We start from the raw sequence: 45,832 nt of genomic DNA on the forward strand, positions 1-45,832 counted from the left end.
TTATTCAGAAAGAAATAGAACCTTGGATACATCACAGAATCAGACAGCTTATTCTCAAAAGATGGAAACTACCAAAAACAAAAATAACGAAGTTATTAAAATATGGATTAAATTTAGATAGTGCCAAAAGAATCGGTTATTCCAGAAAGAAATACTGGAGATTATCTAAATCACCAGAGGTTCACTGGGCCCTTACAAACGAAAGACTCCACCACTGGGGCTTAGTATCCCTAAGCGAAATGGTAGAGTCTGCTTACGCAAGATATTGAACCGCCGTATACGGATCCGTACGTACGGTGGTGTGAGAGGTCGGAGCCGTGAGGCTCCTCCTACTCGATTAGTTAGGTAATCTAACCAAGGTGTTATCTTATCTAGGCACTTAGTGTTGCTTTATTATAATTCTTCTATTATGATCGCCATTGCATCTGCACCAGTATGTGTCGTAATAACTGGGCTAGTGAATGTAACAGTAATAGGGATATTTGGGAAAGACTTTTTATAGCTATCGATAATAGCTTGGTTGAATTGTGAGAGTCCTGCATGGGCAAAATCGATGGCCTTGATCGCTTTTCCAGATGATAGGTAATCCTTACGTAAAAGGTCAAAGTGTTTTTGAACCACTTTCATTCCTCGTCCTTTACCTATAGTGACTAGAGTTGTATCAGTTAGTTGCATAAACACCTTGATGTTCAATAAATTACTGATCAATCCTGCAGCTTTAGATATTCGACCACCTTTTACTAAATTATCCAAATGGATGACATCCAAATATAGAAATGTTTTATCATGTACTTTCTGGATCTCTGTTAAAATCTCAGATACGCTAGCGTCAGTCTGCGACAATTCACACGCTCTTAACACCTGGCGCGCTAACCCTCTTGATGTCATTTTTGAATTGATGACTCGTACATCGCCATCAGCTAACTGAGCAGCTTGTTGCGCCGCATTGATTGTCCCACTGATGACATCCGTCAAATGAATAGAGATGACCGTACTACCATCTGAAGTTAAATCATTGTACACTTCGACAAACTCACCGATAGAGGGTTGAGACGTTTTTGGTAACGTCTGAGACTCTGACATCTTTTTAATAAATTCTTCTTTGGTAATGGTCACACCATCAATAAAATTTTCGTGTTCGAAATTGATATTTAAAGGTACAATCGTCAAATCAAGTTTCTTCAATTCAGCATCAGTTAAATCGACGGTTGAATCCGTTACTATTTTTATGGCAGTCATTTGAAAACTCCTTTACCTTATTACTGACATTTTACCACATTAATCAATCTTACTGTACAGCCATTGAACATTATTTTATGGTATACTCAACTAGTATGAGCAAGGAGAGGATATTATGGATGGATTGGTTGTCCTATATAAAGGAAAGGGAATGACAAGTCATGACTGTGTTAATCGTGTCCGTCGCATTCTGAAAACGAAAAAGGTTGGACATTCTGGAACTCTTGACCCAATGGTAGAGGGAGTATTGCCATTAGGTATAGGAAAGGGAACCAAAACACTAGAATATCTCTTAGATTATCCAAAGACTTATAGGGGAACAGTATTGATCGGTATAGCTACCGAAACTGAAGATATAGAAGGTAAAATTATTGATCGTAGAGCAGTAGAACATCCGTTTTCCGAATCTATTGTTGATCATGCCATCAAAAGCATGGTTGGTGATATTATTCAAATACCACCGTATTATTCTGCGGTGAAAGTGAAGGGTAAAAAACTTTATGAATATGCCAGAAATAACCAAGTCGTGGAAAGGCCTCGCCGAAAAGCACATATCTATCAATTTAATCGTACTTCAACGATACATTATGATGATAAAGATAAAACGGCATCTTTCGATATCATTGTAACTTGTTCAAAAGGGACATATATTAGAACCTTGTTAGTCGATTTAGGTCAGAAACTCGGATTCCCTGCAACGATGTCTTATTTAATGAGGACAGAAAGTGGCGGCTTTGATTTAGATCAATCTGTCAGACTAGAGGAGTTTGAAAAGGAGCCGCCTAGGTACCTCCTACCAATAGACGAGGCGCTCAAAAAATTTCACAGAAAAGAAATTCCAAGTAACTTAGAGACAATTGTTATAAACGGTGGCACCATTGAGATTGCTGATATTTCCATACAAGATTTCCCATTTGTGTTTACTAAGAGTGGAAAACCCGTTGCCGTCTATGATCATCACCCTACTAAAGACCATTTAATCAAGCCTTTAAAAATGTTTATATAAGTGAGAGGAATAATCGCATGAAAGTTATAAAACTAAAGCATCCATATGACCCATCCATCATTCCAAATGAACCTGTTGTACTCGCCCTTGGTTTCTTTGATGGTCTACATAGAGGACATCAAAGAGTCATTAAAACTGGGTTAACCATTGCCAAACGTAAAGGCATCAAACTAGCGTTGATGAGTTTTGACCGCCATCCAGCTATCGTATTTCAAAATGTGGATGAACATAAAATTCGGTATATTTCTCCTGAGCAACGTAAGTTAGAATTATTAGCAGATAATCACGTCGATATTTACTACGAAGTAGCCTTCACGAAAAAATTTGCCCATTTGAAACCTGTCGAGTTTGTCAGCCAATATATTGTCGCACTACATGCCGATACAGTTGTTGCTGGATTTGATTATACTTATGGTCCAAAAGAAATCGCAAATATGCCTTTATTACCAAAATATGCCGATAATCGGTTTGATATTGTCACTATTCCCGAAGAACGACTTCTAAATGGTAAAATTAGTTCCACACGCATTAGAGAATTTTTAAATGATGGGGATATGGCGAATGCAAATCGAATGCTAGGCTATCCTTATGAACTTGTCGGAAAAGTCATTCATGGCGATCATCGTGGACACCTATTAGGATTTCCAACGGCTAATATGGAGTTGGATCCAAAGGCTATTATACCAAGAGAAGGTGTATACGCTGTGACCGTTTTAGTAGAGGGACACTGGTATGGTGGTGTCGCATCGATTGGACGAAATACAACATTTGAACGAGGGAGAGAACAAACTGTTGAAATCTACATTATTGATTTTTCCAAAATGATTTATGGAAAAGTAATTAGAGTGCAGTTTTTGAACTATTTACGCTCACAAGTCGCGTTCGAAACGGCTGATGACTTGATTGCACAAATGCATCAGGACGAGCGAGATGCCACTGCGTTTTTAAAGGAACAAGCGAACTATTAAAATGCCAAACGTTGCTGAAGGAGACCATTATGACCAGTGCCTATATCCATATTCCTTTTTGCGAACAAATTTGCTATTATTGTGACTTCAATAAAGTGTTTATCGAGGGACAACCAGTCGACGATTACGTTAACTTACTAATCGAAGAATTCAGACTTTGGAACGAAAGAGAAACGATTTTACCTCTCAAATCGATCTATATTGGAGGAGGAACCCCAACTGCTTTATCTGTGAAGCAGTTTGAGGTTCTTTTTGATGGCATTAGAAACTATCTTCCACTCCGCAGAGGTGGAGAGTTTACCATTGAATGCAACCCTAATAATGCAACTAACGACTTATTGACTTGTTTTAAAAGAAATAACGTCAATCGCTTAAGTTTTGGTGTTCAATCGTTCAATGATGACTTACTCAAAAAAATAGGCCGAATTCATCGGTGCGATACGGTGTACAAGGCAATCAATCTCGCTGAACAGATAGGTTTTCATAATATTTCAATAGATTTGATTTACCGATTACCGAACCAAACGCTAGAAGATTTTCAGGATTCGTTGACAAAAGCGTTAGAGCTAGACTTGCCACACTATGCCATTTATTCATTGATTTTAGAGCAAAAAACGGTCTTCTATAATTTGATGAGACAAGGTAAACTACCTCTTCCTAGCGAGGATATCGAAGCAGATATGTTCGAAATGGCCATTGAATCTATGGAAAATGCAGGTAAACAGCATTACGAGATTAGCAATTTTGCTCAAGCTGGCTTTCAAAGTACTCACAATAAAGCCTATTGGAATGGCGAAGATTATTACGGCTTTGGAGCTGGTGCACATGGTCTTCTAGATGGCACCAGGTACCAAAACTTAGGTCCAATCAACCATTATATGGAGCCGTTACAAAAGCATGAGTTACCAATATTCAATACACTCCCTCTTAGTCAAAAAATGAAGATTGAAGAGTTCTTTTTCTTAGGTTTAAGACAAATGGAAGGTGTTTCTATTTCTTTGTTTGAAAAGAAATTCGGTCAGTCGATAGGAGAGTTGTATGGGGATGAAATCAGTCAGTTATTGGAAAAAGATCTCATTACTTTAGATGGTGATCATCTCGCATTGACTCGACGAGGTATCTTTCTTGGCAATGATGTTTTTTCTGAGTTTATGCTACTTGATCGATAATGAGATATAGCTAGAAGTATTCTTGTGATTTCTCTCAATTACGAACTAGATTTAAATTCAAATTTTCCTATTATGATGTCATTTAAAAGCTTTATACAGTAACGTTAGCACACAGTAAAATTATTCTATAAAAAATAGCCTTTTGGTTTGACATTATGCAAAGACGGTGTTATCTTATTATCAGGGTTAGCACTCAGCCTGTTCAAGTGCTAAAAAGAGGTGAGTGTAGTGTTAACCAAAAGACAAATCCATGTATTACAATTGGTTATTCAATTGTATTATGAGATTGGAGAACCCATCGGATCTAAAACATTGATGGAAAAAGGAGATTTGAATGTTAGTTCTGCCACTCTTCGTAATGAGATGATGCAATTGGAGTCTCTAGGTTTTCTCGAGAAGTTCCATACGTCATCTGGTAGGCTACCTTCAACAAGTGGCTATCGTTACTATATCGATCACATATTACCAACCGAAGATTCTGAGAAGCCATTTGACAGAATGGTGTTCCTAGCAGATTGGTTTGACCAACAATCGAGTGATCATGCTGAATTTGCTTTGAGAACGGCTGATTTGTTAGCACAGTTGTCCCATTTTACAACAGTATTAGTTGGGACAAAATTAGACGAACCGTCGATTTATAACGTTAAACTGATCGCAGTAGATTCTGATAAACTCTTGTTGATAGTGTTACTAGACAATGGAACCATCAAGCAAAGGCTTGCAGTCTTCAAGGAATCATTTGACAATAAAACGATTCAATTAGCTGAAAAGCAATTACAAGCGCTTTTGATTAATTATTCTACAAGAGTAGGGCAACAAAATATCAAAGTCTGGCTTTCATCGATGAACATGGCTGATGAGCAGTCATTAACCAGATTGATTAAACAATTGTATCATTATTTTAGTATCGCATCTGATGATTATATCCATATCTCAGGTCGACAACATATTCTCGATTCTAGTGACGATATTTCCCGAATCAAACGAGTCTATCGGCTGTTAGAGGACGAAGAAGAGTTGACACAACTTGTAGCTATCAATCAACCACTACAAGTAAAAATCGGTAAAGAGATTGGATTAGCAGATTTGACTGATTTCTCTGTCATATCTGCCAGATATCACCTAAATGAAACTGAAGATGCGCTCATGGCAGTTATCGGACCGGTAAATATGCCATATTCGCAATTGATTACAATGATGCGTTTTATAGAAAATCATTTTAATGACAAACAATAGCTATAAAGGAGATGATGAAGTGACCAATCACACTTCTGAAAAATCAGAAAAAAATAATAAAGAAACAAATGAATCAACGCCTAAGGTGGATACAACAAAAACAGACCAAACTTTTACATCTGAGACTAACCCTTCAAAGTCTAATGAGGCTCTTACAGAAGATGCCAAATTCTCACCTAAGTCAGTTGATTCAGATGAGTTAAACAAGCTTAAAGAAGAAAACGAAAGGTTGGAAGATCAAATTTTACGTGTTTCAGCTGAATTAGCAAATATTCAAAAAAGAAACGCTAAAGAGCGGTCAGACAACGCAAAATATAGATCACAGACCTTAGCAACCGAGTTGTTGCCAGCCATTGACAATCTTGAACGCGCGTTAGAGATAAAACCTGCTGTCGATCACCTCGATAATTTGGTGAAGGGACTTGAAATGGTACAAAACTCTATCGTCAAAGCTTTTAAAGATGAGGGAATTGAAGTGATTGACCCATTGGGTGAACCATTTGACCCTAAGTATCATCAAGCAGTACAAACCATGCCAGCCAGTGAAGGTCAAAAGAGCGATGTGGTTTGCCAAGTCCTACAAAAGGGCTACATATTGAAGGACAGAGTGATTCGTCCTGCAATGGTTATCGTAACGCAATAAAACATAAAGGAGATCATAGAACATGAGTAAAATAATAGGTATAGACTTAGGAACGACAAATTCAGCAGTAGCAGTACTAGAGGGTAATGAAGCAAAAATTATCCCTAACCCAGAAGGTAACCGTACAACACCATCTGTTGTCGCTTTTAAAAATGGCGAGATTCAAGTTGGTGAAGTTGCAAAACGTCAAGCTGTTACTAACCCTGATACTGTTAGTTCTATCAAACGTCATATGGGAGAAAGTGGCTACAAAGTAACAGTTGGTGACAAATCGTATACACCACAAGAAATTTCAGCAATGATTCTACAATATATTAAGGGATATGCTGAAGATTATTTAGGTGATAAAGTTGAAAAAGCTGTTATTACTGTGCCAGCTTACTTTAATGATGCGCAACGTCAAGCAACTAAGGATGCCGGAAAGATTGCTGGATTAGAAGTTGAACGTATCGTCAATGAACCAACAGCAGCTGCTCTAGCATATGGCTTAGATAAAAAGAATACGGAAGAAAAAGTCTTGGTATTTGACCTTGGTGGTGGAACATTTGATGTTTCTATCCTTGAATTAGGTGATGGCGTATTTGACGTATTGTCTACAGCAGGGGATAACCACTTAGGTGGAGATGACTTTGACAACAAGATTATCGATTATCTCGTAGCTGAATTTAAAAAAGAAAATGGTATCGACTTATCTAAAGATAAGATGGCAATGCAAAGACTTAAAGACGCTGCCGAAAAAGCTAAAAAAGATTTGTCCGGTGTTACTCAAACTCAAATCAGCTTACCATTCATTTCAGCTGGAGAGACCGGTCCTTTGCATCTCGAAAAAACATTGACACGTTCTAAATTTGACCAATTAACTGAGGATTTAGTCGATCGTACAAAAAATCCTGTTCGCCAAGCTTTAAAAGATGCTAATTTAAAACCTAGCGATATTGATGAAGTCATTTTGGTTGGTGGGTCAACACGTATTCCAGCAGTAGTCGACGCTGTAAAACGTGAAACGAGCAAAGAACCAAATAAATCAGTAAATCCTGATGAAGTAGTCGCAATGGGTGCCGCTATTCAAGGTGGTGTCATCTCTGGTGATGTTAAAGATATAGTATTGCTAGATGTAACTCCATTGTCACTAGGTATTGAAACCATGGGTGGTGTGTTTACGAAACTAATTGATCGCAACACGACAATCCCAACAAGTAAATCACAAGTCTTCTCTACAGCAGCTGATAATCAACCAGCAGTTGATGTCCATGTCTTACAAGGTGAACGTCCAATGGCAGCCGATAATAAGACATTGGGTAGATTCCAATTAACAGATATTCCTGCTGCTCCTCGTGGTGTTCCACAAATCGAAGTTACTTTCGATATCGACAAGAATGGTATCGTAAATGTTCGTGCCAAAGATTTAGGAACCCAAAAAGAACAAGCCATCACGATTAAATCTACTTCTGGATTATCTGATGAAGAAATCGATCGTATGGTGAAAGATGCTGAAGCTAATGAAGAAGCAGATAAGAAACGTAAAGAAGAAGTCGATTTGAAGAATGAAGCTGACCAACTAGTCTTTACAGTCGATAAAACATTGAAAGAACTTCAAGGTAAAGTCGATGATGCTGAAGTAAAGAAGGCTGAAACAGCTAGAGATGACTTAAAGGCTGCATTGGAAGCAAATAATGTAGACGACATTAAAGCTAAAAAAGATGCCTTGAACGAAATTGTTCAAAATCTGTCAGTCAAGCTTTATGAACAAGCTCAAAAAGATGCTGCAGCAGGACAATCTCCTGAAGCAGAAAAAGCTGCAGAAGAAGCCGCTTCAAAGGGTGACGATGATGTAGTGGATGCTGACTTTGAAGAAGTCGACGACAAATAATATACTTGAGGAGGCAATTTAATGGCAAAGAGAGATTACTATGAAGTCTTAGGTGTTGCCAAAGATGCTTCTGACCAAGATATCAAACGAGCGTATCGCAAGTTATCAAAAAAATACCATCCTGACATCAATAAAGAGCCCGGTGCTGAGGAAAAGTTCAAAGAAGTTTCCGAAGCCTATGAATGTCTTAGTGACGCTCAAAAAAGAGCAGCCTATGATCAATATGGTCACGCTGCTACTGATCCTAATTTTAGGAGCGGTGGCGCTAATGGTGGATTTGATGGGTTTGGTGGATTCAACGGTGGTGGTTTTACTGGTGGGTTTGATGATATCTTTAACACGTTCTTTGGTGGAGGAGGCGGAAGGACTCGTAATCCAAATGCGCCTCAACGAGGACAAGATTTACAATATGTCATTGATCTATCCTTTGAAGAAGCCATTTCTGGTAAGAAAGAAACGCTACATTATCACCGCCATGGCGTCTGTAAAACGTGTAATGGTACAGGTGCAAAACCTGGTACTTCTCCAAAAACGTGTCATAAATGCCACGGGAGTGGTGTGATAAATGTTGAGCAAAATACGCCATTTGGCCGAGTAATGACACAAACTACTTGTGATGTCTGTCATGGCACGGGGCAAGAAATAACAGAAAAATGTCCTACCTGCCATGGTACAGGTCATGTAGAAGAACAACATAAAGTGGTTGTTACGATACCAGCTGGTGTCGAAGATGGTCACCAAATGCGGTTAAGCGGTCAAGGTGAAGCTGGTAAAAATGGTGGTCCTTATGGTGACTTATATGTCATATTTAGAGTAGCCAAAAGTGACATTTTTGAACGTAATGGTTCGGAAATATACTTTACTTTACCAATTAATTTTGTTCAAGCTGCCTTGGGTGACGAAGTAGAAGTTCCTACTGTTCATGGTCCGATAAAGATGAAAATACCCGCTGGCATCCAAAGTGGCGCTCGCCTTAGACTGAATGGCAAAGGTGCTCCTAAATTGAGAGGAAACCAAAATGGTGATCAACATGTCACTATCAAGGTCATGACACCTAAGAAGTTGAATGATGAGCAAAAAGAAGCTCTAAGAGCATATGGTAAAACAATGGGCAATCAAGTTAGTGAAGAAGAATCCAACTTTTTTGATAAAATGAAGAGGTATTGGAATAAAAAATAAGGCTTGATGCACACTTATAGTTAAATTAAAAAAAGTAATGTGAACTCATATTGGTTTGCATTACTTTTTTTGAGTTGTATCCTTTCTATATCAAGCTTTCATCTGATAAACTAAGAGTAATAAATTTTAGTTGTTAAAAATGAGGAGTAATGACTGTGGACATTTTACATTTAATCAAACGTGATCCTATCGCAAAATCTCGGTGGTTTAAAGGGACATTCGGGATTGAACGAGAAGGACTAAGAATAACAGAAGACGGGAATATAGCTCAAACTTCACATCCGACAAGTTTAGGAAATAGAAGCCAGCATCCCTTTATACAAACGGATTTTGCTGAATCACAATTAGAATTTATTACGCCAACTTGTCATTCTGTAAAGGCTACACTAGAGTGGTTGTCTGCAATTACGGCTGTTGGTTATCGAAATCTGGACGATGATGAATCGATTTGGCCTCTCAGTATGCCTTATTCTTATAAGGGCCTAAGTGACTTACGAGTGTCTCAATTAGAAGATGAACGAGAAGTTGATTATAGAAAGTATCTGATCAAACGCTATGGAAAGACAAGACAATTGATCAGTGGTATTCATTTTAATGTTGGACTAGATAACGAATTACTAAAGAGACTCTACTCCTTAACTCAAATGACTGACTCGAAGTACTCTTCTTTTAAGTCATTTCAAAACGATTGTTATTTTAAGATTGCACAACACTACCAGATGTATCAATGGTTTTACGTTTATTTATTTGCTGCAACACCTATAACTCATAAAGACTTTTTTGAATTAGCTCATGCACAACTACCAAAATTACCAGTACGTTCCCTACGTTCGAGCAAATACGGCTATGTGAACGATTCTTCTATTCATTTTGATTACCAATCACTGGCAGAGTTTGCCAAACAATTAACATCATATGTTAAAGAAGGGCATTTGGTAGCAGAAAAGGAGCTTTATGAACCTATTCGGTTTAGAGGGGCCGACTCTATCACTGATGTTGTTACTGATGGCATCAAGTATATTGAATTTAGACAAATAGATGTAGATCCTTATGATCCCTTAGGAATCAGCTCGTCTCAACTATATTTTACGCATTTGTTCTTATTGTTTTTATTAACTGACACGTTAAGCTATGATGTTACTAAAATTTCTACATATAAGAAAAAACTAGAAAAAGTAGCTCTAAGCACTCCTTCTACTCCACTTGATCCAAATTTAATGGGGGAGGCACGGACGATTCTATCTCAAATGCGAGAAATGTTAGAAATCGTAGCGGATGGCATAGCAACGACAACGTTACACATCATGAAAGAAGTACTAGAAGTTTGCGAGGAACGTATAGAAGATGTTAGTCTGACCCCTGCTTATGCAGTTATGGATGATTTTTCTGATCTAGAAAAAATAGCAAAAGATAGTTTTATACAAAAGAATAAAATCAAGGAAACCTACTATGAACTTCCTGGTTTTCAAGATTTAGAGCTATCAACCCAAGCGATAATGATGGATGCTATTAGACTTGGATTGACGATTGAAGTCATCGATAGATCTGATCAAATATTGCGTCTTGGCTATAAGAATCACATTGAATACGTTAAAGATGGTAATATGACTAGCTTGGATAATTACATTACGCCACTGTTAATGGCTAACAAAGTTGTCACTAAGAAGCTACTAGCCGAAAATGCCATCCATGTCCCAATTGGTCAACTATATGACAATGAAGATATAGCCCGACAGTCCTTTCCATCTTGGTGCCATAACTCAATTGTTATAAAACCTAAATCTACCAATTTTGGACTAGGAATCAGCATACTAGAGGGATTAGAAGAGGACAGTAAACAGTCATTTGAGATAGCTTTGACACATGCCTTTAACTATGATGATCAGGTTATTATTGAACTATTCCAACCCGGGACGGAATTTCGCTTTTTTGTCTTGAATAATCACGTACTGGCAGTGCTAAAAAGGGTGCCAGCTCATATTATTGGAGATGGGAAAAACGCAATCAACTCTCTAATCTCTACAAAAAATAGTAGCTTACTCAGAGGGAACGAACATGAAAAGCCATTGGTCAAAATCACTATTGATGACTCGGTATTAGCAGAAATTAAAAAGCAAGGGTATTCTTCTCTCAATGCTGTTCCTCCTAAAGATAAAGTCGTCTATTTGAGACGTAATTCTAACATATCCACAGGAGGAGACTCTGTTGACATGACCGATTTTATTCCTGACTTTTATAAAGAAATTGCTGTAAAAGCTGCTCAAACCTTAAACGCCAAAATTTGTGGTGTGGATATGATTATCGATATACCAAAAAAAACGGAACAACTTAATCAGGTGAGGGTGCCTGGCAATCTGCCATACGCCATAATAGAGGCTAACTTTAATCCCATGATGTCGATGCACATCTTTCCAGCAATTGGTAAATCTCGTGATGTCGCACATGCCATACTCAACGCCTTATTCCCAGAGTATCAATGACAAAGGGTACTATAATTGTTATAATTGATTGATGAAGAGGAAAGTGAGCGATCATCATAATGACTGAAGATTTAAGAGAAAGACAAAAACGAATCAGAAATTTTTCGATCATTGCCCATATTGATCATGGAAAATCAACTTTAGCTGATCGAATTTTACAACAAACTGATACGGTATCGGACAGAGAGATGCAAGACCAATTACTTGACTCGATGGACCTAGAAAGAGAACGTGGCATCACGATAAAATTAAATGCAGTAGAATTGGCTTATAAAGCAAGTGATGGTGAAACTTACATTTTCCATCTGATTGATACCCCTGGACATGTCGATTTTTCTTATGAAGTGTCTCGTAGCCTTGCGGCTTGTGAAGGAGCCATTCTAGTCGTTGATGCCGCACAAGGAATAGAAGCCCAAACCTTAGCGAATGTGTACTTAGCCATTGATAATGATTTGGAGATAATTCCTGTTATCAATAAAATTGACTTACCTGCTGCTGAACCCGAGAAGGTTCGGCAAGAAATTGAGGATGTCATTGGGATTGATGCATCAGAAGCCGTATTGGCTAGTGCCAAAACCGGCGTTGGCATTCCAGAAATTCTTGAGCAGATTGTTCATAAAATACCAGCTCCTGAAGGAGATATCAATCAACCGTTACAAGCACTGATTTTTGATTCTACTTATGATGCTTATAGAGGTGTGGTTCTTAGTATTCGTGTTAAGAATGGTATCGTTAAACCAGGTGATACGATCAAACTAATGAGTAATAATAAAGAATTTGAAGTTGTAGAAGTCGGAGTTATGACACCGAAAGCATTAAAGAGAGATTATCTTATGGTTGGTGATGTGGGATATATAACCGCTAGCATCAAGACAATTCAGGATACAAGAGTTGGCGATACTGTCACGCTAGCAAATTATCCGGCAAAAGAAGCTTTAGCTGGGTATCGTAAAATGAATCCAATGGTTTATTGTGGATTGTATCCCATCGAGTCTTCAAAATATAATGACCTCAGAGAAGCTCTTGAAAAGTTACAATTAAATGATTCATCTTTACAATTTGAACCTGAAACCTCCCAAGCTTTAGGATTTGGTTTTCGTTGTGGTTTTCTAGGATTACTCCATATGGATGTCGTTCAGGAAAGGCTTGAAAGAGAATTTGATCTTGATATTATTACCACAGCGCCAAGTGTTATCTATCACGTTTTAGCAACTGATCATCAGGAAGTCGAAGTATCTAACCCTGCTGATATGCCAGATAAAACCAAAATAGATAGCATAGAAGAGCCTTTCGTAAAAGCGAGTATAATGGTTCCAAATGACTACGTCGGTGCAGTAATGGAGATCTGTCAACGTAAGAGGGGCCAATTCCAAACGATGGACTACTTAGATGAATACCGTGTTACTATTATTTACCAAATGCCATTAGCAGAAATCATCTTTGATTTCTTCGATACATTGAAGTCTAACACGAAGGGTTATGCCTCACTCGATTATGAGATGTCTGGTTATAAACCAAGCAAACTAACAAAAATGGATATTTTAATCAATGGCGAAGTGGTTGATGCTTTCTCTACGATTGTTCACCAAGATTTTGCCTTTGATAGAGGAAAGGCAATTGTCGAAAAACTCAAAACATTGATCCCTAGGCAACAATTCGAAGTCCCAATTCAAGCTGCAATTGGAAACAAAATTTTAGCCAGAACTACTATCAAAGCCTTAAGAAAAAATGTACTAGCAAAGTGCTATGGTGGAGATGTGTCACGGAAACGTAAACTATTGGAAAAGCAAAAAGAAGGAAAGAAACGGTTGAAACAAGTTGGGTCAGTTGAAATTCCTCAAGCAGCATTTATGGCTGTCTTAAATCTTGATGATAATTCAGATGCTTAACATATTAACCTGATTTAGACATTTAGTTAAAAAATTGCCAAAAGGGGGAAGCAGACGCTTTCCCCTTTTAATTATTACTGCTTAATGGCTTAATGATTACTATGAGGATTTCCAGGGTTTAAGAATTTCTTTTTTAATGGCCCATCAGTACGAGTGATATGTCTTACAGGAAGTTTATTTTTGTCAGTAAAGACTACTAATAAGTTTTCTATTTGGCGTTCATTTGCAGCAGGATGATTTGGATACCTTGAGACTGCTTCTTGATATAGCGGGGTATAGTACAGATTAAATAACTCCGCCAGCAAATTGAGTCTAGCAGCTTTTTCATTGCTATTTGCGTCTATCATTTGCATCAGTTTAGCCATTTGATTAAGATGAGCTAAATAGTTAGTCATAGTGCTATCTCCAATCATAAAAGAGTTACATCATTATAGCATCATGGTACAATAATCGTATTAGAATTAGAATAGGTGATCACTTGAAAACAATAGAATTACAATACATTTCCAAACAATATTCAGAAAAAAAACTACTAGATGAGGTCGATTTGGTCATTTCAACCGGACAAAAAGTTGCTTTAGTCGGCCATAATGGGACCGGTAAAAGTACTCTTTTAAAGATCATCAGTGGGGAAGAACCGATGGATAGTGGAGATATTATCAAGCCAAATGATTATACGATCAGCTATTTATCTCAAAATGTCGCCTTCTCATCAGATGAAACTGTGAGAGAGTTCGTGTTAAATGGTAGTAAAAAAGGGCGCATTTTACAATCATATGAGGCTATCACAAAATCATTAGAAACCGATCCAAACAACAGTGATCTTGTTACAAAGTTTCAAAACGCGGAATCCTTGATTATCAAATACGATGTCTGGTCTTATGAAGCTGAAATGAAACGTTTATTGAGCAATCTTGGTGTTTTGGCTGAAGACAAAAAGTTAAAGGACTTATCTGGTGGTCAGCAAAAAAGGGTGGCATTAGTAAGAGCATTACTCAATAAATCAGATCTTCTTTTATTAGATGAACCATCCAATCATTTAGATATTAGAGCTATCACTTGGCTAGAAGAATACCTAAAGGCTTATCAAGGGGCGTTGATCATGATTACTCACGATCGCTATTTTCTTGATCAAGTCGTCCAACATATCTTACTATTAGAAAACGGAAAGCTAACGCTTTTTAACGGGAATTACCAATCATATCTCAATCAAAAAAACGATTTGGAAGAAAAAAATGCACTTTTAGAACACAAGCAGAAACAGCTCTTCAAAAAAGAACAGGACTGGATGAGACAAGGTGCTAAAGCTCGGTCTACTAAACAACAAGCACGTATAGAGCGATTTAACACATTAAAAGACACTATAGATAATCAGCCGTCTGCAAAAAAAAAATTATCTCTTGATTTCTCAAGTGATCGACTAGGAAAAAAAGGAATCGTATTCGAAAATTTCTCCTATAATGCCTATGGTAAACCCATTATGGCAGATTTGACGAGAAGTGTTAAAAAAGGGGAACGGATTGGAATCATTGGTACAAACGGTGTTGGTAAAACCTCTTTGTTGACAGCTATTTTTAAAGAAAAACCTGGAATTACTAGCGGTGAAACAGTCAAGATGGGGTATTATCGCCAACATCACCAGGATTTACCTGAAGATCTTTCTTTACTTGATTACCTTAAAAAAGTCGGTTATGACAAAAAAGCTACAACTGAGGAAATCAATTCAATCCCAGAATTATTAGAACGTTTTTTGTTTAAGAGAGAAATGCAGCATACCTTAATTAATCGTTTATCTGGTGGGGAGCAAAAAAGGCTATACTTGATTAGCATTCTCATGCTAAAGCCGAATGTATTGCTTTTGGACGAACCTACCAATGACCTTGATATAGAGACCTTAACAATACTTGAAACTTACCTTAGAGAGTTTCCGGGAATTGTATTCGTCGTATCTCATGATCGTTACTTTCTTGAGCAAGTGGTCACTGATAATCTAGTAATGACTAGTGATGGAGCCCATTTGTTTGTGAGTAACACTAAGGATGCGACAGCTATGATCATCGCCGATACACCTGAACCAGTTGATAAAACTACCAAAGACAATGCGGTAGAGGTGTTGGACGGCTCATCTTCTAAAAGCTCTGATTCCAAAATTCAGAATGGAAGCAAAAGTGTCGACCAAAACGCGACCGGAACTTCAAAGAGAAAAATAAGTTATAATGAGAAGCGTGAATGGGAAACGTTGGAGGCCCGTATAGAAGCGATTGAAGCAAAAATCAGCACCTTAGACGAACAAATGATTGACTTCCAAACTGATTTTGAAAAACAAATGAGTTTAGGAGAAACGAGAAAAGAGCTATCGACTCAATTAGATCAGCTGATGGCTCGTTGGGAAGAGTTAGCACCTTATTTTGAATAATGGAGGAATGCACATGATAAATTTTATTTGGGCAGAGGATCAAAATGGTGGTATTGGTTATCACAACCATCTTCCTTTCCATCAACCCAAAGATTTGAACTATTTTAAGACTGCTACCATGGGGCATGCTGTGGTTATGGGCAGAAAAACCTTTGAAAGTATCGGGAAAAGGTCATTGCCTAACAGAGCTAATTATGTCTTTACGAGACAATCTGACTATGATTTTAAAGAAGCTAAGCCCATTACTAAAGAGGAATTAGTCGCTTTAGCCAAAACAACATCAGTTTTTATAATCGGAGGTAATAGTGTTTTTCGGTTATTTTTGGAGGAGGTAGATTACCTTTATAGAACGGTTGTAGATGGTGTTTATCCAGCCGATACTTACATTCTCCCTATTGATTACGATAAGTTTGATTTGGTCAAACAAACGGAAGAAATTGGAGAGAATGATACTCGCTTAACTTTTCAAGTTTGGAAACGAAAGACGTTACACTAAGGGAAAATGAAGAATAGGAAGAAGAATGATGACAAAAAAATGGTTATCTTACAAAAATGGATTTTGGATTTTGCTGGCTCTTAATGTCGTTGTTGTGTCGATGATTGCCTTTTTTATCATTAAGGTCACTTCTGAACCAGCGGAAACTAGCAATAAAAATGAGCCTGCACCTTCCTCCGATGCGCGATTAACGTCTTTCACCATTGATCTAACGCAGGAGCAGTTAGTTGAATTTTTAAACCATTTGATTGATCCCTCACAGAACCTATCATTTAGTACAATTGATACGAACGTGGTGCTTGAAACTGAAGTTCAGTATCTAGGACTCAGTTCTGTTATTCAAATAGAAGCATATCCATCAAGTGTTGACGATGGTAATATGAGTTTTTTAATCGAATACGTCCGTATAGGATCAATTGAAGTTCCAAAGGATCTTTTCTTTCAAATGATTGGCAATCAGCTACCTGAATGGCTGTCTTATAATAGAGGAGAACAACGGTTAGTGACAGATTTTTCTTTACTAGAAATTCCTGTTTTAGCAGGCATCTCTGCAACTAACATAGATCCAAAAGATAATAGATACGAGTTTGAGATGAACATCAGTTGGGAGCAACTTCTGGAGTATTTAGAAAGTGGGAATGAAATTGAATAAGCCATTTTATGATTATGTCATGTCATACCGCAATAAACATCACTTCTTAGATGAGTCTGCTGAATTTGCAAACCTCGTCCATGAAGATTTACAGTTTCCAAAGCAAACAAGTGATTTTCATACAATCACCGATTATCTTGAAATGAACCCTGAGTACTCTATCTTTATCGATGTATTTGATAAGATCTGGGCTAAGTATACGGAAGAATGTGGTCATAACTGACCTCTCATGGTCAACCACATTTAAGCTGTATCTCAATTGCATTAATCAGATTTTAAGCACTATATGGTAAGCTTTAATACTTACAAAAGAATCATATTTATAGTATTATTTTTATAGAGATAAAATCGTTTGCCATATAAATAATTAAATATATATCGTTCATGGTAATGGTGACATTTAGTTTTTATTTTTGTCTCTACCAAGAAGAATATTTATTCCTGAAGGGGTATCAGTTAATCTCCAACTTTAAATTTAAATTAAATCTATTTTAATTTCTAGAATAATTGACATATTTTAGCTATGATTATGAAAAGAAGAGCACTCATAAAGTTAACTGTATCGGGTGTTTTCTTTTGACACCTAGGCATTACTGAGAAGCACTTTTTTATGATGAATTGAGTTCAACTTGGCTTATCACATTTAAGTTTTTATGATAAAAGTCACTATGACTTAATTCTATACTATCCAACAATTAAAGGAGTTTTTTTATGAGCATCCATATAGGAGCTGAAAAGCACGAAATTGCACCAAAAGTATTATTCCCTGGTGACCCGTTAAGAGCCAAATATATTGCTGAGAACTATCTGAGTGATGTCAGTCAATATACTCGGGTAAGAAACATGTTTGGGTATACAGGACTGTATAAGGGAGAAAAAATCTCCGTTCAAGGTTCAGGTATGGGGATTCCTTCATCAATGATCTATGCCAATGAGCTTTACCAATCATACGATGTCGAACAGATCATTAGAGTCGGAACGGCTGGCGCTTTAAAAAAAGATATTCATGTTAGAGATATTGTTTTGGCCCAGGGAGCAACAACCGATTCAAGTATCATCAATAATATATTCTTAAACCAGGTCAATTACAGTCCAATCGCGAGTTTTGGTTTGCTAGATAAAGCCTATCATTTAGCCAAAGAAAAGAAATTGGCTGTACATGTTGGAAATGTTCTATCTTCTGATCGTTTCTATAATCAGGAGCTAGATAAAAACAAACTAGCAGAATATGGCATCTTAGCAGTGGAAATGGAAGCAGCTGGTCTTTATACACTTTCGGCTCAATATAACAGAGAAGCATTAGCAATTTTAACAATCAGTGACCACATTTTGACAGGGGAAGAGACTAGCTCTGAAGAACGAGAGAAAACTTTCAATGCTATGATGAAACTTGCTTTATCTGTTTTGCATTAGTCTCGAGAATGTTTCATCTAACGCATTTCTAAACACATTCCTTACATTTAGTTGTAGCTTTTCGTTGAAACCACTCTTAAGTTGACAGCATTTTTAATAAGATGACTCTTCAAACAGCTACTTCTTTTATTTCTTCTAATAGTGTTCAATCACCGATGATCACTTTTGGTTACTCGTCTCAAAAAGGGGCTTCAATTATGGAAAATAATACAAATAACAATTTAGACAATAACAAAGATATCAACAGTCAAAAGGATCCTGATAAAAAAGTAAATAAAGAAACACCTAAAAAGTGGCAATGGAGAGAATTTTTTATTGGTGTTGTTCTAACCTCTCTAGTGGCCTTCGGGACATTTTTGGGATTTTATTATCTCCCTTCCTTGTCAAACGGTTCTACTTCTCAGGGTGAGGATAGTGGCACTTTAGTAGCACCTAATGAAAACGATAATGCTGAAACGAAACATCTTTCTGAAGAAGCCATCAACCAATTAAATACTATATATAATACGCTATACAATAATTATGTTGAAAAAATCGACGAAGATGCCCTTGTCAAAGGGGCTCTGTCAGGAATGACTTCTGCTACAAATGATCCCTATACTGAATACCTTGACGAAACACAAACGCAATCACTCACTGAAACAACCGATAGTGAATTTGAAGGTATTGGAGCAACATTATCTCAGGATGGTGGCAAAATCATCATAATTGCACCTATTAAAGAAACTCCTGCAGACAAAGCCGGATTGCAAGCAAATGATCAGATCACAGCAGTCGATGGCAATCCAGTAGATGGTAAGGCATTGACCGAAGTTGTCCAAGAAATTAGGGGCAAAAAAGGCACAGATGTCGTGATAACTATAAAAAGGGGAAGTCAAACCCAAGATTATACCATAACCAGGGATAGCATTCCCGTGACAACAGTCACAGCAAATATAGATGAGCAAGACAAGTCGATTGGTTATATCCAAATTACCAATTTTGCACGGCCAACAGCGGAAGAACTTGAAACTACTATTAAAGATCTTAGAGAACAAGGAGCTAAGCGCTTTGTTATCGACTTAAGACAAAATCCGGGTGGTCTATTAGATCAAGCTATTGCGATTTCAAATATGTTTGTCCCTGACGACAAAACGATTGTTGAAATAGAATCTAGATCACACGATAAGCAATCTTATAAAGCAAGCGAGGCTTTAGGTGAGTTTAAAGTGACTGAACCAACTGTAGCACTTATCGATGGTGGTTCTGCCAGTGCATCAGAAATCGTAGCTGGTGCCATCAATCAATCAGGAGAAGTCCCGTTAGTTGGATCCAATAGTTTCGGAAAGGGCACAGTTCAAAATGTTCTTGATCTTACCGATAAAACTGAACTAAAATTTACCATCGCAAAATGGTTGACACCCGATGGTAGTTGGATTCATAAGAAGGGAATCAAACCTGAATATGTTGTAGAGAGACCTAGTTATGCCTCACTATTAGTCGTTTCACCTGATGAAGATATAGCCTATAAGAAAGAGAACGAAAAAGTCCTTAATTTGAACCAAGTTTTAGCTGCTCTCAATTATGATGTGGAACCTAGTATTCGATTTGATGATGCTACAAAAGCTGCTATAGAGGCCTTCCAACGTGATAGCAACCTAAATGTAACTGGAACTTTGGATGATGATACTGCGGCTCAGATGACGATTAAATTACGCGATAAAATCAAAGAGAACGATACCCAATTAGATAAAGCTCGATCTGTACTAGAAGAACTAGGGAGTAAGTAGAGATGAAACGGTGGCTAATATCTAAGTGGTGGCATAGATCTATTATCGCGGTCGTTCTATCATTTTTGATAGTTATTATTATGCGATTATGGCTCTTTATTCCTTCTCAAATCATTGGACAGTCAATGGAGCCTACACTTCATCCCAATGATACCGTTGTTTTTGCTACTATTGGAGAGTTAGACCGATTCGACATAGTATTGTTCAAAGATGCCGGTCAACAAACCTATATCAAGAGAATCATTGGGCTGCCTGGAGAAAAAATTGATTATAAAGATGGTATTCTTTATATTGATGATCAAGCTGTTGATGAAGATAGTGCAACTGGTATCCCTGATATTTCCGAGGATACTGCTAACTTTGTTATGTCATCACTAGGAGATGACTCTGTCATTCCAGAAAACCATTATTTTGTATTAGGAGATAATCGGTCAGCAAGCAATGATAGTCGTATGTTTGGTTTTGTTCCTAAAGAGACTATTATTGGAAAAGCCTTTTTTAGAGTCATGCCATTTAAATTTCTATAGAAAGAGTGTTGTCGATGAAATATCCAAAATCAGATGTACCAGAAAAAAAAGATGATAGTGGCATTGTCAAAAATTTACCATCTCGGAATATGAGTCATAAAGTGAAAGTTTCTAAAAAAGGAAAGAAGACTAAAGAAAAGGACAAAGTTCCGCAAAAGCATGGTTTTATCCGAGAAGTATTGAGTTGGATTGGAACAATAGTCGTTGCATTTGTAATCTTCTTCTTTTTACAAACTTACGTCTTTGCTCAATACCGGGTCAGTGGAGACTCCATGTACCCAACTCTTAAAAACGGCGAGCGTGTTTTTGCAAATAAATTAGAGTCAATCAATAGATTTGATGTAGTCGTCTTTGATGCCCCAGATGCTAATGAAGAGTATGTTAAACGCGTTATAGGCATTCCAGGAGATGAAATTACTCATCTTGATGGCAAGCTATTCGTCAACGACCAATTAGTTCCTGAAGAATTTATAAACAGTGAACCAACAGATGAATCACAGAATTTTGATGGCAATGGTGATTTCTCGATGATAGCTGTAACGGGAGAATTAACAGTACCTGAAGGCAAGTTATTTGTTTTGGGGGATAACCGTAGTAACTCGAATGATTCCAGAAACTTTGGTTTTATTGACGAGAAAAATGCTCATGGAGTTGTTAGATTAGTAGTTTGGCCACTCAATGAATTTGGGCTCTTAACAGATTATCATAAAGAGCTCGACCTAGAGGAGAATGAGAAATGACTATCCAATGGTATCCTGGTCACATGGCAAAAGCGATTCGTGAAGCCAAAGAAAAACTGAATTTAGTGGACCTTGTGATTGAGTGTTTGGATGCTAGGGTCCCAATAAGTAGTCGTAACCCAAAAATTGATGAATTATTAGGGGATAAAAAGAGACTCATTGTTTTCACCAAAGTTGATTTAGCAGACTCTCAGAAAACAATGGTCTTCAAACAGTACTATGAAGATAAGGGTATACCGGTCATTCTGGTTAATGCTAAAAATGGGAAGGGTATCGATAATCTATTGGTAGCCATCAAAGAACAAATGGCAGAAAAACACGACAAGGCAAAAGAAAAGGGCGTCCATTTTAAAACAACTCGCTTGATGATTTTAGGTATTCCAAATGCTGGAAAATCAACTCTGATTAATCGTTTGATCGGAAAAAATCAAGCGATAACAGCTAATAAACCTGGAGTCACACAAGCCCAACGTTGGTTAAAGCTCAATCAAGATCTTGAACTTCTAGATACTCCTGGAATATTATGGCCTAAATTCGAGGTTGAATATGTGGGAGAAAAGTTAGCTCTAACAGGTGCCATAAAAGATTCACTGTTTTATAAAGATGATGTTGCCTTATTTGCACTTTCTCAATTTTCCCCTGCTCAGAAAGAAGCATTTACTAATATCTATTCTTTAAGCTTTCCTGAGAGTTCTGACGAGTTCCCTCAACTATTAATGGACCTTGCCAAAACCAGGGGTTACCGTGATGACTATGAAAAGGCAAGTCACCAACTCATTTATGATATAAGAAGTGGAAAATTAGGTCGAATGACATTTGATGCTCTTCCGCCTGAAAAAGAAACTATAGTTGTAGAGGAAAATGAATCAGATGCCGAATAAACTAACATTGAAACAACTGAAACAACAACTCGCTGCCATCGAAGACCCTACAGACTCATTATTGAGTGCACTAAAATCTGATGACCGAGTGGGTGTTCAAAAATTATTGCAACAATGGCATACAACTTATGATCAAAAATGTGCTAGGGAAGAACGTTTTAGACATATGCGTCATTATGAAGGGCACTACCTGAACAAAGGTGCTACAAAAATTGTAGGAGTTGATGAAGTTGGTAGGGGGCCACTAGCTGGTCCTGTAGTTGTAGCTGCAGTTGCCCTACCCGGTGATATCGTTGATGTTGGATTGGACGATAGCAAACGATTGTCTCATTCTAAACGGGCAGAGTTGGTCAACTGGATTAAGAAAGAAGCCATTGCTTATAAAATTGTGGCTAAGGATTCTAAGGTTATAGATCACTATAACATCCTGGAAGCAACTCGGATGGCAATGACTGAGGCGGTCATGGCGATTGCTGATGATCAAACTGTGGTGTTGACTGATGCTATGAAGCTACCAATCTCATTAAAACAAATTGATCTTATCAAGGGCGACCAACGAAGTGTTTCCATTGCCGCAGCCAGTATACTGGCAAAGGAGTATCGTGATGGGTTAATGAAAGAGTATGCTGAACTTTATCCACATTACGATTTCCAACATAATATGGGATACGGTACAAAGAAGCATCTACAGGGTTTAAGCCTATATGGAGCAACGCCTATACATCGTCTGTCCTTTAGTCCAGTCATGACATCTGTTCAATCTCTTCGCTCAAACAAGGGTATAAAATGAGATAGAAAAGACCTCTAATTACAACTGTTTCAGTATAACAAGCTTTCTTGTTCGTCGTTTATGATCACTCTTTCATCTTTTAGATGGAAGGAGTGATTTTTTGATTCAATTAAACTTTTTAATTTTGGCCATACATGTAACAAAATTACCGATTCAGCAAAAATTCAAACTAGTATTGTCACTGATTAAACAAGAACGTTCAGTTATCAGTTGGCGTGAATGGCGTGAGTTATGCTATGTTCATCACTTAAAAACCCATCTAAATTGGGGATTGGCAGAGGAGATTGACCAAAGCTCAACGTATATCAGCATTGCAGATGAGCGTTATCCAGACTTTTTGGCGGATATCTATCGACCACCACTCATTTTATTTTACGAAGGAGACCCTTCATTATTGAATCAACAGGGGATTTCTTTGGTCGGCAGTCGTAAAATGTCGTCTTATGGTCAAAGAGCTATCTCTCATATTTTGACACAAATTGCCAAGAGCGAAGACTTAAACCAGCTTCCTATTATTAGCGGTTTAGCATTAGGGGTAGATGGCTGGTCCCATAGAATGGCTTTGAAAAACAAGTTGAGACCCATCGGAATAATAGGAACTGGATTAGATGTTTTCTATCCATCTGCCCACAAAAATCTGCAATTAGATGTAGCTACTAAAGGTCTATTATTAAGCGAATATTTTCCAGGTACGAGTCCAAGAAAGCATCACTTTCCTAGTCGAAACCGAATTATTGCTGGATTATCCTCCAAAGTAATTATAGTAGAAGCGGAAGAAAAAAGTGGTAGCTTAATCACTGCAAATCTAGCCTTGCAAGAAAACCGTGATATATTCGCTGTACCGGGAAATATGGACTCGGGATTATCAGTGGGAACAAATCAATTAATTCAAGCTGGAGCAACTCCTTTATTAGACGTCTCTGACTTAACTATTTGACAAATGTGTTGAGGTAGCATAATATGATTACGATTTTAGCGGCTCTCGAATAGAGAGGACGGTTACAACGTCGCTCGTCGCAAAAGTATATAAAGTAATTAATATAAAGGAGCGTTACCTTGGCATATAAATATCTTGTAATTGTCGAATCTCCTACAAAATCTAAAACTATCGAACGCTATCTCGGTAAGAATTATAAGGTTGTGGCTAGTAAAGGCCATTTAAGGGATTTACCAAAAAGCAAAATGGCAGTTGATGTCGCAAATAACTACGAACCATCTTATATTCCCATTCGTGGGAAGGGCCCAATTATTAAGGAATTAAGACGTTATGCAAAGAAAGCCGAAAAAGTATATCTCGCAAGTGACCCGGATCGTGAGGGAGAAGCTATCGCTTGGCATTTAGCTCATCTACTTGATCTTGACCCATCAGCTCCAATTAGAGTTGAGTTTAACGAGATCACAAAAGATGCTGTCAAAAATGCATTCAAACATCCACGTGCTATTAAGATGGATTTGGTTGATGCACAACAAGCTCGAAGAGTATTAGATCGACTGGTAGGATACACACTATCACCTATACTATGGAAGAAAGTTAAAAAAGGCCTGAGCGCAGGTCGTGTGCAATCTACAGCCTTAAAGTTGATCATCGATCGTGAAAAGGAAATTAATGCCTTTGAACCAGTAGAATACTGGAGTGTTGATGCCTTATTCAGCAAAGGAAGATTTCAATTTGAAGCAGCTCTATCCCAGTATAAACAAAAGAAGGTTAAACTTGGTGACGAAACATCAGTAAAGGAAATTACTTCCGAAATAGATCAATCTGGAAAATGGACAGTTTCTTCCGTTACCAAAAAGGAGCGTAAACGGAATTCTAATGCTCCTTTCACGACAAGTTCATTACAACAGGACGCTAGTAATAGACTGAATTTTAGAACACGAAAAACAATGATGGTAGCCCAACAATTATATGAAGGATTATCATTAGGTCGTGGGGGACAAGTCGGATTGATTACCTACATGAGAACAGATTCAACAAGAATTTCTCATACGGCTCAAGTCGAAGCACATGATTTTATTACAACAGAATTTGGAAGCGACTATGCGCTAAAGAAACCAAAGCAAACTAAAAATAATCAGAGCTCTCAGGATGCTCATGAGGCCATTAGACCCTCATCTGTCCTTAGAACACCAGATAGTATTAAATCTTATTTAAACAAAGATCAGTTTAAGTTATATAGTCTAATCTGGAATCGTTTTGTAGCAAGCCAAATGACACCTGCTCAATTGCAAACTATTGGGGTTGATATTGAACAAGGAAATATTATTTTTAGAGCAACCGGAACCCGTGTTTTATTTCCTGGCTATCAAAAGGTTTATTCCGACGGATCGAAAAATAATAAAGAGAATAAACTTCCTGAACTATTGGAAGGCGACGAACTGACTCTTGATTCATTTACGCCTAATCAACATTTCACACAACCACCAGCTCGCTATTCTGAAGCTACCTTAATCAAAACGTTAGAGGAAATCGGTGTTGGAAGACCTTCAACATATTCTCCGACTATAGATACACTCCAAAGAAGGTACTACGTCAAGTTAGCAGCTAGAAGATTTGAGCCGACTGAGTTGGGCGAAATCGTCAATAATTTGATGGAGAGCTATTTTGCTAATATTGTGGATACCAATTTCACAGCTGAGATGGAAAAAGAGCTTGATATGGTTGAGGCAGGAAAAGCAGAATGGGTCAAAGTAGTCGATCAATTCTACAAACCTTTCCATAACGAAGTCGAAAAGGCAGAGGAACAAATCCAAAAAATAACGATTAAAGATGAACCAGCAAACTTTAAATGTCCTGAATGTGGACACGAAATGGTGATAAAACTAGGCAGATATGGCAAGTTCTACGCCTGTAGCAATTTCCCAGAATGTCGGCATACAGAGCCAATCGTGAAAGAAATCGGTGTCACTTGTCCGAAGTGTCACCAAGGCCAAGTCGTTGAGCGTAAATCCAAAAAGAATCGCTTGTTTTACGGCTGTAGCCGTTATCCAGATTGCGACTTTACGTCATGGGATAAACCCATCAACCGTAATTGTCCAAAATGTGACCATTTCTTAGTTGAGAAAAAAACGCGAGGTGGAAAGCAAGTCATTTGTCCTAATGGTGATTATGAGGAAGAGAAACAACAATAAGAATTCTTCAGTACACTTGCGACAATTATTAATCCTAATATCACTGTTGCTTATCTTTATCTGAATCGTTTTGAACGAGATTACGACTGGAGGAATGGGTTAGTTCCCATTCCTTTTTTATCACTATTCTTATAGCTATAGAAACGCCAGACTAAACCTTAAGTCGGAATAAACTTCAGACAAATTTATGATTTATTTTGTCACTATCCGTTATAATATAGAAGATGGAGGGATTGAGATGACTCGTTTATTAAACGATTTTTTAGAATATATTACTGTTTTGAAAAATTATAGTCCTGAAACTGTCTCCACCTATAAAAGTGATTTAATACAGTTCGAAGGGTTTTTAAAGAATAGCGGCAATGATTCCCTAACTGCTGTGACACAAGAAGATGTGCAGCTGTATTTAGCGGATTGTTTTGACCGGAAGCTTTCACGAGTCTCAATGGCAAGGAAACTCTCCACTATAAGAAGCTTCTACCATTATTTATTGCTGAGTGGCAAAATAACCCAAAACCCGGCCGAATTAGTCCAATTTGGTATCAGACAAAAGCGACTACCAGATTTTTTCTATGAAGAGGAAATGACAGCTTTGTTTAAGAGTACCGATGGAGATGATAATCTTAGTATTCGTAATAAAGCAATACTAGAAATACTTTATGCGACTGGAATGCGGGTTTCTGAGTGTACATCGCTGATACTAGATCATGTAGATCTAGAGATGGATATGCTACTAGTTCGAGGGAAAGGCAATAAAGAACGCTATATCCCCTTTGGTATGCCTGCCCATGTTGCTATGACTCATTACTTAGAGACTAGCCGTAAACAGCTGTATCAACACCGTAGTAAGGATCACCAATTTGTGTTTTTGAATAGATTTGGTAATCCATTGACAACTAATGGTGTTCGTTACATTTTAAATGAAATTATTAAAAAAAGTGCTTTAAGTGGCAAGATTCATCCCCACAAGTTACGGCATACCTTTGCAACTCATATGCTAAGTCATGGAGCAGATCTGAGGTCTGTTCAAGAATTACTAGGGCATGATAGCCTCTCATCAACTCAAGTATATACCCATGTGACACCAACTGTTTTACGCAAAACAATCGATGATTTCTTACCAAGAGAATCTAAAAAAGTAAAGGACTGATACTATGACAACAATTTGTGCTGTCAAAAAAAATAATCAATGTGCAATGGCAGGTGATGGTCAAGTCACACTTGGCGAAAAAGTCATTATGAAGAGTACTGCGAAAAAAATCAGGAAAATATATGACGATAAAGTAGTTGTCGGATTTGCCGGAGGAGTCGCTGATGCCATTACATTAGAAGAAATGTTTACGGAAAAGCTGACTGAATTCAAAGGCAATTTAAGACGATCAGCAATTGAGGTCGCACGATCTTGGAGAAGAGATAAAACACTTCAGAAACTTGAGGCAATGCTGATAGTGATGGACAGTGAAAATATTCTTTTGGTCAGTGGTACAGGTGAGGTGATTGAACCTGACGATGGCGTATTGACTGTTGGATCAGGAGGTAACTATGCCTTAGCAGCAGCTAGAGGCATGTTATTATCTGAAGACGATAGCCTTGATGCTACTGCAATCGCAACCAATAGTTTAAAGATAGCTGCTGGAATCGACATTTTTACCAACTCAACTATTATTACTGAGACGTTAGGAGCGAAATAAATGAGTCAATTAGGATTAACTCCTAAAGAAGTCGTCACTTCTTTAGACAAGTACATTATAGGTCAAACTGAAGCTAAAAAAGCGATTGCTGTCGCATTACGGAACAGATATCGTAGAATGCAACTCTCTGAAGAAATGAAGGAAGAAATAACCCCTAAGAATTTATTGATGATTGGACCCACTGGTGTCGGTAAAACTGAAATTGCGAGGAGACTAGCAACTTTGGTAGAAGCGCCATTTGTAAAAGTAGAAGCAACTAAGTTTACAGAGGTAGGTTATGTGGGAAGAGATGTTGAATCCATGATTCGTGACTTAGTTGAAAACAGCATCACTCTTGTCAAAAAAGATAAAAAAAATGAGTTAAGGGGCCAAGCGTTCAATAAAGCAGTTGATGCTGTCGTTAAAGCTTTAAAACCCGGAATCTTAAAAAAGAAACAAGCAAACAATAATGATTATATGAAGAATTTAAGTTCTTTGTTAAACCCTACAAATGGCCAAGCACTGGGGAATATTTTTAATCAAGAATCAGAAGTTGAGGAAGTGACTCCTGAGATTGAAAAGAGTCGAACTGCTATCAGAGAACAAGTCTTGAGTGGTCAACTTGATCAACAAATGGTGACCATCGAAGTTGCAGAAAAAAGTCCAAGCTCTGTTGGAGGCAATCCAGCAATGGAACAAATGGAAAATTTACAAGACATGCTTGGCCAATTGACACCAAAGAAAAAGCATAAGCGTACAGTAAAAGTAAGTGATGCTTTAGAATTATTGACAGATGATTTTGCCGAAGAGCTGATCAACAAAGATGATGTTCATGCGGAAGCCTTGCATAAAGCTAGCCAAGAAGGGATTATCTTTATTGATGAGATCGATAAGATCACCTCAATGAGTCAACAAAGTGGTCAGGTGTCAAGAGAAGGTGTCCAACGGGATATTCTGCCGATTGTAGAGGGAAGTCAGGTTAAAACAAAATACGGCATGATTGATACTGATCATATCTTATTTATTGGGTCCGGAGCATTTCACGTGTCAAAACCAAGTGACCTTATTCCTGAACTCCAAGGACGATTCCCAATACGGGTGGAATTGCATGATCTTTCTATCGAAGACTTTGAAAGAATCCTGAAGGAACCAAAAAATGCACTAATTAAACAATACATTGCCTTACTAGAGACTGAGAATGTCACAATTACCTTTACAGCTGAAGGCGTTCACCGGATTGCTGAAATGGCTTACCAGTTGAATAGTGAAACTGAAAATATTGGGGCTCGTCGGCTTCATACACTGCTTGAGAAATTATTGGAGGACCTGCTATTTGAAGCTCCAGATATGCAAATGGGAGAGATTACGATTTCACAACAGTTTGTCGATTCTGTTTTAGGCAAATTAGTAAATGATGATGACCTCAGCCACTATATCCTTTAAGAGAAGTTTATAGAAAAGGTTAGCCAACATCCCTAATATGCACAATAAAAGAGCTATTCTTATAGCTCTTTTTTGTATCCAAACCCAAATGGCACTTTGCTTTCTGTACCATTGAAGATCCGTTTAATATTTGTACGGTGTCGGTAGATAATGAAAACATCCGCTAAAGAAACAATCATCGTTAAGAACCAATCGTCTTTAAAAACGATCGTTAGGACGATACCAATACTAATGGTCACGATACTACTCACTGAAACCATTCGTGTGAACCACAGTAGTACCAGAAAAATTACTACTGCAGAAAGTGTTAACGTAGGAATGTAAGTCAGCATAACACCCGCCAAGGTGGCAACAGCTTTTCCTCCCTTGAAATGAGCAAAAACCGGATAGGTGTGACCAATCATAGCAGCGAAACCGAAAATCAAAGGATGCCAGGTCGTTGGAGTATTCATAGCTAATAGCATGGCCAAACTTCCTTTTAGAAGATCCATTGCTAACACGATGATTCCTGCTTTTCTACCTAACACACGAAAAGTATTGGTCGTTCCCATGTTGCCACTGCCGAACTCTCTGATATCTAAATGGTAGAACCATTTTCCAATCCAATAGCCAGATGGTATCGATCCTAATAAATAATCAATTATAAAAACAATAATGTTGCTCATACTTACTCCTTCACTGTTAAGGTCATTGCTATAATTATAGCACGCATTGATGTATTGAAAAACCCTAAGTAACTATGCTAGACTTTAACAGTATGAGAATTATGAGAACATAGGTTTGTACATCTGTAAAAACCGCGTCATCATTTATTCTTTAGAAAAAAGAACTAGTATATTCTATAAAAAATAGATCAATATGTAAGGTAGGAGATGTGTTATGGCTGGTAAAAAAAATTCATATAATGATGATGCCATTCAAATATTGGAGGGCTTAGAGGCTGTTCGTAAGAGGCCTGGTATGTATATAGGCTCTACAGACTCCCGTGGCTTACATCATCTTGTTTATGAAATAGTGGACAATGCGGTTGATGAAGCATTGTCGGGGTACGCTGATCATATCAAGGTGACTATCAACAAAGATAATAGTATCTCAGTGAAAGACAATGGGCGTGGAATGCCAACAGGGATGCATAGATCAGGTATTCCCACAATACAGGTTATTTTCACCATCCTTCATGCTGGCGGAAAATTTGGACAAGGTGGCTATAAAACATCTGGTGGGTTGCACGGAGTTGGCGCTAGTGTCGTCAATGCTTTATCTGACTTTTTGATTGTTAAGGTTCACAGAGATGGCTACGAGTACACTCAAAAATTTAAAGATGGTGGAAAAATAGATGGGAAACTACAAAAGAAAGCCATTAAATCAAAAGATAGCGGGACTGAAGTTACTTTTCTACCCTCTAAATCGATTTTTAAAACCTTTAAATGGTCATATGAAACGTTAGCAGAACGTTTAAGAGAATCTTCTTTACTACTTAAAAATTTAACTATTCAAATCGATGACCAAATAGATGGGAAAGAGGAGACTTTTTTTTATAAGGATGGCATTAAAGAATTTGTGAGCTATCTGAATGAAGAAAAAGATGCCCTTAGTGATATAGTGTATTTTGATAGTAAACAAGACAATATCGAAGTAGAAGTAGCACTACAATATAACGATGGCTACTCTGATAACATTCTAAGTTTTGTCAATAATGTCCGAACAAAAGATGGCGGTAGCCATGAAGTTGGTTTTAAAAGTGCCTTGACAAAATCTTTTAATGAGTATGCTAGACGAGTAGGAATCTTAAAGGATAAAGACAAAAATTTAGAGGGTAGTGATGTCCGAGAAGGATTAACTGCCATTATTTCGTTACGTATCCCAGAAAATCTCCTACAATTTGAGGGTCAAACAAAAGAAAAGTTAGGAACACCTGAAGCCCGTGCTGTCGTCGATCGCGTCGTTAGTGAACACTTGACCTATTTCTTCAATGAAACCGGAGAAGTCGCTCAGGAGCTAATTAGGAAGGCTCTGAGGGCAAAAGAAGCTCGCCTAGCCTCTCGAAAAGCAAGAGAAGAGTCTAGGCATGGGAAAAACTCAAAGAAAAGAGAGACCTTGCTTTCTGGCAAACTAACGCCGGCTCAAAGTAAAAATGCCAAGAGAAATGAATTATTCTTAGTTGAGGGTGATTCTGCTGGTGGGTCTGCCAAACAAGGAAGAGACCGTAAATTTCAAGCAATCCTTCCGCTTAGAGGGAAGGTTATCAATACCGAAAAGGCTTCAATCACAGATATTTTAAAAAACGAAGAGATCAATACGATTATTTATACGATTGGTGCTGGTGTCGGGTCTGAGTTCAACCTATTAGACTGTGCCTATGACAAAATTATTATCATGACTGATGCTGATACAGATGGCGCCCATATCCAAGTACTGTTGCTAACGTTCTTTTATCGTTACATGAAACCTTTGATAGAAGCTGGAAAAGTGTATTTAGCCTTACCGCCTTTATATAAAGTCAGTAAAGGGACCGGGCGATCTCAAAAAATGATGTACGCTTGGACTGAAGATGAATTAAGAGAGGCCACTAAAAAAATTGGAAATGGCTATTTAATTCAACGGTATAAAGGACTGGGTGAAATGAATGCTGATCAACTTTGGGAAACAACAATGGCACCTGAAACAAGAACCCTAGTCCGAATCACTCTAGATGACCAAGTCCAAGCTGAACGACGTGTTAGCACATTGATGGGGAATAAAGTTGCTCCTAGAAGAAAATGGATTGAATCAAACGTTAAATTCCAACTTGGCGAAGATGTTAGCTTATTAGACCAAGTCAAAGATGACCAAGTGACGACTAAAAGTAGCCATGATGTCGTCGTTTCTAAGCATTCGACATCAAACAATCGTGTTGAAAGTGAATATCGTGATATCACTAAAATCAAAGATGACGGTCAAATGAGTTTTGACTTTTCTGATAAGGAGGGATAAAGATGAGCCATGATACCCAAATAACAGAACTTCACCTTGCCGAAGTTATGGGTGAACGCTTTGGACGTTATTCAAAATACATTATTCAAGAACGGGCATTGCCAGATATAAGAGACGGTCTAAAACCGGTACAGAGAAGAATACTATTTGCCATGTATAGAGATCACAATACTTCAGATAAAGCATTTAGAAAATCTGCGAAAACTGTTGGGAATGTGATTGGTAACTACCATCCTCATGGCGATTCAAGCGTCTATGAAGCTATGGTACGAATGAGTCAGTACTGGAAATTGAACCATGAATTGATTGAGATGCATGGAAATAACGGTTCCATGGATGGAGATCCACCAGCAGCTATGCGTTATACCGAAGCCAGACTCTCAAAGATATCCGGAGAACTGCTGAAGGATATCGATAAAAAAACAGTTCCGCATGTTCTAAATTTTGATGATACTTTGGAAGAGCCAACCGTTTTACCTGCTGGATTTCCACAGTTATTGGTGAATGGCGCTACGGGCATCTCGGCCGGTTATGCTACCGATATTCCACCGCACAATTTAGCTGAGGTTATCGATGCAACCATCCAACTGATAGACCACCCTAAGACAACACTTAAAGACCTGCTAAAGATTATAAAGGGACCAGATTTTCCAACTGGAGGTATCATCCAAGGCAAAAAAGACCTATTACATGCCTACCAAACTGGTAAGGGAAAAGTCGTTCTGAGATCAAAGACACAGATTGAAGATTTAAAAGGGAAGAAACAGCAGATCGTAATTGATGAAATTCCCTATGAAATCAATAAGTCAAATCTAGTTAAACGCATCGACTATATCCGGATTAACAAGCAAATAGAAGGTATTGCTGATGTTCGAGATGAATCGGACCGAAATGGCCTTAGAATTGTTATTGAGCTAAAGAAAGATGTCAATGCTGAAGGTGTCCTTCAATATTTGTTAAAGAAAACCGATCTGCAAGTGAACTATAATTTTAATATGGTAGCTATCAATGATCAAAAACCTGATCAAGTGGGTCTAATAGATATTTTATCAGCTTATATCACGTTTAAAGCTGATGTTATCCGTAAAAGAACACAATTCGAGTTACAAAAGGCTCAAACTAGGTTGCATATTGTTGATGGATTAATCAAAGCTCTTTCTATCCTCGATGAGGTCATTCAAACTATTCGCGATAGCGAAAATAAAAGTGATGCCAAAGTACAACTCGTCAAACAATATGATTTCACGAATGAACAAGCTGAGGCAATCGTAACACTACAACTTTATCGTTTGACCAACACTGATATTACGGCATTACAAAGTGAAAGACTTGATCTCAATGAGAGTGTTGCTTATTTTGAAAGTATTTTAACGAATAGTAAGACCCTCCATAATATCATGAAGAAAGAATTACGTGATGTTAAAAAAACGTATCAACGGAATAGGTTGACTAGCATAGAAGATGAAGTGGAAGAACTAATCATTGATAAAGAAATTTTAGTCCCTGAAGAAGATGTCAAAGTCGTAATCACCGAGACCGGCTACTATAAGAGAACAACGCTAAGAAGTGCAATGGCATCAGCTGTGACGGATTTAGGACTAAAAGACGGCGACTATCCGATTTTTGTCAAAACTCTCTCAACGCTAGATAATCTCGTGTTATTTACGGATAAGGGGAATTATCTTTATATTCCGGTTCACGATCTTCCAGATTTAAAATGGAAGGAATTAGGATTACATCTGTCACAAAAATATTCATTGGAGCCAAATGAACGCGTCTTACTTGTAAGCACTGAAAAAGATCTTTCCGACGACACTGTATTATTTTTAACACGTGAAGGGCAAGTTAAATTGACAGAAGGCAGCCAATTCTCTAGCTTTAGAGGTGATAAAGTTAAAAGCAGCAAAGCAATGAAATTAAAAACTGCTTCAGATGTAATCACCACTGTCAGTCAGATTTCAAAAAAAGCAGAAAATTCAGACTTAGCTGTTATAACACATCGTGGACTCTGCCTACGATTCAACATTAGTGAGATTCCAATTGTTGGGACTAATGCAAGCGGCGTCAAAGCTGCCAATCTAAAAAAAGACGATTTCATTGTTTCTGGCGTTGTTATTCCAAGTGATTCTAATCATGTGCCAGTAGTGATGCTTACTCAAAGAGGCTCTCTGAAAAAAATTGATATCACAACGATATCTAGGCTTTCAAGAGCCAAAAGGGGACTAATGGTGCTGAAGGAATTAAAATCAGATCCACATCGTTTAATTGCAGCATTCCCGATTAATCAATCAACTGGAGGAGTAAGTCTGATTGTCAAACAGCAAGATGGTACCATTGAAATTGATACCAATGATCTGAATTATAGTACTCGGACATCAAATGGATCCTTTGTTGATGACTTAAAGGATAAACCAATTCTTTCAGTATCCGTTCGAGACACTTCCTTATTGGAATAAGAGAAAACGACATCTTCATTAATACGAGCTTCCCAGCGATAGAGAAACTGTTATATAAACAGTTTCTCTATCTGTTTTATTATTACAATATTACTAGTACAGCGGTCATGTTGAGCGATTCACTTCACCACTAGTTTTTCGTCCATCAAATCGGAATATACTAATATAAATACCCTATTTAACAGTATTGTAAGCGTAAGTCAATATTTACGTTAATTTAATCACATAAAGTGCTTTCATATAACTTAGTGATGTGTTACACTATGTTTGTAGAACTGTTACATTGTTAACAATCTTAATTTTAAGGAGGAATAAAATGGAAGCATGGAATGGGTTCAAAGGAGACGTTTGGCAAAAAGAAATCAACGTCCGCGATTTTATTCAAAGAAACTATACAGAATATACAGGTGACGAAAGCTTTTTAGAAGGTCCTACAGAAGCAACTAAGGCTCTTTGGGATCAAGTCCTAGATCTTAATAAACAAGAACGTGACAACGGTGGCGTGTTGGATATGGATACTAAGATCGTATCAACCATCACTTCACACGGTCCAGGCTACTTGAATAAAGACAGCGAAAAAATCGTAGGCTTTCAAACTGATAAACCTTTTAAACGAAGCTTACAACCATTTGGTGGTATCAGAATGGCCGAGGATGCTCTCAAATCATACGGCTATGAATTAGATCCTGAACTTTCTCATATCTTCAGAGATTGGCGCAAAACTCACAATCAAGGTGTTTTCGATGCCTATACTCCTGAAATGAGAAAAGCCCGTCATAACAAAGTTATTACAGGTTTACCTGACGCTTATGGTCGTGGTAGAATCATCGGTGATTATCGTCGTGTTGCTCTTTATGGCGTTGATCGCTTGATGGCTGAAAAGTTCAAAGACTGGAATAATATTGGCGATGGTACGATGACTGACGATGTTATTCGGTTGAGAGAAGAAGTATCTGAGCAATATAGAGCATTGGGCGAACTAAAAGAATTAGGCCAAATTTATGGTTACGATATTTCTAAACCAGCAACTAATGCTAGCGAAGCTTTCCAATGGACTTACTTTGCATATCTAGCAGCCGTTAAAGAACAAAATGGTGCAGCAATGTCCTTAGGTCGTGTTTCAACATTTTTAGATATCTTTATTGAAAGAGATCTAAAAGCTGGCGTACTAACAGAAACAGATGTCCAAGAATTAGTCGATCATTTTGTCATGAAACTACGGTTAGTGAAATTTGCTCGTACACCAGATTACAATGAATTATTTTCTGGAGACCCAACTTGGGTAACTGAATCAATTGGTGGTATCGGCTTAGATGGTCGCTCTCTTGTAAGTAAGAATAGCTTCCGTTTCCTTCATACCTTAAACAACTTAGGACCAGCTCCAGAACCAAACTTGACAGTATTATGGTCTCCACGCTTGCCTGAAGGATTCAAAAAATTCGCTGCACGAGTTTCAATTGAAACGTCTGCAATTCAATACGAAAATGATGAAGTTATGAGACCTGAATGGGGTGATGACTACGGTATTGCTTGTTGTGTATCTGCAATGAGAATTGGTAAACAAATGCAATTCTTTGGTGCTCGTGTAAACCTTGCTAAATGTTTAGTTTACGCAATCAACGGTGGGGTAGACGAAATGTCTGGTCAACAAGTTGGTCCAGCATACTCACCAATCACATCTGAATACCTTGATTACGACGAAGTAGTTGCCAAATTCACCCAAATGGAAGAATGGCTAGCTGGACTTTATGTCAATACTTTGAACGTTATCCATTACATGCACGATAAATATTCTTATGAAAGAATCCAAATGGCCTTGTATGATACAGATGTGTTCCGCACATTAGCAACTGGTATTGCTGGATTCTCAGTAGCTGTTGACTCATTGTCAGCAATCAAACATGCTAAAGTTAAAGTAATTCGCGATCCTGAAACTGGCTTGGCTACAGATTACGAAATCGAAGGCGATTACCCTAAATATGGTAATAATGATGATCGCGTAGATCAAATTGCTGTTGATCTTCTTAAAGGGTTCATCACTAAGGTCAGAAAACATCATGCTTACCGTGGATCTACTCCAACTACATCTATCCTTACAATCACTTCAAACGTCGTGTATGGTAAGAATACTGGTAACACACCAGACGGACGTAGAGCTGGCGAACCTTTTGCTCCAGGTGCTAATCCTCTACATGGTAGAGACACTCATGGCGCATTAGCAAGCTTGTCATCAGTAGCTAAATTGCCATATACTTATTCTCTAGACGGTATCTCTAATACATTCTCTATCATTCCTAAAGCACTTGGTAAAGAATTAGATACTCAAGAAGAAAACTTAACAATGATGCTTGATGGTTATAGCAAAAAAGGTGGTCACCACTTAAATATCAACGTATTCAATAGAGATACTTTGCTAGATGCAATGGATCATCCAGAAAACTACCCTCAATTGACGATTCGTGTTTCTGGATACGCAGTTAACTTCATCAAGCTAAGTCGTGAACAACAAATGGATGTTATTAAACGGACGATGCATTCGTCAATGTAATCGGATTTAATAATACTCGAATTTGGTTTTGGACGGCTACACTGATACAGGCTTAAAAATTTTAGAAGATTTATGGGATAGGAGCGATGAAGATGTCAAAACCTACAATTGGTTATGTTCATTCCACTGAAAGTTTTGGTTCAGTGGATGGACCAGGCATCCGGTTTGTCTCATTCATGCAGGGATGTCGCATGAGGTGTGAATTTTGTCATAATCCAGATACGTGGAATATTGGCACTGGAACACCAATGAGCGCACGAGAACTGTTAGATGAGGCTTTAAAATACCGTGAGTTTTGGGGAAATAAAGGCGGTGTTACTGTTAGTGGTGGCGAACCGTTACTCCAAATAGATTTCTTGATAGAGTATTTTAAATTAGCAAAGGAAGAGGGTGTCAATACAACACTTGATACCTGTGGTATGCCATTTACCTATGACGAACCATTCTTTAGTCGTTTTGAGGAGTTATTGACTTATACCGACCTGATTTTGCTAGATATCAAGCATATTCGCTCTGAAAACCATAAAAAAATCACTGGATGGCCTAATGAGAACATTTTAGAGCTTGCCCGTTACTTATCTGACAAGGAACAACCTGTTTGGATAAGACATGTCCTAGTACCAGAACGAAGTGATTTTGATGAACACTTGAAAGAACTAGGTGCTTTTGTCAAAACTCTACATAACGTTTACAAATTCGAGGTGCTACCTTACCATACGATGGGTAAGTACAAATGGGAAAATATGGGTTTTAGGTATAAGTTAGAAGGTATTGAACCACCAACTGAAGAACGTGTTGAAAATGCCAAAAAGTTATTGGATACGGAGAGTTATCAAAAGTACGCTACAGTCCATTGATAACAAATTATTAATAACTAATTATTGATGACTGATTATTGATGACATACACGAATAATCATCATGTGATTCATCAAGGCCTTCATTATCACTGACTGTCAGATGCACATTTATCATTTAAAGAGATGAAACCATAAATGGTTGATATCTTAATGATAAATGTGCTTTTTTGTGCTTTATATTTTGGAGTATATCTTGCTTTTTACACTGAAAATCTCATTTTAATAGGCTTTTGAGCTAGCTGTACTCAAAAGTGACATAAACAGTCCTATATCACATAGACAATAGTTATCAAAAGACTTCGGTTGTGATAAACTAAAAGCAATATTGTAAGAATAGAAAGGGAAGATAAAGATGAGTTTAAAAGTTTTTGGCCATAGAAACCCAGACACTGATGCAATTGGAGCCGCAATAGCTTATAGTTACTTACTGAACCAAACAGGTGTTGATGCGGAGGCAGTTGCCCTTGGAGAACCAAATGAAGAAACACAGTATGCACTAAATCATTTTGGCTTACAAGCACCTAGAGTAGTAAAAACTCTTGCAAATGAAACATCTGAAGTTGCACTAGTTGACCACAATGAAAAAGCACAAACTATTTCCGATATCGATGAATTAACTGTTAAATACGTTGTTGATCACCATAGAATTGCTAATTTCCAAACAAGTGAACCTTTATATTATCGTGCGGAACCTCTTGGATGTACTTCCACTATTTTATATAAATTATATAAAGAAGCAGCTGTTACCATTCCAAAAGATATTGCTGGCATTATGTTATCAGCAATCATTTCTGATACTTTATTATTCAAATCTCCAACTTGCACTGCAGAGGATATTGAAATTGGTGATCAATTAGCGGAAATTGCCGAAGTCAGTCTTAACGAGTACGGCTTAGCACTCCTGAAAGCGGGGACTAATCTAGCCTCAAAATCTGCAGAAGAACTGATTGATCTAGATGCTAAAACATTTGAATTAGGAAAGTACAAAGTACGTGTCGCACAAGTCAATACTGTTGATATTCCAGAGGTTAAAGCTCGTAAAGATGAGTTCATTAAAGCAATCAACGCTAGTGGATTTGACTTGTTTCTCCTAATGATTACGGACATATTGAATAGCAATACTGAATTATTAGTAGTCGGAGAACCAATAGAACCAGTTGAAAAAGCCTTCCACAAAAAAGTAGTGGATCAGTTTATTGATCTTCCAACTGTTGTTTCTCGTAAAAAACAAATTGTGCCCCAATTAACAGATGCATTTTGACGTCATGATCCTTGGTGGCCACAACCTCTTACAACTGCTACCTAAAAGGATGTTGAATATATGAGCTTTTTATCAAAAATAAGAAAGTTCCTGAACTTCGGTAGACATGATGTTACCACGTCTATCCATGTAAAAACATTGCTAGTACGGACAAATGACTTGGACCAGTCGAAACGATTTTATCACAACACTCTCGGATTAGATGTCTTGAGGGACCATAATAATAGCGTTTTGTTAGCCAATCAGAATACACTAATGCCCTTGATCGAACTGAGAGGGCCAAGTAAAACTAGTTCTACTAGATATAGTAATGCAAATGGAGAAACTGATGATAGGTTAAATGAGCCTCAATATCACCACATTGGTTTTTTACTTGATACCAAAAGAAGTTGGATATCTTTCATCCATCATATATTGGATCAAGAAATACCTATCACTGGTACGAGTGAGGCTAACAAAACCATTTCTTTCTATATCAAAGATCCGGATGATAACTTGCTTGAGTTCTATACAAAAAAAGAGACAAAAGATCATCATCACTATCCAACAAGAAACTTTAACGAAGGACATGACATCGAGTGGAACCTAAAACAAGTTCTTGATACTGTAGATGACGACTATGTGACAAGTACTTATCATTTTGAAATTGCACACTTGCATTTACAAGTCAGTAAACTGAACGCTCAAACTTTTCGTCATTTTTTCGTTGATGGTCTAAAAGCCCTTGAAATTGAAAGCTACCATCCAAGGACACTTAACTTTAAAATGGGAAGTCTTAACATTCTCATTACTGAAGTCTATAGCCGACGACATAATCCTAGAATGACTCGGCAAAACCTAGAACCAATTATCGAGTTTCCTACTATCGGAACCGTCAAAAAACTAACAAATGACTTATTGGACTTACAGTTCCCTTGTGACGTTTCTGAAGGAGAGACTCGAACAATAGTAGAAGGTTTCACTTTTGTGTGTACTTGTCCGGAAGCACAGATAGTCGCTAAAGAATAGAGTAGACTAGGGGGCATTGTTATGTTAATTGATCGTGATTACAATTTAGCACTTGCTAAACGGCCAGAGAATAGTCATAAGGGTACTTTTGGAAAAGTGCTGTTGATTGGTGGAAACTTTGAAATGGCCGGAGCCATTATTATGGCGTCACTAGCTGCCATATCCAGTGGTGCTGGTTTGGTAACTGTTGCAACTGACGCTAGAAATTTTTCTGCCATACATACCCACACTCCTGAAGTCATGTGTGTTGATTGGGATGAGAAAAAAATGTTTACAGATCTTCTTAAATCAGTAGATACAGTTTTCATTGGTAGTGGTTTAGGAAGAAACAAAAAAGCTGAGCGTCTCTTTACAGATACACTAGAGATAGTAACTAAAAAACAATTCTTAGTGCTTGATGCAGATGCCTTATTCTTTTTGTCTCATAACACACAACTCCCTATAACAGCTAAATCTGTTATCCTCACGCCCCATCAAGGTGAATGGTCTCGGCTATCTGGATTAGAGCCTTCTCTACAGACTCATAAGAGCAATCTACAGTCGTTCAGATCATTTATACTAAATCATCAGTTAGAGGATACAGATACGCTTCTAGTACTAAAAAAGCATCATACTGACGTTTACGGTAGCTTAAACCACCATTTTGAACATATTGCACACTTAGATATAGGTAACCCCGCCATGGCAACTGGTGGCATGGGAGATACCTTATCTGGGATCATTTCGGCATTGGTCTATCAGTCAAAATCGATAGAGCACGCTATTTTAGACAGTTTATTTATTCATAGTATGATTGGAGATCAATTAGCGAAAAGTAACTATGTCGTGAGACCAACACTAATCAGCCAGCATATTCCTAAATTTATTACTGACAACCTGATAGTGTCAAAATGAGTATTATTTAACTTAGTACTGTTTAACTGAGTGTTGTTTGACTGAGTCTTGTTTAACTGTGAAAATGTGTACACGCAAGTGCAGTTTTAATGCGGTGTTTGAACTATTTTAAATTCATATTCATATTTTTTTCATTTTTGGTTGCATTTCTCTAATTGTTTTGTTAGTATTACACCATCAAATAAATAAAACAGTGTAGTGATAAGAAAAAGTAACGATTGTATTTGATTTAAGAGAGCCTAGGATTGGTGAGAATAGGTAATCAAAACCCGTGAAAACACATCTTTGAACAAACTATCGAATAAAGTAGGTTAGTTCGGGAGTACCCGTTATAGTGCCAGCGCTTAGAAATTTGAGCGTTATAAGGTTAGTTTTGCGAAGAACTAGCGAAAAAAGGTGGAACCACGAGATTATCGTCCTTTATGTCAATTGACATAAAGGGCTTTTTTTATAGCTATACAAAAAATGGAGGAATAATGATGAAAAAGTTGGTATTATACGTATTAGTTGGTGTTTTGGCTATTCTTGCTGGATTTGGGATCTATAACAATTACTTTAAAACAACAGATGCTGGTGAGGATAATGGTGAGAAAAAAACGATAGTTGTGGGATTAGATGATACCTTTGCTCCAATGGGGTTCAAAGATGATAATAATGAACTTGTTGGATTTGATATTGATTTATCAAAAGAAATTGAAAAAATAACAGACTATCAGTTCGAATTTCAACCTATCGATTGGATGACAAAAGAAACTGAACTCCAACAAGGAAATATTGATCTCATTTGGAATGGCTATACTGTTACCGATGAACGAAAAGAGATAGTTGATTTCTCAACACCATATATGACAAACAAACAAATCATCATCGTTCAAGATGACAGTGATATAGATTCTATAGATGATCTTGAAGGAAAAACGGTAGCAACTCAAGAAGGGTCAAGCTCATATGATGCCATTATGGCCGATACAGACCTCGTTGCAGCTATTGAAGGCAATGAACCAATCTCATATAGCACTTTCAACGATGTTTTCAATGATTTATTGACTAACCGTTCGGATGCTATAGTAGTGGACGAAACATTAGCACGTTACTACATGAAACAAAGAGGATTAACAGAATTACGCGTGTTAGATGATGATTTGGGCAGTGAAGAATATGCTATTGGAATCAGAAAAGACGATACACAACTCAAAGAAGATCTTGATGCAGCTTTGAAAACTTTAACTGATAATGGCAAACTAGATGAAGTCAAGAATCGTTGGTTCGAAGAATAATCAGACCTGCCTACTGAAGAAAGATTTCTATTTATTGTAGCTGTACAATAGGTGTATTAACTATCTACAGCAATAATCTACAAACAATGATACAAAAGGAATACACAGAATTAGAAACAATTTACTGCATTATCTGCATTATCCGCATTTTACTCAGTTACACTAACTAAATGACACTATACTAAACGACACAGCTATATGACATCTAAATGACATTAAGAAACTAAACTATAGAACTTAAAAAGCCTAAATATTATTAAAAACTAAAGGATCGATTCTAATGAGCGACTTACTAAATTTGATACCGAATTTGATTGATGGATTACTTCAAACGCTGAACTTATTTATCATTGTGGCGGTCATTAGCATCCCACTAGGTTTTCTAATAACCCTATCGGTACTTTATGGACCAAAAATTGTCCAATTGCTACTCAATTGTTTTATCTATGTAATGAGAGGGACTCCATTACTTTTGCAATTGATGGTGATATTCTTCGGATTGCCACTTTTAGGATTAAAAATTGATCGTTTTCCCTCAGCACTCTTGGCATATTGCTTAAACTATGCCGCGTACTACGCCGAAATATTTAGAGGAGGTATGCTAAGCATTCCACTCTCGCAGTTTGAAGCAATCAAGGTATTAAATATCAAGAAGGTAAGGGGATATAGACGCATCATCCTACCGCAACTCTTTAAAACAACCTTGCCATCCGTTACGAATGAACTAATCACCTTAGTGAAGGACACCTCATTAGTTTATGTTATTGGATTAACCGAACTATTAAAAGTTGGTAAAACTGCTGCAAATGCCTCTGCAAGCCTCGTGCCGTTTTTAGCAGTTGGTTTATTATATTTGTTGATCACGGCAATCATAACATTAGCAGTTGATGTTATTGAAGAAAAACTAGAATTTTAGGAGGCAAATTATGTTGATATGTCAGGGTATTTCAAAAAAATTTGGTAACGAAGTCGTTTTGAATAATTTTGATTTTCAAATGTCACCTGGTGAAATTGTGGGATTAGTTGGTAAATCTGGAAGCGGGAAAACAACTTTTATGAGGATATTAACTAATCTGGAAACGTTAGATAGTGGATCTGTATTGATTGATGACGTTTTTTTATACAAAAATGGTCAATTAGCATCCAAAAAAATCCAAAGTAATTACCAAAAGAAGATGGGATTAGTCTTCCAGAATTATGCCTTATTTCCGAATTTATCAGTCATAGATAACATCATCGAAGCTCCATCAGCCCTAGATGGTACAGCCAAAACGTCTATAAAAGATTTGAAGGAAAAAGCTATGGGTTATTTAAAACGTTTCGGACTCGAAGATAAAGCTGATATGATGCCAAAACAGTTGTCAGGTGGTCAAAAACAACGTGTTGCAATTATAAGATCCTTGATTTTAAATCCTTCATTTATTTGTTTTGATGAACCGACCTCAGCATTAGACGATGCAAATCAAGAAACAGTCGGCAGCTTAATAAATGAAATCTCTGAAATTGGAAAAGGTGTTATTATAGTAACGCATGATAATGATTTCGCGGATAAGACATGTTCAAGATTAATTTCGTCAACAACATTTAAATAACTGAATAACCACTCGAATAAACAAATTGAATGAACAAATTGAAGATGTTGAAGTTGGATGAACAAATTGAAATAGTTAGAAAGTAAAAGAGAGAGGCGCTGGAATAGTGTCTCTTTAATTTTCAATTTTATTTTTCCAAATCTTCGCATAATTTATATTATGTCAACTAGGATGACTACTGCCACACATTTGTACCATTGATGCCAACTTTCTTACCACTGTTTGCCAAAGAATGTACCACCTTTTGCCAGCTCGATGTACCACTAAAGAAATATCCCATAACCACTGTGATTTAAGTTAGTTATGGGACACCTTTACATAATCCATAGGATTATATTAGTTTTTCATAATAATATCTTAGAAGTTATTGGATAAACCCAGTCGTTCACGCATAGATGTTTCACCATCAATAGTGATGGTGTAGGAATTATGAACAATCCGATCAATAACTGCTTCTCCTGTGGGACCGCCTCCCAGTTTAGAGTGCCATCCGGCTGTGTTGAACTGGGTACAGAAGATCGTAGAAGTCGTCTTTTCCCGTTTTTCTATGATTTCCATGGTCAAGTATAGTTCTTCTTCTGTTAAGTCATGAAGAAGCCACTCATCAATAATGAGTAGTTCTTTCTTAGTGTACTTACGCATTAATTTTTTATAGCTGTCATCTGGCTGATTTTTTGCTATCTTAAACTCATCTAGGAGTTCAGGTAGGCGAACATACTGAACTTTATAAAATTGACGACAAGCAGCTATACCAAAGGCACAGGCTAAGTAGGTTTTCCCAGCTCCAGTTGCTCCCATCAGAATGATGTTGTTCTTATTTTCTAAGTACAACCCAGAAGCTAAGCGTAAGATCTCTTCTTTTGGTAACCGTCGGTCTTCGAAATATTGAATCTCCTCAATTGATGCTGAAGGAACTTCGAATGCAGCTTGCCTTATTAAGCGTTGAAGCTTATTACTTTTGCGACGAGAATGTTCGCTGTCTACTAATAGCTTAAAGCGATCTTCGAAGCCCAGATCGTTATATTGCTTGTTTTGTGCCTGTTGCTTATAGGCCTCTGCCATGCCACTCATTTTCATTTCAATCAACTTTGTTATCGTATCTTCATTCATCATTTAAACGTCCTCCATAGTAGCTAGCTCCACGGGTGAATCCATGGTTCTGAGTTAATTTATCTACTGCTTTCTTCATTTGTTCTTCTTTTATCTGCTTCTGATTATTTTTAAGGGCTGTTTTAACAAGAGAGACCGTCGGTCTTTCTGTGACGTCCAGTACCGTCTGGCAGGCTTTTTCCAATTCATACTTTGTGTGTTTGCGTAACACTTTCTTAAGAGTGAAAATGGACTGAACACCTTGTCGTT

The 45,832-nt window shown here is 37.5% G+C and carries 38 protein-coding genes, 2 pseudogenes and 1 other annotated feature; of the genes and pseudogenes, 35 read left to right on the forward strand and 5 right to left on the reverse strand.

What is annotated here, in order from left to right; genetic code table 11:
• Positions 1–269 (forward strand): annotated as a pseudogene (locus tag H541_RS13510) (group II intron reverse transcriptase/maturase); the annotation flags it as partial.
• A 124-nt stretch (positions 270–393) separates the two neighbouring features.
• Here H541_RS13510 and H541_RS0105020 read toward each other — a convergent pair.
• Positions 394–1,239 (reverse strand): DegV family protein, encoded by an 846-nt coding sequence (locus H541_RS0105020; protein ID WP_022796245.1) that lies wholly within the window; start codon positions 1,237–1,239, stop codon positions 394–396.
• 115 nt (positions 1,240–1,354) lie between these two features.
• Between H541_RS0105020 and truB the strand changes: the two genes are divergently transcribed.
• The 9 genes from truB (at position 1,355) to lepA (ending at position 13,679) form a co-directional block, all read left to right on the forward strand.
• Entirely contained in the window at positions 1,355–2,245 is an 891-nt protein-coding gene (truB, locus tag H541_RS0105025) for a tRNA pseudouridine(55) synthase TruB (protein ID WP_022796246.1), read from the forward strand.
• A gap of 17 nt (positions 2,246–2,262) precedes the next feature.
• Positions 2,263–3,213 carry a riboflavin biosynthesis protein RibF gene (gene ribF, locus H541_RS0105030; RefSeq protein ID WP_022796247.1) on the forward strand — a complete coding sequence of 317 codons (951 nt, stop codon included), beginning with the start codon at positions 2,263–2,265 and terminating at the stop codon, positions 3,211–3,213.
• A gap of 29 nt (positions 3,214–3,242) precedes the next feature.
• A complete protein-coding gene (gene hemW / locus H541_RS0105035; RefSeq protein WP_022796248.1) occupies positions 3,243–4,382 on the forward strand; it encodes a radical SAM family heme chaperone HemW in 1,140 nt (379 codons plus the stop codon).
• A gap of 228 nt (positions 4,383–4,610) precedes the next feature.
• Positions 4,611–5,618, forward strand: a complete 1,008-nt coding sequence (gene hrcA, locus H541_RS0105040; RefSeq protein WP_022796249.1) for a heat-inducible transcriptional repressor HrcA — start codon at positions 4,611–4,613, stop codon at positions 5,616–5,618.
• Between the two features lie 19 nt (positions 5,619–5,637).
• Positions 5,638–6,261 carry a nucleotide exchange factor GrpE gene (gene grpE, locus H541_RS0105045; RefSeq protein WP_026501630.1) on the forward strand — a complete coding sequence of 208 codons (624 nt, stop codon included), beginning with the start codon at positions 5,638–5,640 and terminating at the stop codon, positions 6,259–6,261.
• Between the two features lie 22 nt (positions 6,262–6,283).
• Positions 6,284–8,131: a molecular chaperone DnaK gene (dnaK, locus tag H541_RS0105050; RefSeq protein WP_022796251.1), complete on the forward strand. Its 1,848-nt coding sequence runs from the start codon at positions 6,284–6,286 to the stop codon at positions 8,129–8,131.
• 21 nt (positions 8,132–8,152) lie between these two features.
• Entirely contained in the window at positions 8,153–9,310 is a 1,158-nt protein-coding gene (gene dnaJ, locus H541_RS0105055; RefSeq protein WP_022796252.1) for a molecular chaperone DnaJ, read from the forward strand.
• Between the two features lie 155 nt (positions 9,311–9,465).
• The gene (gshAB, locus tag H541_RS0105060; RefSeq protein WP_022796253.1) at positions 9,466–11,790 is read left to right on the forward strand and encodes a bifunctional glutamate--cysteine ligase GshA/glutathione synthetase GshB; all 2,325 of its coding nucleotides are present in this window, start codon (positions 9,466–9,468) and stop codon (positions 11,788–11,790) included.
• Between the two features lie 59 nt (positions 11,791–11,849).
• A complete protein-coding gene (gene lepA, locus H541_RS0105065) occupies positions 11,850–13,679 on the forward strand; it encodes a translation elongation factor 4 (protein ID WP_022796254.1) in 1,830 nt (609 codons plus the stop codon).
• An 89-nt stretch (positions 13,680–13,768) separates the two neighbouring features.
• Here the strand turns inward: lepA and H541_RS0105070 are convergent, their stop codons facing one another.
• A complete protein-coding gene (locus tag H541_RS0105070) occupies positions 13,769–14,074 on the reverse strand; it encodes a hypothetical protein (RefSeq protein ID WP_022796255.1) in 306 nt (101 codons plus the stop codon).
• Between the two features lie 83 nt (positions 14,075–14,157).
• Here H541_RS0105070 and H541_RS0105075 point away from each other — a divergent pair, with 83 nt between their 5' ends.
• From H541_RS0105075 to hslU, 15 genes are all read left to right on the forward strand, one after another.
• Positions 14,158–16,095: an ABC-F family ATP-binding cassette domain-containing protein gene (locus H541_RS0105075; protein ID WP_022796256.1), complete on the forward strand. Its 1,938-nt coding sequence runs from the start codon at positions 14,158–14,160 to the stop codon at positions 16,093–16,095.
• A gap of 13 nt (positions 16,096–16,108) precedes the next feature.
• The gene (locus tag H541_RS0105080; protein WP_022796257.1) at positions 16,109–16,591 is read left to right on the forward strand and encodes a dihydrofolate reductase; all 483 of its coding nucleotides are present in this window, start codon (positions 16,109–16,111) and stop codon (positions 16,589–16,591) included.
• A gap of 28 nt (positions 16,592–16,619) precedes the next feature.
• Positions 16,620–17,243: a DUF2140 family protein gene (locus H541_RS0105085; protein WP_022796258.1), complete on the forward strand. Its 624-nt coding sequence runs from the start codon at positions 16,620–16,622 to the stop codon at positions 17,241–17,243.
• Entirely contained in the window at positions 17,230–17,466 is a 237-nt protein-coding gene (locus H541_RS0105090) for a YozE family protein (RefSeq protein ID WP_022796259.1), read from the forward strand. The genes H541_RS0105085 and H541_RS0105090 overlap by 14 nt, the downstream gene beginning before the upstream one ends.
• A gap of 488 nt (positions 17,467–17,954) precedes the next feature.
• A complete protein-coding gene (gene deoD / locus H541_RS0105095) occupies positions 17,955–18,656 on the forward strand; it encodes a purine-nucleoside phosphorylase (protein ID WP_022796260.1) in 702 nt (233 codons plus the stop codon).
• Between the two features lie 197 nt (positions 18,657–18,853).
• Positions 18,854–20,425 (forward strand): S41 family peptidase, encoded by a 1,572-nt coding sequence (locus H541_RS0105100; protein ID WP_022796261.1) that lies wholly within the window; start codon positions 18,854–18,856, stop codon positions 20,423–20,425.
• A 2-nt stretch (positions 20,426–20,427) separates the two neighbouring features.
• Positions 20,428–20,952 (forward strand): signal peptidase I, encoded by a 525-nt coding sequence (gene lepB / locus H541_RS0105105; RefSeq protein ID WP_022796262.1) that lies wholly within the window; start codon positions 20,428–20,430, stop codon positions 20,950–20,952.
• Positions 20,953–20,966: 14 nt separating this feature from the next.
• The gene (gene lepB, locus H541_RS11610; protein ID WP_022796263.1) at positions 20,967–21,692 is read left to right on the forward strand and encodes a signal peptidase I; all 726 of its coding nucleotides are present in this window, start codon (positions 20,967–20,969) and stop codon (positions 21,690–21,692) included.
• Positions 21,689–22,573, forward strand: coding sequence for a ribosome biogenesis GTPase YlqF (ylqF, locus tag H541_RS0105115; RefSeq protein WP_022796264.1), 885 nt, complete (start codon positions 21,689–21,691; stop codon positions 22,571–22,573). The genes lepB (H541_RS11610) and ylqF overlap by 4 nt, the downstream gene beginning before the upstream one ends.
• Positions 22,563–23,363: a ribonuclease HII gene (locus tag H541_RS0105120; protein ID WP_022796265.1), complete on the forward strand. Its 801-nt coding sequence runs from the start codon at positions 22,563–22,565 to the stop codon at positions 23,361–23,363. Before ylqF ends, H541_RS0105120 begins: the two co-directional genes overlap by 11 nt.
• 100 nt (positions 23,364–23,463) lie before the next feature.
• Complete coding sequence (gene dprA, locus H541_RS0105125) at positions 23,464–24,300, forward strand: DNA-processing protein DprA (protein ID WP_022796266.1); 837 nt, start codon at positions 23,464–23,466, stop codon at positions 24,298–24,300.
• 119 nt (positions 24,301–24,419) lie between these two features.
• Complete coding sequence (gene topA / locus H541_RS0105130; RefSeq protein WP_022796267.1) at positions 24,420–26,492, forward strand: type I DNA topoisomerase; 2,073 nt, start codon at positions 24,420–24,422, stop codon at positions 26,490–26,492.
• 238 nt (positions 26,493–26,730) lie between these two features.
• Positions 26,731–27,642, forward strand: coding sequence for a tyrosine recombinase XerC (locus tag H541_RS11615; protein WP_022796268.1), 912 nt, complete (start codon positions 26,731–26,733; stop codon positions 27,640–27,642).
• A gap of 4 nt (positions 27,643–27,646) precedes the next feature.
• Positions 27,647–28,183 (forward strand): HslVU peptidase proteolytic subunit, encoded by a 537-nt coding sequence (hslV, locus tag H541_RS0105140; RefSeq protein ID WP_022796269.1) that lies wholly within the window; start codon positions 27,647–27,649, stop codon positions 28,181–28,183.
• Complete coding sequence (hslU, locus tag H541_RS0105145; RefSeq protein WP_022796270.1) at positions 28,184–29,605, forward strand: ATP-dependent protease ATPase subunit HslU; 1,422 nt, start codon at positions 28,184–28,186, stop codon at positions 29,603–29,605.
• Positions 29,606–29,664: 59 nt separating this feature from the next.
• On the opposite strand, the gene plsY is transcribed toward hslU, so the two are convergent.
• Positions 29,665–30,270, reverse strand: a complete 606-nt coding sequence (gene plsY / locus H541_RS0105150) for a glycerol-3-phosphate 1-O-acyltransferase PlsY (protein ID WP_022796271.1) — start codon at positions 30,268–30,270, stop codon at positions 29,665–29,667.
• Positions 30,271–30,484: 214 nt separating this feature from the next.
• Between plsY and parE the strand changes: the two genes are divergently transcribed.
• The 10 genes from parE (at position 30,485) to H541_RS0105200 (ending at position 44,473) form a co-directional block, all read left to right on the forward strand.
• Positions 30,485–32,578 (forward strand): DNA topoisomerase IV subunit B, encoded by a 2,094-nt coding sequence (parE, locus tag H541_RS11620; protein ID WP_022796272.1) that lies wholly within the window; start codon positions 30,485–30,487, stop codon positions 32,576–32,578.
• A gap of 2 nt (positions 32,579–32,580) precedes the next feature.
• Positions 32,581–35,034 carry a DNA topoisomerase IV subunit A gene (gene parC, locus H541_RS0105160; RefSeq protein ID WP_022796273.1) on the forward strand — a complete coding sequence of 818 codons (2,454 nt, stop codon included), beginning with the start codon at positions 32,581–32,583 and terminating at the stop codon, positions 35,032–35,034.
• Positions 35,035–35,350: 316 nt separating this feature from the next.
• Positions 35,351–37,582, forward strand: a complete 2,232-nt coding sequence (pflB, locus tag H541_RS0105165) for a formate C-acetyltransferase (RefSeq protein WP_022796274.1) — start codon at positions 35,351–35,353, stop codon at positions 37,580–37,582.
• Between the two features lie 92 nt (positions 37,583–37,674).
• Complete coding sequence (gene pflA / locus H541_RS0105170; RefSeq protein WP_022796275.1) at positions 37,675–38,439, forward strand: pyruvate formate-lyase-activating protein; 765 nt, start codon at positions 37,675–37,677, stop codon at positions 38,437–38,439.
• Positions 38,440–38,793: 354 nt separating this feature from the next.
• The gene (locus tag H541_RS0105175; protein WP_022796276.1) at positions 38,794–39,702 is read left to right on the forward strand and encodes a manganese-dependent inorganic pyrophosphatase; all 909 of its coding nucleotides are present in this window, start codon (positions 38,794–38,796) and stop codon (positions 39,700–39,702) included.
• A 60-nt stretch (positions 39,703–39,762) separates the two neighbouring features.
• Positions 39,763–40,710 carry a VOC family protein gene (locus tag H541_RS0105180; RefSeq protein ID WP_022796277.1) on the forward strand — a complete coding sequence of 316 codons (948 nt, stop codon included), beginning with the start codon at positions 39,763–39,765 and terminating at the stop codon, positions 40,708–40,710.
• A 21-nt stretch (positions 40,711–40,731) separates the two neighbouring features.
• The gene (locus H541_RS0105185) at positions 40,732–41,604 is read left to right on the forward strand and encodes an NAD(P)H-hydrate dehydratase (protein ID WP_022796278.1); all 873 of its coding nucleotides are present in this window, start codon (positions 40,732–40,734) and stop codon (positions 41,602–41,604) included.
• A gap of 189 nt (positions 41,605–41,793) precedes the next feature.
• Positions 41,794–42,028, forward strand: a binding site (T-box leader).
• A gap of 55 nt (positions 42,029–42,083) precedes the next feature.
• Positions 42,084–42,881 carry an amino acid ABC transporter substrate-binding protein gene (locus tag H541_RS0105190; RefSeq protein WP_026501634.1) on the forward strand — a complete coding sequence of 266 codons (798 nt, stop codon included), beginning with the start codon at positions 42,084–42,086 and terminating at the stop codon, positions 42,879–42,881.
• 280 nt (positions 42,882–43,161) lie between these two features.
• Positions 43,162–43,797 (forward strand): amino acid ABC transporter permease, encoded by a 636-nt coding sequence (locus tag H541_RS0105195; RefSeq protein WP_026501635.1) that lies wholly within the window; start codon positions 43,162–43,164, stop codon positions 43,795–43,797.
• A 10-nt stretch (positions 43,798–43,807) separates the two neighbouring features.
• A complete protein-coding gene (locus tag H541_RS0105200; protein WP_022796279.1) occupies positions 43,808–44,473 on the forward strand; it encodes an amino acid ABC transporter ATP-binding protein in 666 nt (221 codons plus the stop codon).
• Between the two features lie 357 nt (positions 44,474–44,830).
• Here H541_RS0105200 and istB read toward each other — a convergent pair whose 3' ends face one another.
• Both istB and H541_RS13385 read right to left on the reverse strand, forming a co-directional pair.
• On the reverse strand, positions 44,831–45,586 hold the full coding sequence (gene istB / locus H541_RS0105205) for an IS21-like element helper ATPase IstB (RefSeq protein WP_022796280.1): 756 nt from the start codon (positions 45,584–45,586) through the stop codon (positions 44,831–44,833).
• Positions 45,576–45,832 (reverse strand): annotated as a pseudogene (locus tag H541_RS13385) (hypothetical protein); the annotation flags it as partial. The pseudogene H541_RS13385 and the gene istB, both read right to left, overlap by 11 nt.

The sequence above is a fragment of the Bavariicoccus seileri WCC 4188 genome (assembly GCF_000421665.1).
Classification (GTDB): domain Bacteria; phylum Bacillota; class Bacilli; order Lactobacillales; family Aerococcaceae; genus Bavariicoccus; species Bavariicoccus seileri.

Excerpts from the sequence above, each read along its gene's own strand:
- H541_RS0105020 (WP_022796245.1), bottom strand. The coding sequence starts at position 1,239 with ATGACTGCCATAAAAATAGTAACGGATTCAACCGTCGATTTAACTGAT.
- truB (WP_022796246.1), top strand. The coding sequence starts at position 1,355 with ATGGATGGATTGGTTGTCCTATATAAAGGAAAGGGAATGACAAGTCAT.
- ribF (WP_022796247.1), top strand. The coding sequence starts at position 2,263 with ATGAAAGTTATAAAACTAAAGCATCCATATGACCCATCCATCATTCCA.
- hemW (WP_022796248.1), top strand. The coding sequence starts at position 3,243 with ATGACCAGTGCCTATATCCATATTCCTTTTTGCGAACAAATTTGCTAT.
- dnaK (WP_022796251.1), top strand. The coding sequence starts at position 6,284 with ATGAGTAAAATAATAGGTATAGACTTAGGAACGACAAATTCAGCAGTA.
- dnaJ (WP_022796252.1), top strand. The coding sequence starts at position 8,153 with ATGGCAAAGAGAGATTACTATGAAGTCTTAGGTGTTGCCAAAGATGCT.
- lepA (WP_022796254.1), top strand. The coding sequence starts at position 11,850 with ATGACTGAAGATTTAAGAGAAAGACAAAAACGAATCAGAAATTTTTCG.
- H541_RS0105070 (WP_022796255.1), bottom strand. The coding sequence starts at position 14,074 with ATGACTAACTATTTAGCTCATCTTAATCAAATGGCTAAACTGATGCAA.
- H541_RS0105080 (WP_022796257.1), top strand. The coding sequence starts at position 16,109 with ATGATAAATTTTATTTGGGCAGAGGATCAAAATGGTGGTATTGGTTAT.
- H541_RS0105085 (WP_022796258.1), top strand. The coding sequence starts at position 16,620 with ATGACAAAAAAATGGTTATCTTACAAAAATGGATTTTGGATTTTGCTG.
- H541_RS0105090 (WP_022796259.1), top strand. The coding sequence starts at position 17,230 with ATGAAATTGAATAAGCCATTTTATGATTATGTCATGTCATACCGCAAT.
- deoD (WP_022796260.1), top strand. The coding sequence starts at position 17,955 with ATGAGCATCCATATAGGAGCTGAAAAGCACGAAATTGCACCAAAAGTA.
- H541_RS0105100 (WP_022796261.1), top strand. The coding sequence starts at position 18,854 with ATGGAAAATAATACAAATAACAATTTAGACAATAACAAAGATATCAAC.
- lepB (WP_022796262.1), top strand. The coding sequence starts at position 20,428 with ATGAAACGGTGGCTAATATCTAAGTGGTGGCATAGATCTATTATCGCG.
- lepB (WP_022796263.1), top strand. The coding sequence starts at position 20,967 with ATGAAATATCCAAAATCAGATGTACCAGAAAAAAAAGATGATAGTGGC.
- ylqF (WP_022796264.1), top strand. The coding sequence starts at position 21,689 with ATGACTATCCAATGGTATCCTGGTCACATGGCAAAAGCGATTCGTGAA.
- H541_RS0105120 (WP_022796265.1), top strand. The coding sequence starts at position 22,563 with ATGCCGAATAAACTAACATTGAAACAACTGAAACAACAACTCGCTGCC.
- H541_RS11615 (WP_022796268.1), top strand. The coding sequence starts at position 26,731 with ATGACTCGTTTATTAAACGATTTTTTAGAATATATTACTGTTTTGAAA.
- hslV (WP_022796269.1), top strand. The coding sequence starts at position 27,647 with ATGACAACAATTTGTGCTGTCAAAAAAAATAATCAATGTGCAATGGCA.
- hslU (WP_022796270.1), top strand. The coding sequence starts at position 28,184 with ATGAGTCAATTAGGATTAACTCCTAAAGAAGTCGTCACTTCTTTAGAC.
- plsY (WP_022796271.1), bottom strand. The coding sequence starts at position 30,270 with ATGAGCAACATTATTGTTTTTATAATTGATTATTTATTAGGATCGATA.
- parE (WP_022796272.1), top strand. The coding sequence starts at position 30,485 with ATGGCTGGTAAAAAAAATTCATATAATGATGATGCCATTCAAATATTG.
- parC (WP_022796273.1), top strand. The coding sequence starts at position 32,581 with ATGAGCCATGATACCCAAATAACAGAACTTCACCTTGCCGAAGTTATG.
- pflB (WP_022796274.1), top strand. The coding sequence starts at position 35,351 with ATGGAAGCATGGAATGGGTTCAAAGGAGACGTTTGGCAAAAAGAAATC.
- pflA (WP_022796275.1), top strand. The coding sequence starts at position 37,675 with ATGTCAAAACCTACAATTGGTTATGTTCATTCCACTGAAAGTTTTGGT.
- H541_RS0105175 (WP_022796276.1), top strand. The coding sequence starts at position 38,794 with ATGAGTTTAAAAGTTTTTGGCCATAGAAACCCAGACACTGATGCAATT.
- H541_RS0105180 (WP_022796277.1), top strand. The coding sequence starts at position 39,763 with ATGAGCTTTTTATCAAAAATAAGAAAGTTCCTGAACTTCGGTAGACAT.
- H541_RS0105185 (WP_022796278.1), top strand. The coding sequence starts at position 40,732 with ATGTTAATTGATCGTGATTACAATTTAGCACTTGCTAAACGGCCAGAG.
- H541_RS0105190 (WP_026501634.1), top strand. The coding sequence starts at position 42,084 with ATGAAAAAGTTGGTATTATACGTATTAGTTGGTGTTTTGGCTATTCTT.
- H541_RS0105195 (WP_026501635.1), top strand. The coding sequence starts at position 43,162 with ATGAGCGACTTACTAAATTTGATACCGAATTTGATTGATGGATTACTT.
- H541_RS0105200 (WP_022796279.1), top strand. The coding sequence starts at position 43,808 with ATGTTGATATGTCAGGGTATTTCAAAAAAATTTGGTAACGAAGTCGTT.
- istB (WP_022796280.1), bottom strand. The coding sequence starts at position 45,586 with ATGATGAATGAAGATACGATAACAAAGTTGATTGAAATGAAAATGAGT.